Genomic DNA, 57,671 nt, shown 5'->3' with positions numbered 1-57,671 from the left:
TTGAGCACGCGGCTCGAGTAGTCTTCGGCCAGCGCCTGCAATGGGTGATCGGTACTGGCCACCGACAGCTTGAGGATGCCGCTGTCGTGGGTGTTGTGCACCAGCGGATAGAACTTCGTTTCACCATCGCGGGCACGCACGGCGATCAGCGAGACTTCACCGGTGAACGGCACGAAGCCTTCCAGCAGGCAGGACACGCTGCCCAGCTCGGCAAAGGTGCCGACCACGTCTTCCGGTTTGCGCAGGACTTTCTGACCCTTGCCGTCGTAACCCAGGGTACGGGTTTTCAGTACGGCCGGCAGGCCGATCGAAGCGACGGCGGCGTCCAGATCGGCTTGCGATTGAATGTCGGCGAAGGCCGGAGTCGGGATGCCCAGGTCCTTGAACATGCTCTTTTCGAACCAGCGGTCGCGAGCGATGCGCAGGGCTTCGGCGCTCGGGTAGACCGGGACGAATTGCGAGAGGAATGCCACGGTTTCGGCCGGGACGCTTTCGAATTCGAAGGTCACCAGATCGACTTCATCGGCCAATTGGCGCAGATGATCCTGATCGCCGTAATCGGCCCGCAGGTGTTCGCCCAGCGCGGCCGCACAGGCGTCCGGCGCAGGGTCGAGGAAAGCGAAGTTCATGCCCAGCGGGGTGCCCGCCAGGGCCAACATGCGACCCAACTGGCCGCCACCGATTACACCGATCTTCATCTCAACAACCTCAGGCAATACGTGGGTCTGGATTGTCCAGGACGCTGTCTGTCTGCTCGGCACGGAAGGTTTTCAGCACCGCGTGGAACTGTGGATGCTTGGCGCCGAGGATGCTCGCCGAGAGCAGGGCAGCGTTGATCGCGCCGGCCTTGCCGATGGCCAGGGTGGCGACCGGAATGCCCGCTGGCATCTGCACGATCGACAGCAGCGAGTCGACGCCCGAGAGCATGGCCGACTGCACCGGCACGCCCAGCACCGGCAGGTGGGTCTTGGCCGCACACATGCCTGGCAGGTGGGCCGCGCCACCGGCTCCGGCGATGATCACCTCGATGCCGCGGCTTTCAGCCTCTTCGGCGTACTGGAACAGCAGATCCGGGGTGCGGTGGGCAGAGACCACTTTGACCTCGTACGGGATGCCGAGCTTTTCCAGCATATCGGCGGTGTGGCTAAGGGTGGACCAATCGGACTTGGAGCCCATGATCACGCCAACCAGTGCACTCATCGTCGCGCCTCTTCTCTCTGGAGCGCCCGCAGGCGCGTCATAAAACAACAAGCCACGCAGGTTGCGTGGCTTGATTGTACGAAAAATGGCCGGACGTGCCGGCCGAAGGCCGCGCAGTATACCGCAAAGAAAGCAATAAACAGCCCCCGAAACGACCATCTGTCAAATGAGCGAAAGGCCCGGTTTTATTGACCTGAAGGTCAGAGCATAGACATCCCACGATCCCTGTGGGAGCTGGCTTGCCAGCGATGGCGTCGCATCAGCAAACAGAGTCGGTGTCTGACCCACCGCCATCGCTGGCAAGCCAGCTCCCACAGGGTTTTTCATCAACCTCAGGTTACGGTCGTACCTTGTGCGGCGCCGCCTTCTAGTTTTCGCCAAAGCAGGCGCACGTTGGCTTTGCGCACCAGTGCGCAGCGATACAGGCGAATTTCCAGCGGCACATGCCATTGCGGGCCGCCGCAAACCACCAGTTCGCCGCGAGCCAGTTCGGCGCGCACACTCAGCTGCGGCACCCAGGCGATGCCCAACCCCTCTAGCGCCATGCTTTTCAGGCTGTCGGCCATAGCGGTTTCGTAAATAGTGGTGAAACGCAGCTGACGCTGACGCAGCAAACCATTCACCGAACGTCCGAGAAACGCACCGGCGCTATACGCCAGCAACGGCACGCTCGCATCTCCTTCCAGATCGAACAACGGCTTGCCCTCGGCATCCGCCGCACACACAGGGAGCATTTCCGTCTGGCCCAAGTGCAATGAAGGGAAAATCTCCGGGTCCATCTGCATTGCCGCATCCGGATCGTAGAACGCCAGCATCAAATCACAGCCACCTTCGCGCAACGCATGCACCGCATCGCCGACGTTGGTTGCAACCAATCGGGTGGCGATGTTCAACCCTTCATTACGCAGCTGTGCGATCCAGCGCGGGAAGAAACCCAGCGCCAAGGAGTGAGCGGCAGCGACCTGCATCACTTCGCCCTGCCCGCCTTCCAGATGATGCAGATGGCGCAGCACTTCACCGAGCTGTTCGACCACGGTGCGCGCGGTCACCAGAAACAACTGCCCCGCCGCCGTCAGTTCAACCGGCGTACGCGAGCGATTGACCAAGGTCAGCCCCAGCGCAGCCTCCAGACTGCGAATCCGTCGGCTGAACGCCGGCTGGGTAACGAAGCGCCGTTCGGCCGCCTGCGAAAAGCTGCGGGTGGCGGCCAGAGCACTGAAGTCCTCGAGCCATTTGCTTTCCAGATTCATCACGTCCTCCAGGACACGCACCAAAACAGGTCACACGTCTGCCGCGCACGCGGCGTCACACGGGCATTATGCCGAATGTGCATAGGGCAGTGCTGAACAGCATTGGCCCAAAATTTCCCACAAGCCTAGCATTCGCAGCGTTCCGGCACAGACCGGGTCCATATCGAGATGATTTCTATCATGTCCTCCGCTGCATCTTTCCGCACAGAAAACGACCTGCTTGGCGCCCTCGAAGTACCGGCTCAAGCGTATTACGGCATCCAGACCCTGCGAGCGGTGAACAACTTCCGTCTCTCCGGCGTTCCGATTTCGCATTACCCGAAACTGGTTGTCGGCCTGGCGATGGTCAAACAGGCCGCCGCTGACGCCAACCGCGAGTTGGGTCACCTGAGCGAAGCCAAGCACGCTGCCATCAGCGAAGCCTGTGCCCGATTGATCCGCGGTGATTTCCACGAAGAGTTCGTGGTCGACATGATTCAAGGTGGCGCCGGTACTTCCACCAACATGAACGCCAACGAAGTGATCGCCAACATTGCGCTCGAAGCAATGGGTCACCAGAAAGGCGAGTACCAGTACCTGCACCCGAACGACGACGTCAACATGGCGCAGTCGACCAACGACGCCTACCCAACGGCGATCCGCCTGGGTCTGCTGCTCGGTCACGACACCCTGCTGGCCAGCCTCGACAGCCTGATTCAGGCGTTCGCGGCCAAGGGCAAAGAATTCGATCACGTCCTGAAAATGGGCCGTACCCAGCTGCAAGACGCCGTGCCGATGACCCTCGGCCAGGAATTCCGCGCGTTCGCCACCACCATGGGCGAAGACCTGGCGCGTCTGAAGTCGCTGGCCCCGGAACTGCTGACTGAAGTGAACCTGGGCGGCACCGCGATCGGTACCGGCATCAACGCCGACCCGCGTTATCAAGCGCTGGCGGTACAGCGTCTGGCCCTGATCAGCGGTCAACCGGTAGTGCCGGCGGCCGACCTGATCGAAGCGACTTCCGACATGGGCGCCTTCGTGCTGTTCTCCGGCATGCTCAAGCGCACCGCAGTCAAGCTGTCGAAGATCTGCAACGATCTGCGCCTGCTGTCCAGCGGCCCACGCACCGGCATCAACGAAATCAACCTGCCAGCGCGTCAGCCAGGCAGCTCGATCATGCCCGGCAAGGTCAACCCGGTGATCCCGGAAGCCGTTAACCAGGTGGCGTTCCAAGTCATCGGTAACGACCTGGCGCTGACCATGGCAGCCGAAGGCGGCCAACTGCAGCTGAACGTGATGGAGCCGCTGATCGCCTTCAAGATCTTCGACTCGATCCGTCTGCTGCAACGCGCCATGGACATGCTGCGCGAGCACTGCATCGTCGGCATCACCGCCAACGAAGCGCGCTGCCGCGAACTGGTCGAGCACTCGATCGGTCTGGTCACCGCACTGAACCCGTACATCGGCTACAAAAACGCCACCCGTATCGCCGGCCTCGCGCTTGAAAGCGGCCGCGGCGTACTGGAACTGGTGCGCGAAGAAGGTCTGCTCGACGAAGCCATGCTCGCCGACATCCTGCGCCCGGAAAACATGATTGCTCCGCGTCTGGTTCCGCTTAAAGCCTGAGCCGACGCGTAATTTGTAGCACCGCTCACCAGGTCGAGGGACTAGACACCTCTCACCTTTTGAGGGCTTGGGGATTTGTCCCCAAGCCCTTTTTTTTAACTTTCTGACCCTGAGACCCGTATGTCTGGGGACTGAACAATGTGGGAGCGAGCCTGCTCGCGAAGACGGCGGCACATTCAAAAGCAATGTGTCTGCAATACCGCTTTCGCGAGCCGGCTCGCTCCCACACAGAACAGTTCCTGCACAAGCCCGGCGCCGGTAACGCCGGGTGTTTCAAAGCCTCGTTTCGTCGCTTGCACCACTACCGTGCAGACGGGCGCGTCACTGATCGGTATAGTGCCGCCCCTCTTCGCGTGAGCGGTCGTCGGTAACGAGGCCATAACCCATGCGAAACCCGAACTAATAACAAACCCGCGAAATGGATCCGGGACGAAACCATCGCCTCACCTGTCGTGCCGCGCGCACACCGGTGTAACACGATATTTCTACCATCCAGCATTTGCTCACACAAAAAACAGCGAGGAAAAATCCATGCTCGAAGTCATCAACGACTTCCTCTCAGGGAAAGTACTGATCGTGCTCATTGTCGGGCTCGGTAGCTACTTCACGATTCGCTCGCGTTTCGTTCAATTGCGGCACTTCTTCCACATGTTCGCGGTGTTCCGCGACAGCCTCAAAGGCAGCGCCGGGCAACTCAGCTCGTTCCAGGCCCTGATGCTCAGCCTTGCCGGCCGTGTCGGTGCAGGCAACATCGCCGGTGTCGGCATCGCCGTGACCCTGGGTGGTCCAGGTGCGGTCTTCTGGATGTGGGTGACCGCACTGGTCGGCATGTCCAGCAGCTTCTTCGAATGCACCCTGGCCCAAGTCTACAAGCGCGCCGATGGCGACGGCCTGTACCGTGGCGGTCCGGCTTACTACATCCAGCACGGCCTGAAACTCAAAGGCATGGCGGTGGTGTTCTCGGTCCTGCTGCTGGTCACCTACGGCTTTGCCTTCATTGGCCTGCAGTCCTACACCGTGACTCACTCGCTGCAGAACGCCTTTGAATTCAACCCACAACACACCGGTATCGTCCTGGCAGTGTTGCTCGCCATCACCTTCATCGGCGGCATCAAGCGCATTGCCTCGGTGTCCGACCTGCTCGTACCGATCAAGACCCTGGCCTATATCGGCGTGACCCTGTACGTGATCGGTACCCAGATCGAACACGTACCAGCCATGCTGGAAACCATCTTCAAGAGCGCCTTCGGCCTCGACCCGGCCTTTGGTGGCCTGCTCGGCAGCGCCATTGTCATGGGCGTGAAGCGTGGCGTGTTCGCCAACGAAGCGGGCCTGGGCAGTGCGCCGAACGTCGCCGCTGTGGCTGCCGTGAAGCACCCGGGCGCCCAGGGCGTGGTTCAGGCCTTCAGCGTGTTCCTCGACACCTTCGTGATTTGCACCTGCACCGCGCTGCTGATTCTGCTGTCGGGCTTCTACACCCCGGGCTTCGAAGGTGACGGCATCGTCCTGACCCAGAACTCGCTGGCCGCTGTGGTCGGTGACTGGGGTCGCATGTTCGTCAGCGTCGCGCTGTCGCTGTTCGTCTTCACTTGCATCCTCTACAACTACTACCTGGGCGAAAACAGCCTGCAGTTCCTCACCCGCAACCGCGCCGCGCTGATGATTTTCCGCGGCCTGGTGCTGGCGCTGGTGGTATGGGGTTCGATGCAGGACCTGTCGACCGTGTTCGCCTTCGCCGACATCACCATGACCTGTCTGGCCTTCGTCAACCTGGTGGCCTTGGCCATGCTGTTCAAGGTCGGCATGCGCGTAATGCGCGACTACGACGAGCAGCGCCGTGCCGGCGTTAAACAGCCCGTGTTCGACTCCAGCAAATTTACCGATCTGGATCTCGACCTGAAGGCCTGGCCGACCAACCCGTCTGCCGCTGCCGACAAGACCGAAGCCGAGCCGCAAGGCGTACCTGCAGCGCAACGCTGACAGGTGAATGACGGGCGCATCCTCTGCGCCCGTCAGTTATTGTGATGCAATAACTTGTAGGAGTGAGCCTGCTCGCGATAGCTGTCTTTCAGCCAACATCAATGTTGAATGATGAACCGCTATCGCGAGCAGGCTCACTCCTACAATGTCATCTCTTGTGGAGACCCTCAGATGATTGCCAATTCCTACCCCGCCGCCCAACACGTCATGGTGCTCTACACCGGTGGCACCATCGGCATGCAGGCCAGCGCCAATGGCCTGGCCCCGGCGTCCGGTTTCGAAGCGCGGATGCGCGACTACCTGCACAGTCAGCCTGAGCTCGTTGTGCCGCAGTGGCGCTTCCGGGAAATGTCGCCGCTGATCGACAGCGCCAACATGACCCCGGCCTATTGGCAGCAACTGCGTGAAGCGGTGGTCGATGCCGTGGATGTGCAAGGTTGCGACAGCGTGCTGATCCTGCACGGCACCGACACCCTGGCTTACAGTGCGGCGGCGATGAGCTTCCAGTTACTGGGGCTGAATGCTCGCGTGTGTTTCACCGGCTCCATGCTGCCGGCCGGTGTTACCGACAGCGATGCCTGGGAAAACCTCGGCGGCGCACTGGTCGCCCTCGGCCAAGGCCTGGCGCCCGGTGTGCATCTGTACTTCCACGGTGAGCTACTGGCGCCAACCCGTTGCGCGAAGGTGCGCAGCTTCGGCCGTCATCCGTTCAAACGACTTGAGCGTCAGGGCGGCGGCGTGAAAGCGCCTTCGATTCCAGCGTCGTTGAACTACAACCAACCGAAGCAACTGGCCAAGGTTGCCGTGCTGCCACTGTTCCCCGGCATCAGCGCCGAAGTCCTTGATGGTCTGCTCGCCAGCGGCATTCAGGGTCTGGTGCTGGAGTGCTACGGCAGCGGTACAGGGCCGAGCGACAACCCTGAGTTTCTGGCAAGCCTTGGCCGTGCGCGGGATAACGGCGTAGTCGTTGTGGCGGTCACGCAATGCCATGAAGGCGGCGTTGAGTTGGATGTTTACGAGGCTGGCAGTCGATTGCGCGGTGTAGGCGTGTTGTCCGGTGGTGGCATGACTCGTGAGGCGGCGTTCGGCAAGTTGCATGGGGTGCTCGGTGCGGGGCTGGAAACTCAAGAAGTGCGTCGGCTGATCGAACTGGATCTGTGTGGTGAGCTGCTCTGAGCACGACTCAGGATCGGCCCTCACCCTAGCCCTCTCCCGAAGGGAGAGGGAACTGACCGAGTTGTTTTTCGCTGTCCGTCGACCTGATAAATCGCGTCGATTGTGGATTCGGCAGAGATGTATCACCTCGGTGCATCTCGCCAATATCCCCCAATCGGCCCCCTCTACCTTTGGGAGAGGGTTGGGGTGAGGGGCTGCTGCGGCATGCAATTTGCTGCGTTCCAGCCATCCTCAGGCTGGAAGATCTTATGCTGCACTCCCACCTCACCACCCTCAACGCCGTCTCGCTAATCCTCAACACCTTCAAAGCCGAAGGCCTGTCGAGCGAAGCGTTGCTGGCCGGCAGCGGCATCAGTGCGGCGGATCTCAGCCGGGCCGACACGCGCATCACCACCAATCAGGAGATGCAGGTCTGCGCCAATGCAGTCGCGCTTAAGCACGACATCGGCCTGGAGCTGGGCCGGCGCATGCACGTTTCCTGCTACGGCATCCTTGGCTATGCCTTGCTGACCTGTGCCACCTTCGGTGACGCTTTACGTCTGGCGATTCGCTATCCGGCGCTGTTGGGAACACTTTTCGAATTGAGTCTGGAAGACGATGGCGAACGCGTCTGGTTCGTCGCGGCCGATTATCGCGAGAGTCCGGCGATGGCGGTGTTCAATGCCGAGTTCTGCCTGGTGTCGCTGAAAGTCATTTGTGATGACCTGCTCGGGCATCCGCTGCCCTTGCTCGCCACGCGCTTCGAACACGCCGCACCGGATTATCGCGACAGTTATACCGAGCACTTCGACAGCTCGCTGCACTTCGCCGCCAAGGACAACGCCTTCGCCTTCGACCGTCACTGGCTCGATCAACCGCTGCCGCTGGCCGATGTCATCACCCATCAAGCCATGGCTGAACGCTGCCGCAAGCAGAACCTTGAGTTCACCGGACGCCAAGCGTGGCTCGGGCGCATCCGCCAGTTGCTCAGCGCCCAACTGAACGCCGCGCCGGGGCTGGAAGGCCTGGCGCAACAGATGAAGTGCTCGCCACGCACTCTGCGCCGGCATCTCAAGGACATGGGCTGCAGCTATCAGGAATTGCTCGATGAACTGCGCTTCGAGCGAGCCAAGCAGATGTTGTGTGAGGATCAGTTGCCGATCTACCGCATCGCCGAGACCCTTGGCTTCAGTGAGACTGCGAGCTTTCGTCACGCCTTCGTGCGCTGGAGCGGCGTGGCGCCGAGCCAATTCCGGGCCTGAGGGGCGAATTGCGGTCAGTTTTTTTGGCCATATCCATCCCCTTTTGGCCTTTCCTGCCGTTTTCCGATTCACCTCGCGCCGCAACACTGGGAGCAACCGAATCAGCCCTGCGGAGAACAACAAATGCTGACGATCTACTCGGACGATCACCACCTGCACCATGGCCGCTGCGAACTCATCGATGGCCAACTGAAGCCGTGCTTCGAGATGCCGTCGCGCGCCGACCATGTGCTGCAGCGCGTTAAAAACCAGAACCTCGGCCCGGTCGAGGCGCCGAAGGATTTCGGTCTGGAGCCGATCGCCCGCATCCACAGCCGTGACTACCTCGACTTTTTCAAAGGCGCGTGGCCGCGCTGGACTGAATTCAATACCGACGGCGATCTGCTGCCCTACACCTGGCCGGCGCGCACTCTGCGTGCAATCAAACCGACCAGCCTGCACGGCCAGCTCGGCTATTACAGCTTCGATGGCGGCGCACCGATCACCGCCGGCACCTGGCAAGCGGCGTACAGCGCGGCGCAAGTTGCCCTGACCGCGCAAGCAGAAATCCAGCGTGGCGCGCGCGCTGCCTTCGCGTTGTGCCGGCCACCGGGACACCACGCTGCCAGCGACTTGATGGGGGGTTATTGCTACCTCAATAACGCTGCGATCGCCGCGCAGGCGTTCCTCGATCAGGGCCACAAGAAGGTCGCGATCCTCGACGTCGACTATCACCACGGCAACGGCACGCAATCGATTTTCTACGCGCGCAGCGACGTGCTGTTCACCTCGATCCACGGCCACCCGGAAGCAGAATTTCCGTTTTTCCTCGGCTACGACGATGAGCGTGGCGAAGGTGCCGGTGAAGGCTTCAACTTCAACTACCCGCTGCCCGCAGGCTCCGGCTGGGACGTGTGGAGTGCGGCGCTGGATCAGGCCTGCGACGAGATCGATCGCTACGGCGCCGACGTCATTGTCGTATCGCTCGGCGTCGACACCTTCAAGGATGACCCGATTTCGCAGTTCAAACTCGACAGCCCCGATTATCTGGCGATGGGCAAGCGCATTGCTGCACTCGGCAAACCGACATTGTTCGTCATGGAGGGCGGTTACGCTGTGGAGGAAATCGGCATCAACGCGGTGAACGTACTGGAAGGCTTCGAACGATAACCAGATTCCCGTCGCAACCGTACACACCAGACCCGCCCAGGCGGGTCTTTTTTTGCCCGCAATATGTATGTACCGCACGTGCGCCGCCGCTCGCCGCTACCTTGCCCGGAACCGCCGCCCTTGGGCGCGCCCATCAGAGCAGGAGTTGCCCATGCCCGAAATCCCCTCGCCCAGCGCCGTCGATGTCGTGACTCAACTGGTGACCGGCCCTTCACTGCGAGAAGTTGCGTCGAAAACGCTGCGCCCCGCGCTCAGGACGCTGTATCCCGACCTCGATCTCGACCCGCAGTTGGCCATGGTCGTAAGACCGACCTGGGTCATTGAAGATGATCGGGTCGTCCCGGGTCGCCACCTGATCGAATCGCTGACCGACACCCTGGTACGCCTGGGCCTCTCCGGCACGACTGTGGCGTATCTCGACGGTGAGCATTATCTGACCTTGCAGCCCGACCTGCCGTCCGCCATCCAGCTGCCGGTGAAAATCAGCGCGATCGGTAAGCTGCTCAATGAGCTGGCACCGTTGCTGTTCATCGCCTACAAGGAACACCAGGTCAATTACTGGGATGATTTCACCTACCCAGGGCAGCCGCGCTGGCAGCAGATGTCACAGGCCCTGCGCAATTTGTGGAAGGTCGACGCGAACCCTGGCTGGGATGCCGACCAGCGCGCCATGGCCGAAGCGCTTTATAAATACCCGGACAAACACCAGCGACTGCCCACCGACAAATACAAGACCCGCGCCTGCCTGATTGATCTTGACCGCGGCGAGGGTGACGAGCAGAAGCATGTGACCCTGCTCGATACCGCGGTACTGATCGGCACCGACGACAAGCGCACGTTGATCATGACCCACTCGGTGCTGCAGGGCTTCGAGAGTTTTCAATCGCTGGAAAAACTCGGCGAAGCCCTGCCGCGTCGTTATTGGCAAGGTGCCTCCGGTGCCGGGTTGAAATGGCGACTGGTCGAACCACAGGGCCATTTCTTCGACTATCAAGCCTGCACACTGGTCGCCCTGGAAGCCGAGGCGCTGGGCGCGATCAATTATTTTCAGGGTTCGAGTTCCAGCGAGCTATATCCGCACACCGGGACTGTCGGCAATCCGCGAGAGCCGACACCACGCCTCAAACCTCATATCGCTCGCCTGCGTCCGATGCTGCCAGAATGGCTCGACAGCGCCTCTCCCGCCGATCAAACCCGTTACAGCCGGCATCTGCTGGATCTGACGATGGTGCAGCACACGAACAAGGGAAAATCATTTCAAAGCGAAGTCATCAGCCTGCAAGCGTTCACCCGTGATGCCCTGAAACAACAGATAGCCAAGGATCATCCGCAAGCCGGCGAGGTGAGGATCGATGACATCGAGATCAGCATCACCAGCCTGGTGGTCTGGGGCACATTTGTCTTGCCGGGTAACACGCAGACCAAGACGCTGTCGCTCATTGAACTCGCGCTGCAGAACCTCGCGGGGCAGCCAGCCGGCAACAAAACCGCACGTTACAAGGATGGCGGCGTGTTGCCTGAGTGGATGACCGCAAGCTACCTGCAACAACTGGTCAGCAGCGTCGATATCGGCCAGACCTACCCCGCGTACCTGCAAAACCTGCTGATTGACAACAATGAGCAGGCGTCGGCACTGCAAGCACTTTATGCCAGCCAGTTGCCCATCGAACTGCCGCTGCTGGCGTTGCAGCACAAAATACAGGGCAAGACCGGCATCACTGAACAGGGTTACCGCTATGTGGTTGCCGCGCTGGCAAACACCGGCGATGAGCGTCATGTCGATCGCGATGAAATCGTCATTCGCCCGCTGGGGTTCGTGGCCCATCGCAGTCGATCACAGGCCGATATCGTCAACAACATGTTCGTCATCGGCCCGCGCGAGGCGGACAAAGGGCCGTGCCTGCTTTATCGACCGCTGTTCGAAACGGCACTGATGCAATTTCCCTCACACGCCAACCTGTTTTACGAGATCCAGCACTCACAGGAGCTGCGCGAATCGGTCCTGGCCTGGTTGCCGGACGATGTGCGCTTCAACTACAGCCAGTTCGTCTTCACCGCCCGATTGCCTTCAGTCTGGACTATCCCGCAATTGCTGGTGAACCCCTTCACCGCCCTCGACATGTCCGGCCCCGTTGCGCTGGCGACCGCAACGATTGAACACGATGTACTGGCGACCCTGCATAACAGCAACGTGCAGGCTGTCATCACCCAGGCCGATCGGCAATCGGTCTCTGATGCAGAAGCACGCTGGGCAACGCTCAAACACGGCGGCTGGATGCTGTTCAACGCGGCTTTGCCATTCCTCGGGCGCAGCGTCGGCACGGCAGCGTGGATCTGGCAGATCATGGACGACCTGCAAGAGATCAGCGACGTGGCCAATGAGCAATCCGGCAAGCTTGCCTGGACAGCCCTCACCGACATTCTCCTGGCCTTGGGCATGGTGCTCGCCCATCGCGCAGCGGTCGGCGACAAGCCATTCAGCGAGTCGATCCCGCAGGAAGAACCCACCGCCACCGTCACCACCGAACTCGTCGTCAGCAAACCGTTGCAGTTGCCGGACGTCTCCAGCACTGCACTGCCCATTGCGCATGAGATGGTGGTCAACCCCTTCACGGCGCTGAAACGATCCCCGGTCGCACTCGCAGCGCTGCTCGACAGTTTTCAGATCGCCAAACCCAAAGGCATCGGCGATGCCGCCACCGAGGGCACGCACAGGCATCTTTATTCCCGTCAACAACAGTGGTTCGCTCCCGTAGGCCAGCGCTGGTTCGAAGTCATGCTCAATGAGCACGCCGAGGTGCAGATCATCGACTCGCGCCAGCAACCGCCGCGCAACGGGCCGCAACTGACCCGCACGGCCAACGGCCAATGGGTGGTCGACCTTCGCTTGCGCCTGCGAGGCGGCGGACTTGACAGCGCACTTGAGGCCGTTCAGGACGTGAGCAAAATGGACGCCAGGCAACTGACTGCCGAAATCAGTGCGTTCGACGCAACGATGAAAGCCAAGCAGATTCAGCGTGATGCTGACCACAAAGCCTTCAACGATGCGGTCGGGCAAGCACGAGGACCGGCACGCGAGCACTATCTGGCAACGCTAGGCGCACAGCTCAAGGCGTACGGCGCGAATATTGAACAGATCAAGGCGTTGAATCAGAAAGAGCCGATTCCGAACTACCGGACCGTCATGATTGAGCGACTGCAAATGCAGCTGTTTCTCGGGCAGGAATGGCTCGACCTGCATTCCGCCGTATTTCAGACTGACCTGAAGACCCTGCAGACAATGCTTGCCGATGAAGCCGGTTTCATCGCGCAGGCGTTTGTTCAGACCTTTGAAAGAATGACCCTCCAGACCCAGGCCATCATTGAAAAAACAGAGTTGGCCAATAGCCGTTTTGACGAACTGACGTTGTTGGGAAAAGATGCCGTCAAAATTATTCCAACCTATCGCAAGGCATTGCCGAAATATGATCTGAACGACCTCAAGCTTTTGCAGATCAGTCTTGGCCAGGAGATTTGCATCAAGGCCGTTACGACAGCGGACGCCGCCAATGCCTATCAGGCACTCGCCAGTCTCATCGAAGACGCCGCGTTGAGTATCCAGAGCACCCTGAATCTGACCGAGGATGAAAGCCTCGACAACCTGCGCGAACGCATCGATGTCCTGAGCAATGTGGCCGAACAGTTTTCCGCTATCGATCAGCGCTTTGGTGATCTGCTCATCGACTATCCCGAACAGATCAACACTGAGCGACTGCAGCATGTGCGTAAACGGGTAAACGGGTTCAGGGCGCGCACGGATGTAAAACTGGCCGAGTTGCTGCACTTCAAGCACCTGCTGGGACCGACACCGGGGCCTTCGAAGGCGAGATCATCAACGCACCAGATCATCAAAACCCAATCCAGAGGCACGGTAGTCGGCAATCGAAAAAAACGCATCAAGGGGCAAAAATCCGACCTGGTGGAAGTACGAACCACCCTGACGGGTGTCATCGCCACATTCCAGGAAGAATCGCCCGGTGTCTGGGTAGAACAGCGCACGGCAAAAACCCGCCAACCCAAGGCCCGTCCTTCCCTGAGTGTCAGCAGCCGTGCAGGCCAGGCGCTGATCGACGGCCTGGCTGCATTCCACCAACGTATCGAGGCTCAACTCAAACGAGGGCGGCGGATACCTGTCGAAGTCGAGGAGGAATACCACAAGCATGCCGCTGTCTTGCGCGAAGCCAATGCGGCGATTGATGAAGCATTGACCGCCAGTAATCTGACCGCAGACTTCAAAAAGCCGACCGAAGAAATCAGCCACAAGCTTGACGAGGCCGCTAACGCCCTTGACGAAAAAGGCACCAGCATTCGCATCGGACTGATCAAACAACAACCGCCGACTGCGGCGGGGGTGCAGTGGCTCAAAGACAAGGGTGAAGTGACGATTTCCAAAACCATTACCCGTCGCCGGCTCAAAGGCCACTCAAGGGGTTTTCTCGACGAATACGAAGTACGCGATGCCCACACCGGCAAGGTGCTGTGTTACGCACACTTCCACTACAGCAGTGTCGACGCTCCCGTCGCTTCGTTCACCGCCGGTCATATGAAAACAGTCGCGCAACGACACATCGGCGGTTCCCACGAGCCGAGCGATCCCACCAGTTCGCAGCTCCTCGAAATCCATCGCAGCGAGATTTCACGACAGTCAGCCGAGCATCTGTTCTTCACGCCTGCCAAACCTGCCGCAAGCGCTTCAGTGCCGCTGTAATGTCAGGTTCAGGGACGGCGGCAAAGCCCAGGACCAGCCCGGCGCGCTGGTCCAGCGGTGTAGTGGAGTCCGGCAGCCAGTAACTGCTCAAGCCGTTGATCTCCACGTCAACGCCTGCTGCCTGCGCAATCAACTGCTGCTCGCGCTCGATGCTTGTTACGGCCACCGTCAGGTGCAGCCCGGCGGAAACGGCGGGCAAATCTCCAACACCGGCAATGGCGGTCGGCCAACCGTGGAGCAAGGTATTGCGACGGCTCAGGGCGGCGCGGCGCATGCGCCGGATATGCCGCTGGAAATGCCCGGCCGCCATGAACTCGGCCATCACCGCTTGGGTACTGACCTCGGAATGGCGGACATCCACCGCGCGGCGTTGCGAGAAGGCATCGACCAGCGCCGGCGGCAGCACCAGATAACCGAGGCGCAATGCCGGAAAGGCAACTTTGCCGAAAGTGCCGACATACAGCACTCGCCCCTGTCGATCGAGTGCCGCCAACGGCGCCAGCGGCGCACCGGTGTAGCGGTATTCGCCATCGTAGTCGTCCTCGACGATCCAGCCTTGGTTGCGCTCGGCCCAGGCGAGCAGTTCGAGGCGCCGGGCAAGACTCATCACCACGCCTGTCGGGTACTGATGAGAGGGCGTCACATACGCCACACGACAATCCCCGGTGGCCGACAACGCCGAGCAGTCCATGCCCTCCTCGTCCACGGCAATCCCGTGCAAACGAGCGCCCGCCACCGCGAACGCATGACCGGCCGCGCGGTAGCCCGGATTCTCGATCGCCACACCATCGCCCGGCTCCACCAGCAGCTGTGCACAAAGGCTAATGCCTTGCTGTGCGCCGCTGGTGATCACAATTTGCTCAGGCGAGCACTGCATGCCGCGCGAACTACGCAAATAGGCAGCGATCATTGCACGCAGGCGCGCGTCGCCTGACGGGTCGCCGTAACACAACTGCTCCAGATCCGGTTTACGCCAGAAAGCCGCATTCAGCTTGGCCCACACCTCGAATGGGAACAGATCAAACGCCGGAACCCCGACGCGAAAGGCTCGCGGTGGACCGCTCGGTGGCTTGGACAAATGGTTGTTTTCAATGCGCGAAAAACCACCGCTGTGGATAACTTTACTGGATGAAACCACAGGTAAATCCAGCCAATTTGTGGATAAGGCTGTGGGTAAGCCTGTTGAAAACCCTGTGGATACTTTTGTGGATAGTTTTTTTGCCGAGGCCGTTACTGGCATCAATTGTGCGACGTAGGTTCCATCCCCCACTCGCCCTTCAATAAAACCCTCGGCATAGAGTTGATCGTAGGCGCGCACAACGCTGTTACGCGAAATCCCCAGCGCCGCCGCCAGATCGCGACTGGCTGGCAACCGCGTGCCACTCGCCAGCCGTCCATCCAGTACGCGCAGGCGCAAAGCCTGATACAGCTGACGGCTCAAACCCTGACGGCGATCAAGCTCGATCCCGGCAGGGTTGAACGGCATGGATAACAGCGGCGAATCGGGCATGGCAATGGACCTATGAAATTGGTCATCAATGGCTCTTACAACAGACCAATAGCCTGCCTAGGATGCTGGCATTCGCCAAGGAAAATCTGCCCATGTACACGCCACGCGCCTTTGCCATCGAAGAGTTGTCCCAACTGCACGAACTGATTCTCGCCACCCGCCTCGCCATTCTGGTGAGTCATGGCGAAAGTGGCTTGCAGGCCAGCCATGTGCCGGTACTGCTGCATTGCGAACAAGGCGAGTACGGCACGCTCTACGGGCACCTGGCCCGCGCCAACCCACAGTGGAAAGACCTGCGTGACGGCGCCGAAGCCATGCTGATCTTCGCCGGCGCCGATGCCTACGTCAGCCCGGGCTTTTACCCGAGCAAAGCTGAACACGGCAAAGTCGTGCCGACCTGGAACTACATCGCCGTGCACGCTTATGGCCACGCCGAAACCTTCAGCGATGGCGGACGCCTGCTCGACATCGTCAGCACCCTCACCGACCGGCATGAGGCCGGCCGCGCCCAACCGTGGTCAGTCGCCGACGCGCCCGCCGATTACATCGACGGCATGCTCAAGGCGATTGTCGGTTTCGCCATTCCCATTGACCGTCTCGAAGGCAAGCGCAAGCTCAGCCAGAACCGCAGCGCCGAAGACATTGCCGGCGTGCGCGAAGGCCTGGCCGCCAGCCCGGACATCAATGATCAAACCCTCGCCCGATTGATGCGCTAAGGAAATCCCCCATGAGTCAGATCGACATTCGCCCGGTCAGGGCCGACGACCACGCCGCCTGGCTGCCGCTATGGCAGGCCTACCTGCGTTTCTACAACACCGAACTGCCGGACGCTGTGACGCACAGCACCTGGCAGCGTTTTCTCGACCCGAACGAATCGACCCACGCCGCCCTCGCCTGGGCTGGCGGTAAAGCGGTAGGCATGGTGCATTACATCTATCATCGTTCGAACTGGAGCATCGAAAACTCCTGCTACCTGCAGGACTTGCTGGTGGTCCCGCAGACCCGGGGCACCGGCGTCGGCCGCCGGTTGATCGAACACGTCTACGCCACCGCCAAGGCTGACGGCTGCTGCAAGGTTCATTGGTTGACCCACGAAACCAACGCCACCGCGATCCAGCTCTACGAGCGTATCGCCGAACGCCCGGGCTTCATCCAGTTTCGCCAAGCCCTTTAAGGAGACGCACGCATGACCGCTTCACTCGCTGACTGGAAAGGCGTCGCCGCCCCCACCGCCACCTTGCTTGAAGGGCGTTTTATTCGTCTGGAAAGACTCGACCCGGCGCGCCACGGTGACCAGCTGTTCGCCGCACTTGAAGGCCCCGGTGCCGACCCGAAACTGTGGGATTATTTGCCCTACGGCCCGTTCCCGGAACGCAGCGTTTTCGACGCTTGGCTGAACAACCACGCGGCCGCCAGCGACCCGTATTTCTTCAGCGTCGTCGATCGCGCCAGCGGTCAGGTACAAGGCATCCTCAGCCTGATGTCGATTGTCCCGGCCCAGGGCCGTATCGAAATCGGCCACGTCACCTTCGGCGCGCCGATGCAGCGCTCGCAGAGAAGCACCGAGGCGGTGTACCTGTTGGCCAAATATTCCTTCGAACTCGGCTACCGCCGCCTCGAATGGAAATGCAACAACGGCAACGCCCGCTCGAAATACGCCGCCGAACGTCTGGGCTTCAGCTTCGAAGGCGTGTTCCGCCAGCACATGGTGGTCAAGGGCCAGAACCGCGACACTGCGTGGTACTCGATTCTGGATGGAGAGTGGCCGGCAATTGCGGCAGGTTTCGAGCGGTGGCTGTCGGATGAAAATCAGACGCCCGACGGGCAGGTGAAAGGCTTGGTGGAATGCCGTAGTTAAATCGTCAAAGCAAAAGATCGTCCGAACGCGGCCCGAGCCTTCGGCAGCTCCTACACGGGATTGACGTTCACCCTGTAGGAGATGCCGCAGGCTGCGATCTTTTGATCTATTTTAAGCCCAGTTTTTGCGCCAGCACCGCAATGTGCTCTGGCCCGATCCCGCAGCAACCGCCCAAATGGCTCGCACCGCGCTGCTGCCAGTCAATCGCCCAGTGCAAGTAACCCGGCGGATCCAGGTCATCGCGCAGCGGATCAAGTCCGTCATTGGCCGTAGCTTCTTTTGGCTGCGGCGGAAACGCATTGGCGTAAGCACCAATGTGAATTTTCGCCCCCAAACGCTCGAAGGTGTCACGCGCGGCATCAATCGCGGCACCGATCACTTCCGGCTGACTGCAATTGAACAACAACGTCTCGACGCCCAACTCAGCCGCCACCGCAGCCGCCTCGGCGACTGGCTCTCCAGAGCGCAGGCGTGGCACTTCATCGGTGTCTTCGTCCTTCAAGGTGAACGACAACCAGAACGGTTTGCCATCCTTCGGCAACCCGGCGTGAATGGCACGCGCCTCGATGATCGAGCTTTGGGTTTCCGCCAGCCACAGATCAACGTGCGGGGCCAAGCCATTGACCAAGGGCGCCAGCAACTCGGTCACTCGGTCGGCGTTGAACAGATCCGGACGATAGGAGCCAAACAGCGGCGGCAATGAGCCAGCCACTCGCACGGATTTCCCCGAGGCCTGCACCGCACGTCGCGCCAGCTCACCGGCCAACGCGGCCAGCGCCTGCCCTTCAGCGGCGAAGCGCTCTTCGCCAATATGGAACGGCACCACGGCATAACTGTTGGTGGTAATCACATTGGCGCCACTGGCGATATAAGCGCCATGCACCCCCTCAACCGCTTGCGGCGCCTCGCTCAACGCCAGTGCTGACCACTCCGGTTGACGAAATGGCGCCCCGGCGCGCTGCAACTCACGGCCCATGCCGCCATCGAGAATAATCGTGCTGCCTGCGCCCATATGCTTTTCACTCATATGCTTATGAAAATAACTCACTATCAGAGTCGTTCTTATAACTATTTAATACGCACCATTCCGTTAAAAACAACCTCTTTTTTACCCAGGGATCGACCGTGAAATTTCAACCGCTACTGGCCTTGGGCCTGACCATTCTGGTCGCCTCCACGCAAGCCTTTGGTGGCACGACGCTGGACCGTATCGAGCAAAAGAAAGAACTGGTCGGCGTGCTGATGGAAAGCTACCCACCGTTCTCGTTTCTCAATGACCAGAATCAGCTTGATGGCTTCGATGTGGACGTCGCTAAGGCCGTGGCTGACAAGTTAGGCGTCAAGCTGCGACTCGAAACACCGTCCTGGGACGTCATTGCCGCCGGCCGCTGGAGCGGGCGCTACGATATCTGCATCTGCTCGATGACGCCGAGCAAGGCCCGCGCCGAAGTGTTCGACTTCCCGGTCGAGTACTACGCCTCGCCAGCGGTGATCGTGGTCAACGCCAAGGATGAGCGGATCCACGACGCCAAGGATCTGAGCGGCAAAAAAGTCGGCCTCACCAGCGCGTCCAGTTACGAAAGCTATCTGAACAAGAACCTGGTCATCGAAGGTGCCGAAGACAAGCAGTTGCAGTACCCGTTCGAAGACGTGCAGATCGCGCCGTACGATACCGACAACGTCGCCTTCCAGGATTTGGGCCTGGGCGCCGGCGTGCGCCTGGATGCAATCCTCACCAACCTCGTCACCGCGCAGCCACGCCTGAACGAAGACAAACGCTTCAAACTGGCCGGCGCGCCGCTGTACTCGGAGCCGAATTCGGTGGCCATCGAAAAGGGTGATGCGCAATGGGACGCCAAGGTGCGTGAAGTCTTCGCGCAACTGAAGCAGGACGGCACCCTGAGCAAGCTGTCACAAAAATGGATCGGCGCTGATATAAGCCAATGACTTCTTTCCCGACACCTCCACAGCCACCACAACCGGTGGCTGAATCACGCCTGCAACGCCTGTTCGGTTTTCGTACGCGGCTGTACCTGACATGGGCGGCGCTGTTCTGCCTGTTCGCCGGGTTCTTCCTGAGCTTCGACCTGAAGTTCTCGATCATCCTCGACAAACTGCCCAACCTGGTCGGCTTGCACCTGGCGCCCAAGGGCTTTCTGCAAGGCGCGGCGCTGACGCTTTTCCTGTGTATGTGCTCGATTGTCGCCTCGTCCCTGCTGGGCTTCATCACGGCATTGGCGCGCCTGTCGAAAAGCGCCGTGGCGTTCGGCATCGCCAGTTTCTACACCTCGTTCTTTCGCGGCACGCCACTGCTCATCCAGATCCTGCTGATCTACCTCGGCATGCCGCAACTGGGCATCGTGCCTGGCGCCATCGTCGCGGGCATCATTGCCTTGTCGCTGAACTACGGCGCCTATCTCAGCGAGATCTTCCGCGCCGGCATCCTCGGTGTCGACCACGGCCAGCGCGAAGCTTCGCTGGCACTGGGTATGCGCGAGACGGTGATTTTCTGGCGCATCACCCTGCCGCAAGCCATGCGCACGATCATCCCGCCCACCACCAACCAGTTCATCTCGATGCTCAAGGACTCGTCGCTGATTTCGGTAATGGGCGTCTGGGAAGTGATGTTTCTCGCCCAGTCCTATGGACGCTCAAGCTACCGCTATATCGAAATGCTGACGACGGCGGCGATCATTTACTGGCTGATGTCGATTGGACTGGAATTGATTCAGGCGAAAATGGAACGCCATTATGGAAAGGCATATGTGCGGCGTAGCTAGGGCGATCAGCACATTGCGGGCTGCGTCGGGTTTTAATGGGGCTCTCGGCGTATCCGCACGACGCCCATTTTCAGGCCAAACAATCGGAATATTGAGTCCAACGACCTCAACGTCTGATTACCCTCAGCGTGCTCTATGTGTATCAACGTGCGGACCGAAATTTTGCACATCTTAGCGAATTGGATTTGATGCAGCCCTGTCACCTCCACTCGTAAACGGCGGACGGCTTCGCTGATGTCCAATGTCCCGTCGGCCAGCGCTTCTTGGATGCTTTCGATGAGCGCCATGCGCTCAGCTACCGTCAGGCTCATTGCAGATCCCACGCTTTCATTTCCTCTACTTTTAGATACATTTCAACAGAGCCTTCATTGATGCCGGATGCAATGTAGTGCATTCAAAGCCTGATAGAACGCCAAAATCTGCAACAAAATGCAGATTTACTCCTGACAAGCGAAATCTGAATGCAAAACAATGCAGATCAGCAACCGACATCATTCTGTAAAAACCCTTCGCTATACAGGACGGCCCGTCTTATAACAAAAAGGCCGTCCGACCATGCCGTTCCCGCCCCAGCGTCTGTCTCTCGCCATTGCCCTGTTGATCACCGCCACGGCAGCCCACGGCAAAACCGTGCAGATCGACACCGCCACCACGGCAGCGCAAACGCTGGGAGGCAGCGATACGCTGACGATTTCCGCACCGGGCAGCATCACCAACAGCGGCAAGGCCGTGAGCCTGAAAGACAAGACCAGTAGTGAAGGTGTGGTGATCGATAACGCCGGCAAAATCGTTTCCAGCGGTGGCCGGGCCATCGACAGCAGCGGTGACCTGACCCAGGCGCGCAACTACACGATTTACAACCGCAGCGGCGGGCAGATTCTCGGCGCCAACGATGCTTTGCGCATCGACAGCAACTTTGTCAGCGGCAGTCTGTTGATCGACAACAGCGGCGTGATTCGCTCCACCACCGGCCAGGGACTGGACCTCGATGCGCTACGCAGTGCCGGCGTGAAAACCACCATTATCAACCGCGTCGGCGGGCTGATTCGCGGCGACGCCAGTGACGGCATGAAGACCGGCGCCAATGCGACCATTACCAACTACGGCGAGATTTCCACCGGCGATTCGCACAATGCCGACGAGAAATTCGACGGCATCGATATCGATTCCGCGAGCGGCGTCAATGTGACCAACTACGGGGTGATTTCCGGTGGCCGGCACGGCATCACCACCGATCTTGGCGCGACGCTGATCAACTACGGGCAGATCACCGGCCGTAATGGTTCCGGCTTCGGTTCCGACGGCGATGGCACGGTGATCAACCACGGCACCATCACCGGGGCTTACTCAGGCTTTCAAGCGAACGGTGACGGCGACGGCGTGGACATCGACAAGATCGCCCACATCGAAAACTACGGGACCATTCAGGGCGTCGGTGCGGGCGGTGTGGACAAGGGTGGTTTCGCCAACGGCAGCGAGGGTATCGCGCTGGGTGGCGGTTCCATCCTCAACGCCAGCAACGCTTTGATCAGCGGTGCCGACAGCGCCATTCTGGTCGACGATGGCAGCGGCGGCTCGGGACTGGCGGCGACCACGCTGGAAAACTTCGGCACCATTCAAGGCCTCAACGGTTTTGGCGTGAAGTTCGTCGGTGATTTCGCCGACAACGTCATCAACGGCGGCACGATCAGCGGCAGCAATGGCCTGGCGCTGGATCTGGGTGGCGGTAACGACAGCCTGACCTTGCGCAACGGCAGTCGCTTTGTCGGCGTGGTGGATGGCGGCAGCGGTTACGACCGGGTGGTGATGGACGATGCGGCCGGTGGCAGCTTCGGCGCCAGTCGCAACTTCGAATGGTTGGAGGTCAAGCAAGGCGCCTGGACGCTGTCCGGCAGTGGCGATTTCAGCGACGGCGGCGCGGTGCGCAACGGCGCAACGCTGATCAATCAGGGCAGCATCGCTAGCAACCTGACCGTCGACGCGGGCGGTGTGTATGCCGGTGGCGGCTCGGTGGGCAATCTTAACGTTAACGGCATTTTGCACACGGACACCGGACTCGGCCGCGCCACGATTGTTCGCGATTTGACCATGGGCAGCACCGCCACTCTCGCCTACGGTGTCAACGCCGACGGCAGCAGCGCGCCCGTGCAGGTTGGCGGCATCGCCAATCTCAACGGCGCAACCCTCGCGGTGAATCCCGGCAGCGGCACCTATCCATGGCAGAGCCACTACACCGTGCTGCAAGCGGCGCAGGTCAACGGCACTTTCGGCAAGGTCAGCAGCGACTATGCGTTCCTGACGCCGACCCTCGCCTACACGCCAACCCAGGTCGACCTGACCTACACCCGCAATGACGTGGCGTTCAATGAGTTCGCCACGACCGGCAACGGCAGCAACGCCGCCAACAGCCTCGCCTCGATCGGTAAAAACAATGCGTTGTACAACGCCCTGCTCAATACCAGCCAAAGCAGCGCTGGCGCGGCAATCGAGCAACTGGCCGGCGCCAGCAACGCCAACCTGACCAGCGCCACCCTCGGCGCCAGCAGTCAGGTCGGCAACAGCATGCTCTCGGCGATGCAGCAAATGGGCGGCAGCCCGGGACTGCTGGTCGGCCTCGATCAACGCGACACGCCCGTGCTGGCGGCCAACGGCGTGCCGACCGAGGCGCGCAACCTGAATGATCCGAACGCTCGCGGCCGGCTCTGGCTGCAAGGCATCGGCGGCTACGGCAAGCTCGATGGCGAACACGGCAGCAGTGGTCTGGAGCAACGCACCAAGGGCAGCGTGCTAGGCGCCGACTGGGCACTGAATCCGGCGTGGCGTCTGGGCGTACTGGGCGGCTATTCGAAAACCGATCTGGACGCGACCGGCGTCGACGGCAACGTCGAGAGCTGGCACGCCGGCGTCTACGCGCTGCACCAGAACGGCCCGATCGCTTTGCGCCTCGGCGCGGCGTACAGCGGCCATCAGGGCGAAAGCAAACGCACCATCGCCTTCAATGGTTTCAGCGACCGCCCGAAAGGCGACTACGACGCCGATAGCCAGCAAGCCTTCGCCGAACTCGGCTATGCCATGGGCAGCGGGCGCCTCAGCGCCGAACCATTCGCCAGCCTCGGCTATCAGCGCTACCACCGCGACGGCTACCAGGAAAAAGGTGGCGCCGCCGCACTGCAAGTCGACAGCCAGACCCAAGACAACTTCAGCAGCACCTTCGGCCTGCGCCTAGCGCACCTGAGCAGCCTGGACAACGGCATGAGCGTGACCCCGCGCATGGCCGCTGGCTGGAAACACACCTATGGCGATGTCAGCAGCTCGACTCGTCAGGCCTTTATAACCGGCGGCACGGCGTTCAGTGTCGATGGCAGCTCGCTGGATCGCGACAGCCTGGTGCTGGAAGCCGGGCTGGATGTGGGGATCTCGGCGCGGCACACGCTGGGTGTGGGATACAGCGGTGAGATCGGCAGCAACAGCCGCAATCACGGTTTGATCGGGCAGTGGCAGATGAGTTTTTGAGGTTGAACAGTCGGCGGGGGCTGGATTGATTGTAGGAAAAAGGACCGCAGCAGCCGAGTAAAAGTCTTGGTTGCGAATCTCGCGGTCATTTTCTACAAAATGATGCGATGTCGCCTGCAAGCCTACGGGAAGCAGCCGACATCGGATTTTCGGGTGCATCAATAGAGTTGGGTCTTCTTCCAAAGAAAGGCCCAACCCGATGCCCACTCAACACATATTCAAACCAAAACACTTGGCTTTGGCCATTTCGCTGGCGCTGGGTTGCGTAGCGGTCGCCAACGCTCAGCAACCCTCTGAAGTCGCTGATTCACCCGCAATAATGGATGCTGCAGAATCGTCCGAAACCAGCCATAAAGAAATGGCGCTTGAACGACTCAGGGCATTTCTCACTGCCCCAAGTACGGTGCCCATCGCTTTTGAAACCCCTGAAAAGACTTTTAAAGGTACCGCTGTAAACGATCTGATCACGCTCACGGACGGCGCAAGCTTTACGGGCCTGCTGGATGGTGGCGAGGGGGATAACGTCCTCTTTTTGAATGCCGCTGAAGGCGGAGAGTTGAAAGACACACGTAACTTCAACGGTCTATTTCTCGCTCGAGGAGCCTGGACGTCGAGTTCCAAGGGAGACTTCAAGGAAGGTGTGCTGGTGAACAGTGGTACCGCTCTGACCAACTTGGGAAGCATCAAGGGCGACGTGTATGTCGAGAGCGGTGGCAGCTTTGCCGGTAAAGGTGTGGTGGGAAGCCTGGAGGTCGCCGGCCTGCTCACCGTCAATGAGGTGCTAGGCAGCCCGCGCGTGAAAGGCGACTTGCGCTTGTCCCCGACCGCCGAACTGGCTTACGAGGTAACCCCCGGTGGCAGTCAAACGATCAAGGTTGATGGCACCGCCAAGCTGGAAGGCGCCACCCTGAAAGTCGTTGCGGCTCCGGGAGAATATCCGCAAAGCAGACAGTACAAAATCCTCGAAGCCGGCAAGGTAGAAGGCGAATTCGGTACGGTCGTTAGCGACCTCGCCTTCATGACAGCCACTGCGCAATACAACAAAAAGTCCGTCGGGCTGACTTACGCCCGTAACGGTGAGCCGCTTTCGAGCGCTGCCACGACGGACAACGCTCGTGCCGCTGCCGAGGGCATTGTCGATCCAACAGCACCTGCGCCATCAGCGACACCAACGCCATTGACGGCGTCTGCACCAGCTCCAATTTCTGTTCCTGTTCCGACTTCAGCGCCGACTCCCATTGCAGAGTCCGTCCCATCGCCAATGCCGGACGAACCTCTTACTGCGCAAGTTAACGAGTCCGCCGAACAGCCCGCACCTGCGCCAATAAAACCTGCAAACGCAGCAGTCGCCGCGCTTCTGACCAGCGACAAAACCACCGCACCGGTCGCCCTCGAACAACTCGCCGCCGGCAGCAACGCCAACCTCGCCAAAGCCACACTGAGCAGCATCAATCCGGTGAGCGCGAGCATGCTTTCGGCCATGCAGCAACTGAATAGCCGTTACGGTTCTGCCTACAGTTCCGGCAACTCGCCGCGTCAGGCCGCCGGCGCTGCCGATTCCGGGCGCGTGTGGATTCAGGCGCTTGGCCATGGTGGCAAAGTCGACCGCAACTTCGACAGCACCCTCAAACACGCTACCCAAGGCCTGGTCATGGGCGCCGACTGGCGGCTCAACGAGCAATGGCATGTCGGCCTGGTCGGCGGTAAATCGCAGACCAGACTCGATGCCCGGCAATACGATGGCGAACTCGACAGCTGGCACCTCGGTGCCTACGCCGCACGTCAGGACGGCCCCTTCTCACTGCGTCTCGGGGCGACCTACGCCAGTCATGACGGCGCCAGCAAACGTCGCGTGGCCTTCAACGGCTTCAGCGATCGCCTCAAGGGCAACTATGACGTCAACACCCAACAAGCCTTTGCCGAACTGGCGGTCAACATTGGCCGGCACAACGCGACGCTCGAACCGTTTGCCAGCGTCGGCTATCAGCGCTATCAACGCGACAGCTACCGTGAAAACGGTGGGGATGCGGCGCTGGAAGTCTTCGGACAAACCCGCGACAACCTCAGCAGTACGTTTGGCCTGCGCACGGCGAAAATCAATCGGCTGGACAACGGCATGACGCTGACACCGCGATTCAGTGCCGGCTGGAAACACACCTTTGGCGAGATCGAAAGCGACACCCGCCAGCAACTGGTCAAGGGCGGCAAACGCTTTGAAATTGCCGGTGCCGCGCTGGATCGCAACAGCCTGTCGGTGGATGCAGGCCTCGATCTCGGGCTGTCTGCCAACCACACGGTCGGTGTGGGTCTCACGGGTGAAATGGCCACTGACAGCCGCACTCACGGCGTAATGGGCCAATGGCGCATGGCGTTCTGACTGACACAACATTCTTTGTAGGAGCTGCCGAAGGCTGCGATCTCTTGATCTTGTTTTATGAACGCCAAACAACATCAAAAGATCGCAGCCTTCGGCAGCTCCTACAGGATCAAAATACGCAAAAAAAAGGGGAGCACATGCCCCCCCGAGGTTTAAAGCGTTGGATCGCGGCCGTTATCTCAGCCTTCGATCTCGATCAGAATTTCACCCGGATTGACCCGATCACCCTTGGCCACATGAATCGCGGTGACTTTGCCCGCGACCGCAGCCTGGACTTCGGTTTCCATCTTCATCGCTTCGGTGATCAGCACAGCCTGGCCGGCCTTGACGGTATCGCCCTCCTTGACCAGGACATCGACGATGTTGCCTGGCATGGTGGTGCTGACGTGGCCCGGCGCCGACGCCTGCTTGCGTTTGCTGCTGCCTCCGCTGACAAATTCGTTGAGCGGTTCGAACACCACTTCTTCCGGCATGCCGTCGATGGACAGGTAGAAGTGACGCTTGCCTTCGGCCTTCACACCGACACCAGTGATGTCGACGCGATAGGTTTCGCCGTGAACGTCGATGACGAACTCGGTCGGCACGCCTTCGCCACCCGCTTTTGTCACACCGCCCGCTTCAGGAATTGGCAGCAGCACTTCCGGGGTGAGGGTGCCGGCGGCACGCTCTTCGAGGAACTTGCGGCCGATGTCCGGGAACATGGCAAAGGTCAGCACGTCTTCTTCCGACTTGGCTAAGGCGCCGATGTCAGCACGCAGCTTGGTCATTTCCGGCTTGAGCAGATCGGCCGGACGCACGTCGATGACTTCTTCACTGCCGATCGCCTGGCGACGCAGCTTCTCGTCGACCACGCCCGGCGCTTTGCCGTAACCGCCTTGCAGATACAGCTTCACTTCGTTGGTGATGGTCTTGTAGCGCTCGCCGGCCAGCACATTGAAGAACGCCTGGGTGCCGACGATTTGCGAGGTCGGGGTCACCAGCGGCGGAAAGCCAAGGTCCTCACGCACGCGCGGGATTTCCGCCAGCACTTCGGCCATGCGGTTAAGAGCGCCCTGCTCTTTCAACTGATTGGCGAGGTTGGAGATCATCCCGCCCGGCACCTGGTTGACCTGCACACGGGTGTCGACGGCAGTGAATTCGCTTTCGAACTGGTGGTATTTTTTGCGCACGGCGTAGAAGTACAGACCGATCTCTTGCAGCAGTTCCAGGTTCAGGCCGGTGTCGTACTCGGTGCCCTTGAGCGCTGCGACCATCGACTCGGTGCCCGGGTGGCTGGTGCCCGAAGCGAAGCTGGAGATCGCGGTGTCGATATGATCGGCGCCGTTTTCGATCGCCTTGAGCTGGCACATGGTCGCCAGACCGGCAGTGTCGTGGGAGTGGATGAACACCGGCAGCGATTGCTCTGCCTTCAACGCGCGAACCAGTTCTCCGGTGGCGTACGGGGTCAACAATCCAGCCATGTCCTTGATCGCCACCGAGTCGCAACCCATGGCTTCCATCTGCTTGGCCTGAGTGACGAACGCATCGATGGTGTGCACCGGGCTGGTGGTGTAAGCGATGGTGCCCTGTGCATGTTTGCCGGCAGCCTTCACCGCTTCGATGGCCACACGCAGGTTCCGCACGTCGTTCATCGCGTCGAAGATACGAAACACATCGATGCCGTTTACCGCAGCTTTAGCGACGAAGGCTTTTACTACGTCGTCGCTGTAGTGGCGGTAGCCCAGCAGGTTCTGCCCGCGCAAGAGCATTTGCAGACGAGTGTTAGGCAGCGCCGCGCGCAGTTGGCGCAGACGCTCCCACGGGTCTTCTTTCAGAAACCGTACGCAGGCGTCGAACGTCGCCCCGCCCCAGCACTCCAGCGACCAGTAGCCGACTTTGTCGAGCTTGTCGCAGATCGGCAGCATGTCTTCGGTGCGCATGCGGGTGGCGAGCAGCGATTGGTGAGCGTCGCGCAGGATGGTATCGGTGACAAAGATCTTCTTGGACATTGTTGTATTCCTCACAGGCCTGCGTGGGCGGCGATGGCGGCGGCGATGGCCAGGGCCAGCTCTTCGGGTTTGCGCTTGATCGAGTAGTTAGTCAGTTCAGGGTGGCTTTCAACGAAGCTGGTATTGAACTGGCCGCTGCGGAATTCCGGGTTGCGCAGAATTTCCTGGTAGTACGCGGCGGTGGTCTTCACACCTTGCAGACGCATGTCGTCGAGGGCACGCAGGCCACGGTCCATCGCCTCTTCCCAGGTCAGCGCCCAGACCACAAGCTTCAGGCACATCGAGTCGTAGAACGGCGGAATGGTGTAGCCGGTGTAGATCGCTGTGTCGGTGCGCACACCCGGGCCGCCGGGGGCGTAGTAACGGGTGATCTTGCCGAAGCTCGGCAGGAAGTTGTTCTTCGGGTCTTCGGCGTTGATACGGAACTGCAAGGCGAAACCACGGTGCTGAATGTCTTCCTGCTTCACCGACAACGGCAGGCCGGAGGCGATGCGAATCTGCTCGCGGACGATGTCGATCCCGGTGATTTCTTCAGTGATGGTGTGCTCCACCTGCACCCGGGTGTTCATCTCCATGAAGTACACCTCGCCCTCGGCGAGCAGGAACTCCACGGTACCGGCGTTCTCGTAGCCCACCGCCTTGGCCGCTCGCACCGACAGGTCGCCGATGTAGGCGCGCTGTTCCGGGGTCAGTTGCGGGCTCGGGGCGATTTCGATGAGCTTCTGGTTACGGCGCTGGATCGAGCAGTCCCGTTCGAACAGATGCACGACGTTGCCGAAGCTGTCGCCGAGGATTTGCGCTTCGATGTGCTTGGGATTGACGATGCATTTTTCCAGGAACACTTCGGCAGAACCGAAGGCCTTGGTTGCTTCGGAAATCACCCGAGGGAAATTCTGTTCGAGTTCTTCGCGGCTGTTGCAGCGACGGATACCGCGACCGCCACCACCGGAAGTGGCTTTGAGCATCACCGGGTAACCGATGCGGTCGCCCTCGGCCAAGGCTTCTTCGATGTCCGCTACGTTACCTTCGGTGCCCGGCGTCACCGGTACACCGGCCTTGATCATGCTGCGCCGGGCTTCGGTCTTGTCGCCCATGCGGCGAATGACTTCCGCCGACGGGCCAATGAATTTGATGCCGCGCTCGGCGCAGATGTCTGCCAGCTCGGCATTTTCCGAAAGGAAACCGTAACCGGGGTGCAACGCATCGCAGCCGGTTTCAACCGCCAGGTTCACCAGCTTGCGCGGGTTCAGGTAACCGGCCAGTGGCTCGGCACCGATGCTGTGGGCCTCGTCCGCGCGCTTCACATGCAGCGCATGGCGGTCGGCGTCGGAAAAAATCGCAACCGAGCGAATGCCCATTTCGGCGCAGGCTCGCACGATTCGTACGGCAATCTCACCACGGTTGGCGATCAGGATCTTTGTTATCACTTGGAGGTTCCCTTGAGCCGGTGGTACCACGACCTGCTAGACCCAGGTCGACGCGTGACCAAATGTTTCAATTCAGTCGCAGGTCCACACTAGCGCTCATGAGGGATTAACAAAAATGAATAAAAATTGGGTTAGCCATAAGTAAAGACTTATAGTTAAACAATCAGCCTGCCGACAGAGCCTATAAGAAATGCGTAAGTCATTGATGCGTATGACATTGCGTCAGTTGCAGATCTTCAACGAAGTGTGTGATTTACGCTCTTACAGCCGCGCAGCCGAGGAAATGTCGCTCACGCAACCGGCCGTCAGCCTACAGATTCGTCAGCTCGAAGAGCTGATCGGGCAGCCATTATTCGATTACGTCGGCAAAAAACTCTACATGACCGAAGCCGCCGAAGCACTTCAGCGCGCCAGCCGGGACATCTTCGGGCGTCTGGAAAACCTCGATATGCAACTGTCCGACATGCAGGGTTCGCTGCAGGGCCAATTGAAACTGGCGGTGGAATCCAGCGCCAAATACTTCGTGCCGCACCTGTTCGCCGCGTTCAAGCGTCAGCACCCGGAAGTGAATCTGCAACTGACCGTGGTCAACCGTGGCCAGGTGATTCGCAGGCTGTCCGACAACCGCGACGATCTGGTGATCATGTCGATGGTGCCGCAGGACATGGGTCTGGATTTCCTGCCGTTCCTCAACAACCCGATTGTTGCCGTGGCGCGCCCGGATCACCCGCTGGCACACATGGGCCCGCTGCGGTTGCAGGATCTGGAACCCTACACGCTGCTGATCCGCGAGCCCGGCTCGGGCACACGACTGGCCTGCGAAGAGTACTTCAAAGAGAAACGCGTGCACTTCACCCAGACTCAGGAAGTGGCCTCGGCCGAAGCTCAGCGTGAATGTGTTCAGGCGGGTCTGGGCCTGGCGCTGTTGACGCGCCACGCCCTGAACCTGGAACTGGCGACCGGCGGGCTCGTCGAGCTGCCGGTCGAGGAATTGCCGCTATTCCGTAGCTGGTGTCTGGTGCAAGCCAAAGCCAAACGCTTGTCACCGGTGGCGCACGCCTTCCTGGCGTTTATCCGTAGCGAGCGCGTGCAGATCAGCGCGCTGGTTGAGCGCTTCGACGGGAAGCTGCGGGTGCTGCCTGCCAGTGAGTGATCTCGGGAAAGTCGCCGATTTCGGCTTGAAGCTGACGGAGTTCGAAGCGATCTTCGATAGCGCGGCGAAACTCCATGCGGCGCTGGTCTTCCTGCTGACGACGGGTTTTCGCGGCGCTGTTGCGTTCTTCGTAGGGCTGAGCCATTTCGAGTCTCCCAAGGCGATGACGGGAGTTTCACGATAGGCGGCGGGGATGACGGTTTGGCTGCGTGTCGATGACAGTGCGATGAAACTTGCGCAGGGTTGTGGTGTTTTTGAGGACGCCTTCGCGAGCAGGCTCGCTCCCACACTTGATCTCGGTATGACACAGAATTTGTGTACCCCGAAGATCCCCTGTGGGAGCGAGTCTGCTCGCGATTAAGGTCGGAACGACCTTAGATGACTTCAGTCATCCAGCGCTTTCACGGCTTTCGGCGACAAGCGCAAGCTGCGCAGACTGCGCTTCACGCTCTTCAGGTGATTGACCAGACTCGGCCCACGCGCCATCGCCACGCCCATCGCCAGCACGTCAATCACTACCAGGTGAGCAATACGCGAAGTCAGCGGCGTATAGATTTCGGTGTCTTCGTGCACATCGATCGCCAGATTGACGGTCGACAATTCGGCCAACGGCGTCTGGCTCGGGCACAAGGTAATCAGCGAAGCGCCGCTCTCACGCACCAGATTGGCGGTGATCAGCAGATCCTTGGAACGCCCGGACTGCGAAATACAGATCGCCACATCGGTCGGTTTCAACGTCACCGCCGACATCGCCTGCATGTGCGGATCGGAATACGCCGCTGCAGTCAGCAGCAAACGGAAGAACTTGTGCTGCGCATCCGCCGCCACTGCACCCGAGGCGCCGAAGCCATAGAATTCGACCCGCTGCGCCTGCGACATCAGTGTCACCGCACGCTGCAACTCAACCGGATCGAGCTTCTCGCGAACCTCCATCAAGGTGTGCAACGTGGTGTCGAAGATCTTCAGGCTGTAGTCGGCGACCGAGTCGTCTTCATGGATCGCGAACTGGCCGAAGCTGGCACCGGCCGCGAGGCTTTGCGCTAACTTCAGTTTGAGATCCTGAAAACCGGAGCAACCGATGGCGCGACAGAAGCGCACGATGGTCGGCTCGCTGATGCCAACGCTGTGGGCCAGGTCGGCCATGGAACTGTGCATCACCGCCGCAGGGTCAAGCAGCACGTGGTCGGCGACCTTGAGCTCCGACTTGCGTAACAGGTGACGTGACTGGGCGATGTGTTGCAGCAGATTCAAGGGGCTGGACTCTTCTTATGGGCAAGGATGTAGCACGCTTGTAGTTATACTACATGAATTGGCTTTTTGCCTGCTCAATGCGTAACTCCATGTCCCCATATCAGGCGCGATGGGGTGTATGTAGCCCTTAAAACGGTTTTTCCTGTTCGCGCAAAAGCCCGGCCAGACCGCTCGCCTCCACCGGCCGGCTGATCAGATAACCCTGCACTTCATCGCAACGCTCAGCGCGTAAAAATTCCAGCTGCTCCTGGCGCTCGACACCTTCGGCGACCACTTTCAGTGACAGCCCATGGGCCATGGCAATGATCGCGCGAGTGATCGCCGCATCTTCACTGCCCTCCCCCAAACCGCGAATGAATGCCTGATCGATCTTCACGTAATCCACCGGAATGCGCTTGAGGTAACTCAGCGACGAATACCCGGTGCCAAAATCATCGATGGCCAGTTTCACCCCCAGATCGCGCAGTTGCTGGAAGGTCGCGATGATGTGCTCGACGCTGTCGAGCAACTGGCTCTCGGTCAGTTCCAGTTCGAGGTAGTGCGACGCCAGGCCAGTTTCCTCCAGCACCTGCCGCACCAGACTGACCAGTTTGCCCTGACGCAGTTGATGCACCGACAGGTTCACCGAAACACGAATCGGCTCCAGCCCCTGACGCTGCCATTCGCAGGCCTGCCAGCACGCCTGACGCAGGACGAATTCGCCGATCGGCCCGATCAGACCGGTTTCCTCGGCCAGCCCGATGAAGTCCCCCGGCGGCACCTGGCCCATGGTTGGATGATCCCAGCGCACCAGTGCCTCTGCCGCATTCAAACGCCCGGTTTGCAGGCACAGCTTCGGTTGATAGAACACTTTCAGCTGCTTGTCTTCGATGGCCTTGCGCAGATGGTTTTCCAGCTGCAAGCGCTCAAGGGTGCTGGCCTGCAGGCTGTCGGTGTAGAACTGGAAGTTGTTCCCGCCCAGATGCTTGGCATGTTGCATGGCCATGTTCGACTGGCTGACCAGTGCGGAGATTTCCCGGGCGTTGTCCGGCAGCATGCTGATGCCCATCGAGGCGCTGACCACCAGCTCATGCCCTTCGACCGTCAGTGGCAGGCGCAACTTGCTCGACAGGCGCGTGGCGACCCGGGCCAGACTTGAGAGATTGCCGTAGGCATCGAACAGTACGGCGAACTCGTCACCGGACAAGCGGGCGATGGTATCCGCTTCCGGTAAGGCGTTGACCAGCCGGCGCGCCATTTTCTGCAGTAACTGGTCAGCAATCTCATGGCCGAGACTGTCGTTGAGCAATTTGAAGCGATCCAGATTGATGTGCAGCAACGCCAGACTGCGTCGTCCCTGACGCGAACGTTGATGCGCTTCATGCAAGCGCTCGCGGAACAGCGAGCGGTTGGCCAACCCGGTGAGCTCGTCGTAATGGGTCAGATAGCGCATGCGCTCTTCGGATTCGCGGCGTGCTGACAGATCGGCGAAGAAGCCGACGATATGGCTGACATTTCCCCGACCATCACGCACTGCATTCAGTTGCAGCCACTGCGGATACAGCTCGCCGTTCTTGCGGGTTTCAACCAGTTCGCCCTGCCAACTGCCGTGTTGCTCAAGTGCATGACGGATGGCGACGTAATGGCGGCGGGCATCACGGCTGCACGGCAGCTCGACGACGTTGCGCCCGAGCATGTCCTCGATGTCGTAACCGGTAACCCGGCTGAACGCCTGATTGATCGCGATCAGCGCATAGTTCGGGTCGAGAATCACGATGCCTTCACTGGCCGCTTCGAATACGGTCGCCGCCAAGCGCTGCTGCTCTTCGAGGCTTTTGCTGGCGCTGATGTCGCGGCGGGTGCCGACCATGCGGATCACCCGGCCGCTGTCGCTGCGCTCTACGGCGCGGCCTCGGTCTTCGATCCACACCCAATGGCCATCGCCGTGACGTACGCGGTATTCGATCTGATAGTCCTCGGTGCGCCCCTTCAAGTGCTCGATCAACGCGTATTTCAGCGTCGGCACATCGTCTGGATGCAGACGTGGCTTGAGGTCGCGCAAAAGCGCCGTGACGTATTCCGGAGCGAGGCCGAACAGCTCCTGAATCTGCGTGTGGTGAACCTCGTCGGTTTGCAGGTTCCAGTCCCACAGCCCCAACTCACTGGCCTTCAACGCCAGCGCCAGCCGCGCTTCGCTTTTGCGAAGGGCCTGATTGGCCGCGTCCAGTTCAAGGCTGCGCTGGGCAACGCGGTCTTCAAGTTCGACCTGCGCTTCACGCAATTTGCCCTCGGCGCAGCGGCGCTGGTCGATTTCTTTGGCCAGTTCCTGATTGAGCTGTTCGCTGCGCGACTGCGTCTGTTGCAGGTGCTCGATCAGATGCTGATTCTGGAAGCGCCGCAGCAAGCCCCGATCAATCAGCCGATTGACCTGCCACGCGACCACGCTCAGCGAACCGAGCAGGATCAGACCGAGCCAGCCCCAACCGCGCGCCTGCTCGTCACCGCCCCAGAACAGATAACCGATCGCCGGCAACAGGCAGGGCAAGGTAAACGACAGAAACGCCGGCAGGCTCACCGCGTAGGCGACGCTAGCCGAGAGGGTTGCGGCGCCGATCAGGCCGAATACCCAGGCCTGCTGAATGAAGTTGTCGGCGGGCACCAGGGCGATGCCGGCACCGGCCAGGGTCAGACCGGTCATGGTCGACCCGAGCAGAAACATCCGCCGCCAGATCGGTTGCGCCTGACGATCAGGGATCGCCGAATCGAACGCCGCCACCTGAATCACCCGCAACGCCACCAGTGACAGCAACCACACCAGCCAGACGCTGACCACGAAATAGCGCTGCGGGCTCCAGAGCAAAGCGGCGCAGACCAGACCATTGATCAACATGAACAGCGTGGGCAACAACGAGCCCTGATACAGCAGACGCGTGCGCTCGACCGCCATCTCGACGGCATAGTGCTTGCGGATAACCCGGGGATCCACGGAGGGGCCCGACAGTTCGGAGCTGAGGGTCATGGGCAACGTTCTTGTTCTTATAAGGAGGGCGTGCGCCCGAAACGTGGACGGAGCATACACAAGCAGATCCCGTTGCCAAACTGCTCAAGATCATAATTTCACTTAAACTTTTCCGTCCTTTGCCACCGGCCAAACCCTGGGAACGCGGCGGGCCAATGCCTGTAGCCAGTGACCGACCGGTCGTCATCGACAGGAGTTTCATCGGCTAATGCAAAGCTCGGTTTGCCCGGGCCTGCGGCGCACCCTAGAATGCCCCGATGCGCGATGATCTCTCCCTTCTGCTGAACTCCCTCAACGATGCCCAACGCCAGGCCGTAGCAGCCCCCGTTGGCCGTCAGTTGGTCCTGGCCGGTGCTGGCTCCGGTAAAACCCGAGTGCTGGTGCACCGTATAGCCTGGTTGATCCAGGTCGAAAACGCCTCGCCCCACTCCATTCTGTCGGTGACCTTCACCAACAAGGCCGCTGCGGAGATGCGTCATCGCATCGAGCAGTTGCTGGGGATCAACCCGGCCGGCATGTGGGTCGGCACCTTCCACGGCCTGGCGCACCGCTTGCTGCGGGCGCACTGGCAGGAAGCGGGCCTGAGCCAGACTTTCCAGATTCTCGACAGCGATGACCAGCAAAGGCTGGTAAAACGGGTAATCCGCGAGCTCGGCCTCGACGAGCAACGCTGGCCGGCGCGTCAGGCGCAGTGGTTCATCAATGGCCAGAAAGACGAAGGCCTGCGTCCGCAACACATTCAGGCCAGTGGCGATTTGTACCTGGCGACCATGCGCGGCATCTATGAGGCCTATGAGGCGGCGTGCCAGCGTGCCGGCGTCATCGATTTCTCCGAACTGCTGCTGCGTGCCCTCGACCTGTGGCGCGATCACCCGGGCCTGCTCGCGCATTATCAAAAACGCTTCCGGCATATTCTGGTGGACGAGTTCCAGGACACCAACGCCGTGCAGTACGCCTGGTTGCGTCTGCTGGGCAAGGGCAGCGACAGCCTGATGGTGGTCGGCGACGACGACCAGTCGATCTACGGCTGGCGCGGCGCGAAAATCGAGAACATTCATCAGTATTCTTCCGATTTCCCGGATTCGGTGACCATTCGTCTGGAGCAAAACTACCGCTCCACCGCCGGCATCCTCAAGGCCGCCAACGCCTTGATCGCCAACAACACCGGGCGTCTGGGCAAAGAGCTGTGGACCGACGGCGGCGACGGCGAAGCGATCAATCTGTACGCCGCGTTCAACGAGCACGACGAAGCACGCTATGTTGTCGAAACCATCGAAAGCGCGCTGAAAACCGGCTTGGCCCGCAGCGATATCGCGATTCTGTACCGCTCCAACGCCCAGTCGCGCGTTCTCGAAGAAGCCTTGTTGCGTGAGCGCATTCCCTACCGCATTTATGGTGGCCAGCGCTTCTTCGAACGTGCCGAAATCAAGAACGCCATGGCCTATCTGCGTTTGCTTGAAGGTCGTGGCAACGATGCGGCGCTGGAGCGGGTAATCAACGTTCCAGCCCGTGGCATCGGTGAAAAAACCGTCGAAGCGATTCGCGACCATGCACGCCACAGCGATGTGTCGATGTGGGAAGCGATGCGCCAACTGGTCGCCAACAAAGGCCTGACCGGTCGCGCCGCCGGTGCGCTGGGTGCGTTTATCGAGTTGATCGAAAATCTCGCCGCCAAGTGCATGGAAATGCCGCTGCATTTGATGACGCAAACCGTCATCGAGCAATCCGGTCTGATCGCTTATCACGAGGCGGAAAAAGGCGAGAAAGGCCAGGCCCGGGTAGAAAACCTTGAGGAACTGGTCAGCGCCGCGCGCAACTTCGAGAACACCGAAGAGGACGAAGAGCTGACGCCACTGGCGGCGTTCCTCGGCCATGCTTCGCTGGAAGCCGGGGACACTCAGGCTGACGAACACGAAGACAGCATTCAACTGATGACCCTGCACAGCGCCAAAGGCCTGGAATTCCCTTACGTGTTCCTCGTGGGCATGGAAGAAGGCCTGTTCCCGCACAAGATGAGCCTGGAAGAACCGGGGCGTCTTGAAGAAGAACGGCGTCTGGCTTACGTGGGCATTACCCGGGCGATGCAGAATCTGGTGATGACCTACGCTGAAACCCGACGCCTGTACGGCAGCGAGACCTACAACAAGGTCTCGCGTTTCGTCCGCGAAGTACCGAAAGGCCTGATTCAGGAAGTGCGCTTGTCGAACAGCGTCAGCCGACCGTTCGGCGGCAATCAGTCGATGAGCGGCAGCAATCTGTTCAGCGGCAGCGAGATTCCGGAAACGGGTTTCAGCCTCGGTCAGGCGGTACGCCATTCGATCTTTGGTGACGGGGTGATCCTCAACTTCGAAGGCGCCGGCGCACAGGCACGGGTGCAGGTGAACTTCAGCGAAGGCAGCAAATGGCTGATGCTCGGTTATGCCAAGCTGGAAGCAATCTGATACCAGTTTTGCTGTTTTTGTGGGAGCGAGCCTGCTCGCGAATGAAATCGCTGCGGTTTATCTGATAGACCGCGGTGCGGCTTTCGCGAGCAGGCTCGCTCCCACAGGGTTTGGTGTTCTGACCAACAATCCTGCGGAACCTATCTCCTTTTCCTACAGCCAAAAGTACACGCTCTTATTGCCTCGCGAAGCTGAACGCGACCTGTCAGGCAAAAGCCCGAAACACTCTCTCGCTAGCCAGTAACACTTCAGCTGTGCAACATGGCGCGCGTGTCTCCACAAACGGGAATTCCCTTTATGAAACGTTTTCTTAGCATCGCCATGGCGTTGTGCATCGGCCTGACGATGAGCCTCGACGCCAACGCCAAGCGCTTTGGTGGTGGCAAAAGCGCCGGCGCTGCGCCGACGCACCAGACCAGCCAGATGGCTCCTTCTTCTCCAGGTGTCGGCGGCGCTGCGGCGACCGCAGGTGCTGCCGGTGCCGCTGGCGCTGCTGCCAAGGCCGGCGGTGCTTCGAAATGGCTCGGCCCTCTGGCCGGTATCGCCGCCGGTGGCCTGCTCGCGTCCATGTTCATGGGCGGCGGCTTCCAGGGCATGCAGATCTTCGACATCCTGATCATGGCCGTGATCGCGTTCGTGATCTTCCGCTTCATCGCCGCGCGTCGCCGCAAGCAGCAAGAGCAATTCGCTCCGGCCGGCGCGCCGATGCAGCGTGAAGTGTTCGAGCAAAAGCCTGCCGCCATGGGTTCGATCTTCGGTGGTTCGGCTGCACCTGCTGCCGCCCGTCCGGTGATCAACGCGCCGGCCTGGTTCAACGAGCAGAACTTCCTTGAAGCTGCACGCAGCCACTTCCAGTCGCTGCAGCAGCACTGGGACGCCAACGAAATGGACAAGATCGCCGAGTTCGTGACCCCGCAAATGCTTGAGTTCCTCAAGCGTGAGCGTGCAGATCTGGGCGACGCTTTCCAGTCGACCTACATCGACAATCTCCAGGTGCAACTGGATGGTGTGGATGACCGCGCCGACAAGACCATCGCCACCCTGACCTTCAGCGGTGTGTCGAAGACCTCGCGTTTCGACCAGGGCGAAGTGTTCAGCGAAAGCTGGAACATGGAACGTCCGCAGGGCGACAACCAGCCTTGGCTGGTGGCCGGTATCCGCCAGAACGGCTGATCCCCTCTGCGTTAAGCATGCGGTAACAAAAACCCCGGACTTGTCCGGGGTTTTTCTATTTCGCGGTTGCATCTATAGCAAGCTACTGTATAAACCGGCCCATATAAACCGCGCCATTCAAGCAAGAGGATCCCGGACGTGGAAGAAATCATCGAACAACTGCGCGAAGCCAACGAACCGGTACCGGTTCCCCTGGAGTTGCCTGACGAAGATCTGCTGGTCGAAATCGAAGAACAACTGTTCATCGATATTCCGTTTGTCTTCAGGGAGTTTTTGCTGACCGTCAGCGACGTGGTTTACGGTAGCCTCGAACCGGTGACTGTCACCGACCCACAATCCCACACCTACTTGCCGGATGTGGCCGCCAACGCCTGGGATGCCGGTGTTGATCGCAGCCTGATTCCAATCTGTCAGGACGGCGATGACTACTACTGTGTCGAAGAGGATGGCACGGTGGTGTTGTGGCAGGCCGAAGAAGAGTTGATTGCCGAGGAAACCTGGGAGTCGGTGTGGCACTGGGCGCGAGACGTCTGGCTGGAAAGCTGATCAGCCAGCCGCCCCGGCAGGTCAGTGCCCCGACGACTCCTTGTGGTTGTCGAGGGTTTCCAGCAGCGCCACCTGCATCCGCGTGTGCACGCGGATGAACCAGCGCCAGAGCAGCGCCGCCACGGCGGCCGCGACCACGGCGATCAGTACCAGCAACTTGTTGGTCGGCAAGATACTGGCCGACAAGGCTGCCAGCAGCAGGAAAATCACCAGCAGTGAGAGAATCGGGATCACTTCGGAGATCACCCGGCGCACTCGCTGCGTGTGACGCCCGGCCATCTCCGGCTTCACACCCATCTCCGCCAGCAGCATCGACAACGCCTTGAGCTTGCGATAAGCGGCGATCAGGAACGGCAACGACACCAACAAGGCACCGCCCCAGATCAACGCCTTCTGCCAGCTCGGATCGCTGATCCAGTCTTGCAGCCACAGCGAGATGCGTTCAGCGAAATACGCGCCGGCGAAGAAGATCGCGATCACCAGCGCCAGGTTGACGCCGACTTGCAGCAAGATCTTGCGAATGATTGACGCCAGCATTGCACCCTCGCCTTGCGGCTGAATGCTGCGCAGCCATTCGCCATACATGCCCAGCACGCGGCCGAGAGGCTTGGGCACAGCCGCGGACAACTTGATCGACAGCGGATCAGCCGCGCGGATCAGATACGGCGTCAGCAAAGTGGTAATCACCGACACCGCCACGGCAACCGGGTAGAGGAAGTTACTGGTCACCTGCAACGTCATCCCGAGAGCGGCGATGATGAAGGAAAATTCGCCAATCTGTGACAGGCCCATCCCCACGCGCAGTGAGGTGCGTCCGTCATTGCCGGCGATAAACGCTCCGAGACCGCAGGACAACATCTTGCCGAGTACAACGGCTACGGTGATCACCGCAATCGGCCACGCGTATTCGAGCAGAATCATCGGGTCGAGCATCAGCCCGATGGCGACAAAGAAGATCGCGCTGAACAGGTCGCGAACCGGCTCGATCAGACGCTCGATTTTTAGCAGTTGTCGCGACTCGGCCATGATCGCGCCGATCAGGAACGCACCAAGTACCATGCTGTATTCGAGTTTGACTACGAGCAGGCAGAAGCCGAAACACAGGCCGAGCACGGTGATCAGCAGCATCTCGTTGCTTTCGAATTTGGCCACATAGGCCAGCAATCGCGGCACCAGCAGAATGCCGATGACCAGCGCGACGATCATGAACAGCGACAGTTTGCCAACCGTGGAAAACACTTCTCCGGAACTGACCGTGCCGCTGACGGCGATGCTTGAAAGCAGTGCGATGATGCCGATGCCGAGGATGTCTTCGACGATCAATACGCCGAAGATCAACTGCGCGAAGCGCTCGCTCTTCATCTTCAGATCGTTGAGGGCCTTGACGATGATGGTGGTCGAGGAAATCGCCAGAATCGCGCCGAGGAACAGCGAGTCCATGGTGTTCCAGTCGAACCAGCGACCGATTTCGTAGCCGATCCAGATCATCAGGACGATCTCGAGGAACGCCGCGATAAACGCTGTGGCGCCGACCTTGAACAGCTTGCGCAGGCTGAACTCCAGACCCAGGCAGAACATCAGGAAAATCACCCCGAGTTCGGCGAGGGTCTTGATGGTTTCTTCGTCGTGGATCAGACCGAACGGCGGGGTGTGCGGGCCGATGATGAAGCCGGCGACGATGTAACCGAGCACCACCGGCTGTTTGAAGCGATGAAACAACACGGTCACCACACCTGCGACCAACATGATCACTGCCAGGTCTTGAATAAAACTGATGGCATGCATGGCGTGGGCTCCTTGAATGACGAGGCTCGCGCACAGACGTCAGAAATGTCTGAGCGAGCTAGGTAAAAATCCGCTTTTGATGTGGGAATTGCCCTTGAGGCGGGCTTTTGCAGGGTAACACCGCGACTTCCGCCTGGAATGCGGTGCAATATAAGGAAACAGATCGATTCCGGCGTGACGGCGGCCAGTCGCCCGGCGTCCCGATAACGGTGCTTTTGAAAAGCGACCAGGCACCCGCAGAGGTGCTTCCAGCAATCAGCCTTGATCCGTGAGAACGTTATGGAACCCGGAAACGCCCAGCTGTCGATGACGGTACTGATGACCCCCGACATGGCCAACTTCTCTGGCAATGTCCACGGTGGCACCCTGCTCAAATACCTCGACGAAGTGGCCTACGCCTGCGCGAGCCGTTATGCCGGTCGCTACGTGGTGACGCTGTCGGTGGATCAGGTGATTTTCCGCGAGCCGATCCATGTCGGCGAACTGGTGACCTTCCTCGCGTCGGTCAACTACACCGGCAACACCTCGATGGAAGTCGGCATCAAAGTGGTCACCGAAAACATCCGCGAGCGCTCAGTGCGCCACACCAACAGCTGCTTCTTCACCATGGTCGCGGTGGATGACCAGCGTAAGCCGGCCGCCGTGCCGCCGCTGCAACCGCAGAACAGTGAAGACAAACGTCGTTACATGCAGGCGCAGCAGCGTCGGCAGATTCGCCAGGAGCTGGAGAAGCGGTATCAGGAGATCAAGGGCGACGCCTGAGATTTGTAGCGTCAAGAAATCGCTATCGCGAGCAGGCTCACTCCTACATTGGAATGCGTTTCCCTGTAGGAGTGAGCCTGCTCGCGATTGGATTCAACGCGGTCTTAAAGACTGATCGCCGTCGCCTCGAACTTAACCCGAGGATGCGCAATCCGGTCCTGCGCCCGCACCAGCTGCAACTCATAACTGGCGCACGCCTGAGTTTCCAGCAACACCTCATGCACCGCCGCCGCCGTGAATTCAAACGCGGCTACCAAGCTGTCACCCAGCAGCACCCGCGCCAGGAACAGGCCGGACGTCAGATCGCCCACACCCACTGGCTGACGCGGGAACGCCAGCAACGGACGGCGCAGATGCCAGCTGCCTTCAGCCGTCACCAGTAACATTTCAAAGCCATCGGCCGGTTTGCCCGGATAATCCAGATGCTTGACCAGTACTACTTTCGGCCCGCGCGCCAGCAAGGCCCGCGCCATTGCCAGGCAATCGAACAGCGACTGCGGCTTGCGCCCGGAAAAACTGTCCAGCTCCAACTGGTTCGGACACATGATGTCCGCCACGGCCGCCGCCTCTTCCAGCAGGAAATCGCTGACCTCGGTCGGTACGCTGCAGCCCTTCTCCGGATGGCCCATCACCGGATCGCACAGATACAGCGCCTTCGGATTGACCGATTTGATGCGCTCGACGCCGCTGAGAATCGCCCGGCCCTGCGCCGCGCTGCCGAGGTAACCGGACAGCACCGCATCGCAATTGCCCAGCTCGCCAATCGCGGCGATCCCTTCGACCAGCTCGGGAATCTGCTGCGGCGCCAGCACTTCGCCGGCCCACTGACCGTACTGGGTGTGGTTGGAAAACTGCACGGTGTTAAGCGGCCAGACATTGACCCCGACCCGCTGCATCGGAAAAACCGCGGCGCTGTTGCCGGCGTGGCCGAACACCACGTGAGACTGAATGGCGAGCAGATGAGGCGTACGTTTCATTCGGGTCATTCCGTAAAACGATTGAAATTCAAGCCGCGCAGTATGCGACGAAACGCAGCCTGTACGACAGACCGGCGACGCAGTTAAGCTGACGCTATCTTTTGGAGTTCGATGTTGATGCTGACCCTGGAAAACATCTTCGTGCTGATACTGTTCGCCGCTGCCGGCGCGTGGCTATGGCACAACCACGGCTTGCGCGAACGAGCGCTGGAGCGGGTCAAGCAGCATTGCCTGAACGTGCGGGTCGAACTGCTCGATGGCAACGTCGCCCTGAAGAAAATCGGTTTCATCAAGGACGCCAACGGTCGCCGACGACTGGCGCGGGTGTACAACTTTGAATTCACCGTGACCGGCGAAACCCGGCATAACGGCACCATCACCCAGTTTGGCGCGCACAGTGCGCAGATCGAACTAGCGCCCTACCCGGCACCGTTCGACGACACGCCGCCAGTAGTGGAAGTGCACAAGCCGCGGGCGGAAGTGATCGAGTTGAGCCAGTGGCGGCAAGAACATACCAAGTGGAAGCCTTAAAAATCAAAAGATCGCAGCCTTCGGCAGCTCCTACAGGGAATCCCATGTAGGAGCTGCCGAAGGCTGCGATCTTTTGATCTAACTTTCCCGACACCCCGACAAACCCTGCTGCAGCTCATCAATGTTTTGCGGATCGACGAAGATCAGCTCAATCCGCGAATCCTTTCGCCACTCACTGACCTGCCAAATCAACTCGGCATTATCCAAAGCATTCGCAGACACCCAACCCTCCGAGCTGTGGATAACCAGTTTCGCCCGCTGCCAATTGAGGCTGGCTAGCCAGTCAGCAATGTGCCGCTTGTCGAACGTCTGCCCCGGATGCCAACGCCAACCAATACTCCAGCCCCCTTCCTGCACCTGACTCAGGCAAATCGGCAGCGTCGGATCAGTCCAGACGGCCGGCATTTGTCCTAATCCCTTGGGTACGGCCAAGTTATCCAAACCGTTGACCGCTTTTGCGGCTAGGCCCGGCAGTTCGCCCAGGTTTAGTTGCGCCTCTTGAGTCCAGACCAACGGCACTGCCGGCAACTGGCTGGCGATTTTTTCCCTGGCCCTGTCATCAAGGTTTTCAGCCTTGTTCAACAACAGCAGGCCAGCGGCTTCCAAGGCTTCTTGTTGCGCTGCGGGCAAGGCTTTCCCCGCCTGCAGCGCCTGAGCATCCAGCACCAGCACACACGGCTGCACCGCCAGCACACCTCGCCACGGCGCCTCATTCAACTGGCTAATCAGCTGCGCCGGATGCCCCAGCCCGGACGGTTCGATAAACAACCGATCTGGCTTCGCCTTGCGCAGCAACCGCCCCAGGCCAATCTGAAACGGCGCGCCGTTGACGCAACACAGGCAACCGCCGGCCACTTCGCCCAGTGCGATACCCTCGGCGTCACTCGTCAACAGGGCGGCGTCGATGCCGATCTGGCCGAACTCGTTGATCAGCACCGCCCAGCGCTCGCCAGCCGGCCGCTGAGCCATCAGTTGACGAATCAGGCTCGTCTTGCCGGCGCCCAAAGGGCCAGCAATGACATGGGTAGGAATGTTCTGCAACATGGCCGGAAGCTTTCTTGGGAGATTCAAAGATGCGTTGGATGGGATGGTCGTTGCTGTTGACGCTACTGTCGAGTGAAGCGTGGGCTCAGGCCTGCGTGGTGCACAGTCAGGGCGAGCGGCTCGACGTCAAAGTCTGTCAGCAGAACCGCAATATCCCGGAGAAACTGTTCAACGACGGTTTCTGCCAGCCGACGCTGGCCGGACAGAAAGTCGAAGTGCAGTACGTCGACCAGTGCCCGAGCGGTGCATTTGGCGTATGCAGCAACGCACAAGTCGCCAATATGCCTTATCGCCAGGATATCCACTATTACGGCGTCGCCACCGATGCCGCGTATCTGAAGCCATACTGCGAAGGCCAGAGCCAGGGTTCTTGGCTCAAGCCTTGACGCATTAGCCAAGCCAGTCGAGGGTCAGGATCAAGCGGCGCTGGCCCGCGGCGGGTTGCGGCGAGCGGTGAATCAGGCCGAAGCCTTCATTGCCATGCCATTTCTCGCCTTTCAACAGCGCTACATCGCCGCTGTCGAGTTGCTGGATTTGCACGTGGGGCTCCGCGTTCGCCTGCCCCAGCTGACTGCGATCCATCACACCCTCCTTGAGCCATTGGCTGCCGACACCCGCATAAGTCGTGATCAGTCGCACCGGCACGTGATCGACATGGAAGCGTGGACACATGGCTTTATCGAGCACCCGCAGGCGCAGACCTACACGCTTTGCCCCCAGTAAGCAGGCGAATGCGCTGACCAGCCATTTCAGGTCGGCGATAAAACCCTCGTAACCTTCCAGATCACGGAAGCCTGATGCCAGGCCGGTGAGATCGGGTTCGGCGTCCTCATCCGGCAACTCAAGGCACAACGATTCCGCCAAGGGCTCATTGAGCGACAGCAGCAGGTGAGCGAACTCGCTGATGTGCAACGGCAGTTGGCGTTGCCAGACGGCGAGGTTGGTGTCGTCTTCGAGGATTCGCGTCAACGCTTTCGGTGTCGGACCTTGATGCTGATGGCGCGTACGGTTCTGCAGCAGCTTTAGCGCGAGCATCAGGCAGCCTCTTCGTGCCAAGGGCCGAACGGATCTGGCAACAATCGCCAGCCTTCGACACCGCGCGCCATTTCTTCATCGGTGAGCAGGCAGGCATCCAGTTCGGCTGAGAGCTGCAGGAAATCAATGTTCTGACCGATAAACACCAGTTCCTGACGGCAGTCTCCTACGCTCGACAGCCAGTTTTCCATGATCGCGGCGGTGCTTTCCTGATCTTGTGGCCACTGCTCCTTTGGCACGAAACGCCACCAGCGCCCGGCAAAACCGTGGCGCATCAAACCACCGGCCTGCGACCAACTGCCGGCGTCGGTGGGTTTGCTCGCGAGCCAGAAGAAACCTTTGGAGCGCAGCAATTTCCCGTTCAGCCAAGGACGATCGATAAAGCTGAAAAAGCGTTGCGGGTGAAAGGGCCGACGGGCGCGATAGGCTGTGGAGGCGATGCCGTACTCATCGGTTTCCGGCACGTGTTCGCCGCGTAATTCCTGCAGCCAACCCGGTGCCTGTGCGGCTTTCTCGAAGTCGAAACGTCCGGTATTGAGGATTTTCTCCAGCGGCACCTCACCCATCACCATCGGGATGATTTCCGCTTGGGCGTTGAGACGCTGGAGGATCGCGATCAACTCCTCACGCTCGCGCTGGCTGATCAAGTCGATCTTGCTGATCAACAGCACATCGGCGAACTCGATCTGTTCGATCAACAGATCCGTGATGGAGCGCTCGTCTTCCTCGCCCAGGATCTCGCCACGGGAGGCGAGGCTTTCCGCTGCCTGGTAGTCCGGCAGGAAGTTCACACCGTCGACTACAGTGACCATGGTGTCCAGACGCGCGATGTCGGAGAGACTCTGGCCGTGCTCATCGCGGAAGGTAAACGTCTCTGCCACGGGCAACGGCTCGGAAATCCCGGTGGATTCGATCAGGAGATAATCGAAGCGATTTTCACGGGCCAGCTTGCTGACCTCTTCCAGCAGGTCTTCGCGTAACGTACAGCAGATACAACCATTACTCATTTCGACTATTCTTTCTTCTGCACGATTCAGGCTGACATCACGCTGGACTTCGCTGCCATCAATGTTGATTTCGCTCATATCATTAACGATAACAGCCACGCGCAAACCCTCTCGATTACGTAGTACGTAATTCAAAAGTGTACTTTTTCCGGCGCCGAGAAATCCTGAAAGTACGGTGACGGGCAATTCTGCTGACATTGGATAATCCTCTTCAGAAGGCAGCCAATTGGCGCTTTTACTGGCGCATGGCGTTTTTGCGCTTCCTACGGTGGCTCACGTAGAAAACCAACGCCTTGAAATCGGGCTGCCCAAGCTTAATTCAAACCAATGTTATAGTATAACAATAAAAAGAAACCAGCCTTCTCTTGTCTTGATCGACAAACAACAGGAAGCTTCGCCAATCCCGCACCCGGAAATCGCCATGAGAAATGCGCTGAAATGCTCGATGTTGAGCCTTGGGTTGTTGCTGGGCGGCAATGCCTGCGCGCAATTGCCGGCACTCGCCAGCTGCACACGCAGCGCCAACCTGCTGGCTTGTGTCGACGCCGATGGCAACGCTTATAGCGTCAATACCGTCGGCAACACCCTTTATCTGCGCGGTTTTGAAAAGACTGGCCGGCGTTATTGGGCGCAGACCAACAGCCGTTTCGGGCAATTGACGTTCTTCACCGGGGTCGCCTCTGATGGCGAAGCCTGGGTTGGTTACACCCGACGTGTCGGCTGGACGACCATCAATCGTTTCTCCAGCTCGGGCGGCAGCAGCGCAAAATTCACCTGCAGCCGCATTACCGGCTGTTAAACCTGGTTGTTTTTCTGCGCCTGCTGCCAGGCAAGGTAGCTGTCGATGGGCGGATTCTTTGCAAAATAACGCTGCAATCCTTCAAACAACCCGTTGGCCACGGCCTGCTGATGTCGCGCAGTAACCAGCCGTTGACTGTCGCGCGCATTGGAAATGAAGCCGGTCTCCACCAGAATTGAAGGTACATCTGGCGATTTCAGAACCGCGAATCCTGCCTGTTCCACACGCTTCTGATGCAGCGTAGTGATGCCGGCCAGACTGCCAAGTACCGTGCTGCCCAACTGCAGACTGGCAGCGATCGTCGCGTTCATCGACATGTCGAGAATCACCCCCGCCAGCATCGGATCCTTACCTTTCAGGTTGAGCAGACTGGTGGCGCCGAGCAGATCCGCACCATTCTCCCGCTGCGCCATGAAGCGTGCCGTCGCCGATGTCGCACCGCCCTCAGACAGGCAATAGACCGACGCGCCGGAAGCAGTCAGACGCGGCGCTGCATCGGCATGCACTGAGATAAACATGTCCGCCTTATGCTGACGCGCGATCTCCACGCGTTTGCGCAACGGCACGAAAAAGTCGTCATTGCGCACCAGTTTTACATCGAAGCCCCTCTCTTTTTTCAGGCGTTTGGCGAGCAGTTGCGCAATGGCAAGCACCACATCCTTTTCCCTTTCGCCCTTGGCACCGACAGCACCGGGATCCTTTCCACCGTGCCCTGGGTCAACGACAACAATGATGTCTCGTCTTGGATGCGCTTTCAGCGCAGGTGTTTCACGTGGAACCATTGGCGTATTTGGCGTGGATTTGGCGCTAACCAGATCCAGAACCAAGCGATGGCCCTGGCCGTCCTGCGGCGCCAAAAGGAAGCTGTTTAATAGCACCGGATTGCTCAGATCCAGAACAATCCGCGTGTCACCGTGACCAAAAGGCCCGGAGCGAATCGAACGAATCACCGTTCCATTTAGCGCGAGCTGACGGAAATCTGCGTCAACGCTCGCACTGGACACATCAATTATCAGACGTTCCGGGGCCGTTAGCGTGAAGGTTTTATAGCGCACCGGGCCGCTTAGATCGAACACCAACCGCAGCTTTTCATCCGAGCGCCATAGGCGCGCATTACGAATTTGCGTAGCTGAAACTCTGAAAGGGAGAGCGAGGGCCGCGCTGGCCAGGATCAGATTAAGCAAGTGGCGTCTGTGCATATGAAAGCCTGTTCATGAAAAAGGCATCGTGATTTGAATTGTTATAATGTAACATTCAATTCAATCAACACGACGGTCCCGAACATGAATTCGATGACACTTCCGGATATCGCCGCGCAGGTCGCACGCCAAACTTTGCCACTCGAATGGGTGGGCATGCGCGGCATTGCGTTACCTGTTTTGTTAGAGGGTCAGCGCTTGAGCGCCAAGGCTGATGCGGGTGTCAGTCTTGATGATGGCGAGGCGCGTGGCATTCACATGTCGCGGCTGTATCTGGCCTTGGAAGCGCTCGAACAGAAGAACCTGTCCCCAGCGCTTCTGCATCAGGTGCTCAAGGATTTCCTGCAAAGCCACGAAGGTTTATCCAACCGCGCCTACCTGAATATCCACACCGATTTGCTGCTAAAGAGGTCAGCGCTGATCAGCCCATTGGCCGGCTGGAAGTCTTATCCCGCGAGCATTTTCGCCAGCCTGATAAATGAAGTGTTCCACGTGGAACTCAAAATCGAAGTGCCCTACTCCTCAACTTGCCCTTGCTCAGCAGCCTTGGCGCGACAGTTGATCCAGCAGAAATTCATCGCCGACTTCGCCAACAACGCTCTACAACACGCCGACGTTCTGGCATGGCTTGGCTCGACCCAAGGCATCCTTGCCACGCCTCACAGCCAACGCAGCACAGCACAATTGCACCTTCACCTCGACGACTTCATTGATGAGTTTCCTCTTAGCGTGATCATCAATGACGCTGAAGCTGCCCTCGGCACCGCCGTACAAACCGCCGTGAAACGCGCAGACGAACAAGCCTTCGCCCTCGCCAACGGGCAGAACCTGATGTTCTGCGAAGACGCGGCACGCCGCCTGAATCTGGCCCTGCGACGTACTCCCGGTATCAGCGCATTTCAACTGCGAGTGATCCACGCCGAAAGTCTTCACGCTCACGACGCCGTCGCCGAAAGCCATTGGCAGCGTGAGCAAGCATGATCCGCTGCCAATCCCTGAGTTGGGGTGCGCCCGGCCAACCACTGACCGTGCCCCTGGACCTTGAACTCGACAGCGGCAGCCTGACGGCAATCATCGGTGCCAACGGCTGTGGCAAAAGCAGCCTGCTGAAAGTGATCGCTGGGCTACAAAAGCCATTGGCAGGCAATGTCGGGCTGAGTGTCCCACGTCAAAGCGGATTGTCCTTTCTGCCCCAGCAACAGCATCTGGATCGCCAATTCCCCATCAGCCTCGAAGATCTGGTCGCCGCCGGTTTCTGGGGACGCAGGCTCTCGACTCAACTACGAAGCCAGCGCTTGAAAGACGCACTGGCGAACTGGCACCTGAGCGGACTCGAGCAACGCCCACTCATGGCCCTGTCCGGTGGCGAACTGCAACGCGCCCTGCTCGCTCGACTGAGCCTGACCGACGCGCCCGTGCTGCTGCTCGACGAGCCCCACGCCGCACTCGATGAACTCGGTCAGCAGTTGCTCTGGCAGCACATCCACGGCTGGCACGGCGAAGGTCGGACACTGGTCGTGGTGTGTCACGACCTCGCCGCCGTACGCCAACACATCCCCAAAACGTTGCTGATCAAAAACCGCGACTGCGTGTTTGGTGCGAGCGCAGAACTCATTCAGCAAACACCTCACACACAGGTGGCCTGATGCTCACCGTCGCCCACCTCTGGCAACCATTTAATGAGTTCGTGTTCATGCGCCGTGCCCTGCTCGGCGGACTGGTATTGGCGTGCAGCACCGCTCCCCTCGGCGTGTTCTTGATCCTGCGACGGATGAGCCTGATCGGTGACGCCGTGGCCCACGGTATCCTTCCCGGCGCGGCATTGGGTTTCTGGTTTGCCGGACTGAGCCTGCCCGCGCTAACGCTGGGAGGCTTAGGCGCCGGTTTGAGCATGGCTGGCCTCGCCGCCTGGATCACCCGCCGCACGGGCCTGCGCGAAGACGCCAGTCTCGCTGCGATCTATCCAATCTCGCTGGCCAGTGGCGTACTCATCCTCGGCATCGCCGGCAAACGCCTCGACCTGTTGCACCTGCTGTTCGGCTCAGCACTGGCCGTCGATGGTCCGACCCTCACCGGCATGTTGTGGGTTTCGGGATTCAGCCTGATCGCCATGGCGCTGATCTACAAACCGCTGCTGCTCGACACCCTCGACCCGTTGTTCTTGAGAACCGTCAGCCGCCTCGGCCCACTCGCCCATGGCGTGTTCCTGACGCTGGTCGTACTCAATCTGGTGATCGGTTTCCAGGCCATCGGCGCGCTGATGGTAGTCGGCCTGATGATGCTTCCCGCTGCGGCTTCGCGATTCTGGAGCCGCCGGCTGCCGACCCTGATTGCCATCGCGGCCGTCATCGGTTGCCTCTCGGTCTGGTTCGGCTTGCTGCTGTCGTTCTACTACTCGCTGCCGAGCGGCCCGGCCATCGTCCTGATCGCCGGCCTTGGCTATCTGTTGTCCGTGGTGTTCGGGCCGGTGCACGGTCTGTTGCGCCGCCCGCCTTTGCTCACATCCCAATGAGGTGTTTCCCGATGCGCGCTCTACTCGTGCTGTTCAGCCTGATGCTGTCGATGTCATTGTCGGCCGCGGAAAAACTGCCCGTGGTCACCAGCTTCAGCATCCTCGCCGACATGGTCCATCAGGTCGGCGGCGAACATGTCCAGATCACCAACATGGTTGGACCGGACGCTGACGCTCACACTTACGAGCCGACGCCAGACGATGCCAAAGCCCTTCTGAAGGCCAAACTGATCGTCAAGAATGGCTTGGGTTTCGAGCCATGGCTGGATCGTCTGGTCACCAGTACCGAGACCAAAGCCACGGTCATCAGTGCCAGTCACGGCGTGATTCCACGCTCGCTGGATGAAGACGGCGAAACCATTCCCGACCCGCATGCCTGGCACAATCTGGCGAACGCCGAGTTGTACATCGCCAATATCACCAAAGCACTGATCGCTGCGGATCCCGCGAACAAAGCCGACTACGAACGCAACAGCAAAACCTACCTGAAGCAGATCTACGCCCTGCTCGCCGAAGCCAAAGCCAAACTCGGTGCGCTGCCACCGGGCAACCGCAAGATCGTTACCAGCCATGATGCTTTCGGATATCTCGGTCAGGCCTACGGTATCGACTTCATGGCACCGCAAGGCCTGTCCACCGAACGCGACCCCTCGGCTGCCGAAGTCGCCGCGCTGATCACCCAGATTCGCCATGCCCACGTCAAAGCGGTGTTCATGGAAAACATCAAGGACGCACGCCTGCTCAAACAGATCGCTGACGAAAGCGGCGCGCACATTGGCGGCACGCTGTACTCGGATGCCCTCGCCGCCAGCGGTCCCGCCAGTACCTTCACCGGTCTGTTCGAATACAACCTCAACACTCTTTACGACGCACTGAGCCAACCATGATCCGCAAGAATCCTTCAGGTGATTTGCCCCACATTGCCGAGTCGGCCTACGTCGATAAAACCGCGATTATCTGCGGCAAAGTGGTGATCGGCGAGAACGTCTTCGTTGGCCCCTACGCAGTCATTCGCGCCGACGAAGTGGACGCCTCAGGCGAGATGGAGCCGATCATCATCGGCGCCAATTCGAATATCCAGGACGGCGTGGTCATCCATTCCAAATCCGGCGCGGCTGTGACCATCGGTGAGTACAGTTCCATCGCCCACCGCTCGATCGTGCACGGCCCCTGCGTCGTCGGCGATCGAGTGTTCATCGGTTTCAACAGTGTCCTGTTCAACTGCGTCGTCGGCAACGGTTGTGTGGTGCGGCACAACTCGGTGGTCGACGGTCGGGATTTGCCGGACGCTTTCTATGTGCCCTCGACGACTCGCATCGGCCCGAACACCGACCTCTCGCAATTTCCACCGGTCAGCGTCAGCGCCTCGGAGTTTTCTGAAGACGTGGCGCGCACCAACGTCGACCTGGTGCGCGGCTACAAAGCCTTGCAGAACGAGTTCTGAACCTATGAGCAGCGTGCTGATTCGCAACGCAAGGCTGGTCAACGAAGGACGCGAGTTCGACGGCGATCTGTTGGTCAGCAATGGGCGCATCGTCAAGATTGCCCGCAGCATCGAAGGCGAAAACGCCAAGGTGGAAATCGACGCGAAGGGCCAATGGCTGCTGCCGGGGATGATCGACGACCAAGTGCATTTTCGTGAGCCTGGTACGCCAGCCAAGGGCAGCATTCATACCGAGTCGCGGGCGGCGGTCGCCGGTGGCATCACCAGTTTTATGGACATGCCGAATACAAACCCGGCCACTCTCACCCTCGAAGCGTTGGCGGATAAAAAGCGCCGGGCTGCGATCAACTCCGTGGCCAACTACGGGTTTCACTTTGGCGTGAGCCAGGACAACCTCGATACAGTGGCGGCGCTCAGTCCGTGTGAAGTCGCCGGGGTGAAAGTGTTCATGGGCGCATCGACCGGCAATATGCTGGTGGACGATCCGAAGATCCTCGAGCGACTGTTCGCCGAGGTGCCGACGATCCTCTTGGCTCACTGCGAGCACACGCCCAGCATCAACGCCAATGCCGCCAACTTGCATGAGCTGTTCGGTGATCGTTTGCCCCCGGCTGCCCATGCGTTGATCCGTAATGCCGAGACCTGTTATCGCTGTTCTTCAATGGCGGTTGATCTGGCGAAACGTCACGGCACGCGCCTGCATGTTTTGCACCTGACCACGGCGCGTGAACTGGCGTTGTTCGAGGACAGACCGCTGGCGCAAAAACACATCACGGCGGAAGTCTGCCTGCACCATTTGCTGTTTGATGATCGCGACTATCCCCACCTCGGCAACCTGATCAAATGCAATCCGGCGATCAAAACCCAATCCGATCGCGATGCACTACGCGCGGCACTGAACAGCAATCGACTGGACGTGATCGGCAGTGACCATGCACCGCATACCTGGGCTGAAAAACAACGACCTTATACGCAGGCACCTGCGGGATTGCCTTTAGTGCAGCACGCGTTACCGGCACTGCTAGAGTTGGTGGCGGACGATGTGCTGCCAATCACTACGCTGGTGGCGAAGACCAGCCACAGAGTCGCGGATCTTTTTGCGATTCCCGATCGTGGGTATCTACGTGAGGGCTACTGGGCGGATCTGGTATTGGTTGAACCGCAAGCCCTGGAGGTAAATCGGCAACCCATTCTGTCGCAGTGCGGATGGACACCGTTTGCCGGGCGCAGCTTTCGGCATCGGGTGAATGCGACGATGGTGTCGGGGCAGATTGCCTGGCGGGAGGGTCGGGTGAACGAGGGATGTCGGGGGCTGGCGCTGAGGTTTATGCGCTGAATACGAAGACGCTTTCGCGAGCAGGTCGAATCGTCGCACCGTCGCTCCCACATTAGACTGCATTTCAAAGGTGGGAGCGACGGTGCGACCTGCTCGCGAAGCTTTTAAGCTCTTGGCTTCACAGCGCCGCAGTCCTGACCCAACCAAACCGCGCGAGTCTCCAGACTGCCCTTCTGATTGATCCCGATCGCATTGAACGTGCCGTTGGCCACGGTGGTGAATTCACGATCACTGAGGAACGTCGCCACCCCGGTACCCTGCGCTTTCGGGCAACTGAAACGGAATTTCCACTGGTTGCCGGTGCGATCGGTAATCTGCTGTTTGCAGCCCGATTGCGGGTCGGCCAATGGAATATCGTTGGTCGCCACCTGCTCCGGCGTCAGACAGGCACGAATGCCCTTGCCGCCGATATTGATCCCGTTCTTCTCCAGCGCAGCACGCTGTTGCGGGGTCATCTGGCCTTGCAACTGGCCGAGGATCGATTGCACATCCATCGGCTGGTCATCGACCTTGACGTTGCTCGATGTCATTTCCCACAGCCCCGGCTGCAGCATCTGCGCCTGCGCAACCACCGGCAATGCCAAACCCAGGCCCAGCGCCAAACCCAGCAGACGAACGTTCATCGAAAAACTCCTGATCAGTAGTGGCCGTTAGACGTCGGCCGATTGCTTCGGTTCATGCACCAATTAAATAGCGACATTCGCGGCAGAACATGGTCTGTTAAGCATTGAATCTTCCGGAGCAAGGCTGCCCCATGGATTATTTTGGACCGCACATTTTCGGTTATCTGATCGCCCTGATACACACCCTCGGCTTGATCGCCGCAATTCACGCGGTGCTCACCGTGCGCACGGCTCAAGGCTCGATCGCCTGGGCATTGTCGCTGATCTTCATTCCCTACCTCACGCTAATTCCGTACCTGGTATTTGGGCGCAGCACCTTTGATGGTTACATCAAGGCACGACGCCAGGCCAACGAACAGATGCGTCAGGCCATCTCCGAGTTGAACTGGCGTCCGTGGGTGGAAGAAGCGCTGACTGCACGCGCCTCGAATGCCTATGCCTCGTTACGTGCGATGCCCAAACTGGGACGTATGCCTTGCCTGGCGAATAACGAAGTGCAATTGCTGGTAAACGGCACGGCCACCTTCGACGCTATATTTCAGGCCATCGATCAAGCTAAAGAAGCGGTGCTGATTCAGTTTTTCATCATCCACGATGATCGGCTCGGTCAGCGTTTGCGTGATCTGCTACTGAAGAAGGCTGCTGAAGGCGTATCAATCCATCTGCTTTACGACCGCATCGGCAGCCACGCCCTGCCCCACAGCTATGTGCAGACGTTGCGTGATGGCGGCGTCGAGGTCAAAGCCTTCGCCACACGCAGTGGCTGGCTCAATCGTTTTCAGGTCAACTTCCGTAATCACCGCAAGATCGTCGTGGTCGATGGAGTGGTCGGGTTTGTCGGCGGGCATAACGTTGGCGATGAATACATGGGTGAAAAACCACCGCTGGCACCCTGGCGCGATACGCATGTGAAAGTGCGTGGCCCGGTCGTCGCCTGTATGCAGGAATCCTTTGCCGAAGACTGGTTCTGGGCCGCGCGTACCCTGCCGCCGCTGATCCTGCCCGACGAATACCCGGATGACGGCGTGCTCTGCCAATTGCTCGCCAGCGGCCCGGCAGATGCTTACGAAACCTGCTCGCTGTTCTTTGTTGAGGCGATCCACGCGGCGACCGAACGGGTGTGGATCACCAGCCCGTATTTCATCCCGGATGAAGCTGTATTCGCCGCCCTAAGATTGGCTGTGTTGCGGGGCGTCGATGTGCGATTGCTGCTGCCGTCGCGTCCCGATCACCGCATCGTTTACGCCGCGTCCAGTCTCTACGCCTTTGAAGCCGTGCGCGCCGGCGTACGGGTATTCCGCTACGAACCCGGTTTCCTGCATCAGAAAGTGGTGTTGATCGACAGCGAGATCAGCGCGATCGGCAGCGCCAATCTGGACAACCGTTCGTTCCGGCTGAATTTCGAAGTGATGCTGCTGACCGTCGACAGTGACTTCGCCGCCAGCGTGGAGAACATGCTTAGCGCCGATTTCGCGCAAGCCTACGAAGTCGCCAAAGAAGAAAGCCGGGAGATCCACCGCTTGCAACAGGTCGGCATGCGGATCGCCCGGCTTATTTCACCGATTCTATGAAAGCCCTCACCGGTAAGAAAAGGACTGCTTAGCGGTTAAGGGTTGTAGATATCGTCGCGCGTCCACGGCAGTTCATGGCTGCCATCCGCATGCGCCTTCACCGCGAGGATCTGGTGCAGATTGATCCAGCCGCGCGCAAACGCATAAGCGCAACCGGCCAGATACAGACGCCAGATACGCAGCGCTTGATCCGGCACCAGTTTGCCAGCGGCTTCCAGGTTGTCCTCCAGCCGCTCACTCCAGTGGTCCAGCGTGCGCGCGTAGTGCAGGCGCAGGCTTTCGACGTCGACAATCTCCAGACCGGCTTCGCTGATCTCGGCCGAGATCATCGCCAGGTGCGGTAATTCGCCGTTGGGGAAGACGTACTTCTCAATGAAATCCCCGGCACCACGTCCCACCGGACGGCCGTCGGTGTGCTTGGCGGTGATGCCATGGTTCATCACCAGACCGCCCTCCTTCACCGCGCCAAACAGGGTTTTGCAGTACTCGGCCAGGTTGGCATGGCCAACGTGTTCGAACATGCCGACGCTGACTACCTTGTCGAAACGCCCGTCCTGAGGCAGGTCGCGATAGTCGAGCAATTGCAGTTCGACCTGGTCTTCCAGGCCTTCGGCTTTGACCCGTTCGCGGGCCAGTTCCAGCTGTTCCTTGCTCAGGGTGATGCCGAACACTTTCGCACCGAACTCCCGCGCGGCATACCTGGCCAGCCCACCCCAGCCGCAACCGACATCCAGCAGATAGTCACCCGGCTGCAAACGCAGCTTGCGGCACAGGTGGCGGAATTTGGCTTGTTGCGCCTGCTCGAGGGATTCGCTGCCGGTTTCGAAATACGCGCAGGAGTAGGCCATGTCGCTGTCCAGCCAGAGCTGGTAGAACGCATTCGACAGGTCGTAATGGTAGGAAATGGCTTTGGCGTCGGTTTCCTTGTCGTGCAAGGTACGCACTGGCTGACTGTCGTCATCGTCGCCGAGCAAAGCGTTGCTCAATTCGTCGCAGACCCGGATGACCTCGCTGATCGAGCCCTCCAGTTCCAGCTTGCCTTCAACGAATGCCGCTCCGAGCGCATCAAGGCTTGGATGGGTGAACTGGCTGACCATCTGCGGGTCCTTGACCACGATGGTGACGCTGGGCGCCGGCCCCAGATTGAACTCATGGCCATCCCAGAGTCGCAGGCGCAGCGGAAGCTGCAAATTCTGTAAGGCCGGTGGAAGTTGCGCGAGCATGGAAAATCCCCCCTTGTTTCAGACGTCAGATCTGAGGGTAGACCATCCCGGAAAAATAGCAGGCTATCGATTTGATTAGCCTTGTCTATCGTTGCAGACGCTCCAGCAAACCTTCCTGAATCCACTGTTTAAGCCAGGTCACGGCTTGAAGTGGCGCGCCCTCACCATAAGTGACTGCTAACTCGGCGCACAGTTCGGCGAAATTCCAGCCACCGCTGAATATGCCCTTGAGAGCTGAAGCTTCGGCTGGATCCAGGCTGCGGTAACTGCAGATCAACTGGTTGCGCCAGATCAGACAGATCTGTGGGATTTCGAACGGCATGTTGCCAGGGAATTCCGATTCCTCCTTTACCGAACGCCATAAAGAAAGGCTGTTGAAACGGCACTCCAGCCATTGCATGGACGGTACCGCTCTGACGCGCAATTCGGGCCACTCCTCCGGAGCCAAAGCCGCCATGGC

48 protein-coding genes (2 of these 48 running past the window's edge) are annotated in these 57,671 nt (G+C 59.7%); 28 read left to right on the top strand and 20 right to left on the bottom strand.

Going from position 1 to position 57,671, the window contains the following annotated elements; translation table 11 throughout:
• The 3 genes from CKW26_RS18495 to CKW26_RS18485 all read right to left on the bottom strand — a co-directional run.
• A protein-coding gene (locus CKW26_RS18495; RefSeq protein WP_007920221.1) for a 5-(carboxyamino)imidazole ribonucleotide synthase crosses the window boundary here: on the bottom strand, positions 1 to 698 show its 5' portion. 385 nt of this gene lie to the left of the window's left edge; only the first 698 of its 1,083 coding nucleotides appear in the window; its start codon is at positions 696 to 698; the stop codon falls past the left edge of the window.
• Between the two features lie 10 nt (positions 699 to 708).
• The gene (purE, locus tag CKW26_RS18490) at positions 709 to 1,200 is read right to left on the bottom strand and encodes a 5-(carboxyamino)imidazole ribonucleotide mutase (protein WP_007920220.1); all 492 of its coding nucleotides are present in this window, start codon (positions 1,198 to 1,200) and stop codon (positions 709 to 711) included.
• 332 nt (positions 1,201 to 1,532) lie between these two features.
• Positions 1,533 to 2,450, bottom strand: coding sequence for a LysR substrate-binding domain-containing protein (locus CKW26_RS18485; protein ID WP_095049639.1), 918 nt, complete (start codon positions 2,448 to 2,450; stop codon positions 1,533 to 1,535).
• A gap of 180 nt (positions 2,451 to 2,630) precedes the next feature.
• On the opposite strand from CKW26_RS18485, the gene aspA reads away from it, so the two are divergent.
• The 6 genes from aspA (at position 2,631) to CKW26_RS18455 (ending at position 14,348) form a co-directional block, all read left to right on the top strand.
• Positions 2,631 to 4,055, top strand: coding sequence for an aspartate ammonia-lyase (gene aspA / locus CKW26_RS18480; protein ID WP_095049638.1), 1,425 nt, complete (start codon positions 2,631 to 2,633; stop codon positions 4,053 to 4,055).
• Between the two features lie 531 nt (positions 4,056 to 4,586).
• Positions 4,587 to 6,035: a sodium:alanine symporter family protein gene (locus CKW26_RS18475; protein ID WP_095049637.1), complete on the top strand. Its 1,449-nt coding sequence runs from the start codon at positions 4,587 to 4,589 to the stop codon at positions 6,033 to 6,035.
• Between the two features lie 171 nt (positions 6,036 to 6,206).
• Positions 6,207 to 7,211 carry an asparaginase gene (locus CKW26_RS18470; RefSeq protein WP_095049636.1) on the top strand — a complete coding sequence of 335 codons (1,005 nt, stop codon included), beginning with the start codon at positions 6,207 to 6,209 and terminating at the stop codon, positions 7,209 to 7,211.
• A 248-nt stretch (positions 7,212 to 7,459) separates the two neighbouring features.
• Complete coding sequence (locus CKW26_RS18465; protein ID WP_095049635.1) at positions 7,460 to 8,452, top strand: AraC family transcriptional regulator; 993 nt, start codon at positions 7,460 to 7,462, stop codon at positions 8,450 to 8,452.
• Positions 8,453 to 8,575: 123 nt separating this feature from the next.
• Positions 8,576 to 9,601, top strand: a complete 1,026-nt coding sequence (locus tag CKW26_RS18460; protein WP_095049634.1) for a histone deacetylase family protein — start codon at positions 8,576 to 8,578, stop codon at positions 9,599 to 9,601.
• Between the two features lie 151 nt (positions 9,602 to 9,752).
• Positions 9,753 to 14,348 (top strand): dermonecrotic toxin domain-containing protein, encoded by a 4,596-nt coding sequence (locus tag CKW26_RS18455; protein ID WP_095049633.1) that lies wholly within the window; start codon positions 9,753 to 9,755, stop codon positions 14,346 to 14,348.
• On the opposite strand, the gene CKW26_RS18450 is transcribed toward CKW26_RS18455, so the two are convergent.
• Positions 14,305 to 15,858, bottom strand: a complete 1,554-nt coding sequence (locus CKW26_RS18450) for a PLP-dependent aminotransferase family protein (RefSeq protein ID WP_095049632.1) — start codon at positions 15,856 to 15,858, stop codon at positions 14,305 to 14,307. The two genes, CKW26_RS18455 and CKW26_RS18450, sit on opposite strands and share 44 nt — an antisense overlap.
• Positions 15,859 to 15,950: 92 nt before the next feature.
• Here CKW26_RS18450 and CKW26_RS18445 point away from each other — a divergent pair, with 92 nt between their 5' ends.
• Genes CKW26_RS18445 through CKW26_RS18435 form a run of 3 tightly spaced genes read left to right on the top strand, consistent with a single transcriptional unit; the run spans position 15,951 to position 17,716 of the window.
• Positions 15,951 to 16,574: an FMN-binding negative transcriptional regulator gene (locus CKW26_RS18445; protein ID WP_093429613.1), complete on the top strand. Its 624-nt coding sequence runs from the start codon at positions 15,951 to 15,953 to the stop codon at positions 16,572 to 16,574.
• Positions 16,575 to 16,585: 11 nt separating this feature from the next.
• Complete coding sequence (locus CKW26_RS18440) at positions 16,586 to 17,032, top strand: GNAT family N-acetyltransferase (RefSeq protein WP_095049631.1); 447 nt, start codon at positions 16,586 to 16,588, stop codon at positions 17,030 to 17,032.
• Positions 17,033 to 17,044: 12 nt separating this feature from the next.
• A complete protein-coding gene (locus tag CKW26_RS18435; RefSeq protein ID WP_095049630.1) occupies positions 17,045 to 17,716 on the top strand; it encodes a GNAT family N-acetyltransferase in 672 nt (223 codons plus the stop codon).
• Positions 17,717 to 17,822: 106 nt separating this feature from the next.
• Here the strand turns inward: CKW26_RS18435 and CKW26_RS18430 are convergent, their stop codons facing one another.
• Positions 17,823 to 18,728 (bottom strand): homocysteine S-methyltransferase family protein, encoded by a 906-nt coding sequence (locus CKW26_RS18430; RefSeq protein WP_095049629.1) that lies wholly within the window; start codon positions 18,726 to 18,728, stop codon positions 17,823 to 17,825.
• 113 nt (positions 18,729 to 18,841) lie between these two features.
• On the opposite strand from CKW26_RS18430, the gene CKW26_RS18425 reads away from it, so the two are divergent.
• Positions 18,842 to 19,663 (top strand): ABC transporter substrate-binding protein, encoded by an 822-nt coding sequence (locus CKW26_RS18425; protein ID WP_095049628.1) that lies wholly within the window; start codon positions 18,842 to 18,844, stop codon positions 19,661 to 19,663.
• Positions 19,660 to 20,496, top strand: coding sequence for an amino acid ABC transporter permease (locus CKW26_RS18420; RefSeq protein ID WP_095049627.1), 837 nt, complete (start codon positions 19,660 to 19,662; stop codon positions 20,494 to 20,496). The genes CKW26_RS18425 and CKW26_RS18420 overlap by 4 nt, the downstream gene beginning before the upstream one ends.
• Positions 20,497 to 20,528: 32 nt before the next feature.
• Here CKW26_RS18420 and CKW26_RS30285 read toward each other — a convergent pair whose 3' ends face one another.
• Complete coding sequence (locus tag CKW26_RS30285) at positions 20,529 to 20,807, bottom strand: helix-turn-helix transcriptional regulator (RefSeq protein WP_095049626.1); 279 nt, start codon at positions 20,805 to 20,807, stop codon at positions 20,529 to 20,531.
• 244 nt (positions 20,808 to 21,051) lie between these two features.
• On the opposite strand from CKW26_RS30285, the gene CKW26_RS18410 reads away from it, so the two are divergent.
• On the top strand, positions 21,052 to 24,009 hold the full coding sequence (locus tag CKW26_RS18410) for an autotransporter domain-containing protein (RefSeq protein WP_095049625.1): 2,958 nt from the start codon (positions 21,052 to 21,054) through the stop codon (positions 24,007 to 24,009).
• Positions 24,010 to 24,208: 199 nt separating this feature from the next.
• A complete protein-coding gene (locus tag CKW26_RS18405) occupies positions 24,209 to 26,386 on the top strand; it encodes an autotransporter domain-containing protein (RefSeq protein WP_095049624.1) in 2,178 nt (725 codons plus the stop codon).
• Positions 26,387 to 26,565: 179 nt separating this feature from the next.
• On the opposite strand, the gene oadA is transcribed toward CKW26_RS18405, so the two are convergent.
• Both oadA and CKW26_RS18395 read right to left on the bottom strand, forming a co-directional pair.
• A complete protein-coding gene (gene oadA / locus CKW26_RS18400) occupies positions 26,566 to 28,374 on the bottom strand; it encodes a sodium-extruding oxaloacetate decarboxylase subunit alpha (protein WP_095049623.1) in 1,809 nt (602 codons plus the stop codon).
• 11 nt (positions 28,375 to 28,385) lie between these two features.
• On the bottom strand, positions 28,386 to 29,801 hold the full coding sequence (locus CKW26_RS18395; RefSeq protein WP_025112637.1) for an acetyl-CoA carboxylase biotin carboxylase subunit: 1,416 nt from the start codon (positions 29,799 to 29,801) through the stop codon (positions 28,386 to 28,388).
• 190 nt (positions 29,802 to 29,991) lie between these two features.
• Between CKW26_RS18395 and CKW26_RS18390 the strand changes: the two genes are divergently transcribed.
• A complete protein-coding gene (locus CKW26_RS18390; protein ID WP_095049622.1) occupies positions 29,992 to 30,954 on the top strand; it encodes a LysR family transcriptional regulator in 963 nt (320 codons plus the stop codon).
• Here CKW26_RS18390 and CKW26_RS18385 read toward each other — a convergent pair.
• From CKW26_RS18385 to CKW26_RS18375, 3 genes are all read right to left on the bottom strand, one after another.
• Positions 30,896 to 31,099, bottom strand: coding sequence for a PA3496 family putative envelope integrity protein (locus CKW26_RS18385; RefSeq protein ID WP_008078845.1), 204 nt, complete (start codon positions 31,097 to 31,099; stop codon positions 30,896 to 30,898). The genes CKW26_RS18390 and CKW26_RS18385 overlap by 59 nt on opposite strands.
• A gap of 239 nt (positions 31,100 to 31,338) precedes the next feature.
• Complete coding sequence (hexR, locus tag CKW26_RS18380; RefSeq protein ID WP_007962240.1) at positions 31,339 to 32,205, bottom strand: transcriptional regulator HexR; 867 nt, start codon at positions 32,203 to 32,205, stop codon at positions 31,339 to 31,341.
• 127 nt (positions 32,206 to 32,332) lie between these two features.
• Complete coding sequence (locus tag CKW26_RS18375) at positions 32,333 to 35,203, bottom strand: GGDEF domain-containing phosphodiesterase (RefSeq protein WP_095049621.1); 2,871 nt, start codon at positions 35,201 to 35,203, stop codon at positions 32,333 to 32,335.
• A 257-nt stretch (positions 35,204 to 35,460) separates the two neighbouring features.
• On the opposite strand from CKW26_RS18375, the gene uvrD reads away from it, so the two are divergent.
• From uvrD to CKW26_RS18360, 3 genes are all read left to right on the top strand, one after another.
• Positions 35,461 to 37,644, top strand: coding sequence for a DNA helicase II (gene uvrD, locus CKW26_RS18370; RefSeq protein ID WP_095049620.1), 2,184 nt, complete (start codon positions 35,461 to 35,463; stop codon positions 37,642 to 37,644).
• A 297-nt stretch (positions 37,645 to 37,941) separates the two neighbouring features.
• Positions 37,942 to 38,817: a Tim44 domain-containing protein gene (locus CKW26_RS18365; RefSeq protein WP_095049619.1), complete on the top strand. Its 876-nt coding sequence runs from the start codon at positions 37,942 to 37,944 to the stop codon at positions 38,815 to 38,817.
• Positions 38,818 to 38,955: 138 nt separating this feature from the next.
• Complete coding sequence (locus CKW26_RS18360; protein WP_003187120.1) at positions 38,956 to 39,363, top strand: SMI1/KNR4 family protein; 408 nt, start codon at positions 38,956 to 38,958, stop codon at positions 39,361 to 39,363.
• Positions 39,364 to 39,384: 21 nt separating this feature from the next.
• Here CKW26_RS18360 and CKW26_RS18355 read toward each other — a convergent pair whose 3' ends face one another.
• Complete coding sequence (locus CKW26_RS18355; RefSeq protein ID WP_095049618.1) at positions 39,385 to 41,148, bottom strand: cation:proton antiporter; 1,764 nt, start codon at positions 41,146 to 41,148, stop codon at positions 39,385 to 39,387.
• 279 nt (positions 41,149 to 41,427) lie between these two features.
• Here CKW26_RS18355 and CKW26_RS18350 point away from each other — a divergent pair, with 279 nt between their 5' ends.
• Positions 41,428 to 41,910 carry an acyl-CoA thioesterase gene (locus CKW26_RS18350; protein WP_003229693.1) on the top strand — a complete coding sequence of 161 codons (483 nt, stop codon included), beginning with the start codon at positions 41,428 to 41,430 and terminating at the stop codon, positions 41,908 to 41,910.
• A 104-nt stretch (positions 41,911 to 42,014) separates the two neighbouring features.
• Here CKW26_RS18350 and pdxY read toward each other — a convergent pair whose 3' ends face one another.
• Positions 42,015 to 42,887, bottom strand: coding sequence for a pyridoxal kinase PdxY (gene pdxY, locus CKW26_RS18345; RefSeq protein WP_095049617.1), 873 nt, complete (start codon positions 42,885 to 42,887; stop codon positions 42,015 to 42,017).
• Positions 42,888 to 43,004: 117 nt separating this feature from the next.
• On the opposite strand from pdxY, the gene CKW26_RS18340 reads away from it, so the two are divergent.
• A complete protein-coding gene (locus CKW26_RS18340) occupies positions 43,005 to 43,418 on the top strand; it encodes a DUF3301 domain-containing protein (RefSeq protein WP_026000521.1) in 414 nt (137 codons plus the stop codon).
• Positions 43,419 to 43,496: 78 nt separating this feature from the next.
• Here CKW26_RS18340 and CKW26_RS18335 read toward each other — a convergent pair whose 3' ends face one another.
• Positions 43,497 to 44,462 (bottom strand): GTP-binding protein, encoded by a 966-nt coding sequence (locus CKW26_RS18335; protein WP_095049616.1) that lies wholly within the window; start codon positions 44,460 to 44,462, stop codon positions 43,497 to 43,499.
• A 29-nt stretch (positions 44,463 to 44,491) separates the two neighbouring features.
• Between CKW26_RS18335 and CKW26_RS18330 the strand changes: the two genes are divergently transcribed.
• The gene (locus tag CKW26_RS18330; RefSeq protein WP_016984020.1) at positions 44,492 to 44,848 is read left to right on the top strand and encodes a hypothetical protein; all 357 of its coding nucleotides are present in this window, start codon (positions 44,492 to 44,494) and stop codon (positions 44,846 to 44,848) included.
• A gap of 4 nt (positions 44,849 to 44,852) precedes the next feature.
• Here the strand turns inward: CKW26_RS18330 and CKW26_RS18325 are convergent, their stop codons facing one another.
• Together CKW26_RS18325 and zigA are read right to left on the bottom strand one after the other, a co-directional pair.
• On the bottom strand, positions 44,853 to 45,497 hold the full coding sequence (locus CKW26_RS18325) for a DUF1826 domain-containing protein (protein WP_095049615.1): 645 nt from the start codon (positions 45,495 to 45,497) through the stop codon (positions 44,853 to 44,855).
• A complete protein-coding gene (zigA, locus tag CKW26_RS18320; RefSeq protein WP_095049614.1) occupies positions 45,497 to 46,702 on the bottom strand; it encodes a zinc metallochaperone GTPase ZigA in 1,206 nt (401 codons plus the stop codon). Before zigA ends, CKW26_RS18325 begins: the two co-directional genes overlap by 1 nt.
• A 223-nt stretch (positions 46,703 to 46,925) precedes the next feature.
• On the opposite strand from zigA, the gene CKW26_RS18315 reads away from it, so the two are divergent.
• Positions 46,926 to 47,303 carry a glutamine synthetase gene (locus CKW26_RS18315; RefSeq protein WP_095049678.1) on the top strand — a complete coding sequence of 126 codons (378 nt, stop codon included), beginning with the start codon at positions 46,926 to 46,928 and terminating at the stop codon, positions 47,301 to 47,303.
• Here CKW26_RS18315 and CKW26_RS18310 read toward each other — a convergent pair.
• On the bottom strand, positions 47,300 to 48,502 hold the full coding sequence (locus CKW26_RS18310; RefSeq protein ID WP_095049613.1) for an N-acetylmuramoyl-L-alanine amidase: 1,203 nt from the start codon (positions 48,500 to 48,502) through the stop codon (positions 47,300 to 47,302). The genes CKW26_RS18315 and CKW26_RS18310 overlap by 4 nt on opposite strands.
• An 84-nt stretch (positions 48,503 to 48,586) precedes the next feature.
• On the opposite strand from CKW26_RS18310, the gene folE2 reads away from it, so the two are divergent.
• The 6 genes from folE2 to CKW26_RS18280 are packed head-to-tail and all read left to right on the top strand — an operon-like array spanning position 48,587 to position 53,794.
• Positions 48,587 to 49,483 carry a GTP cyclohydrolase FolE2 gene (folE2, locus tag CKW26_RS18305; protein ID WP_095049612.1) on the top strand — a complete coding sequence of 299 codons (897 nt, stop codon included), beginning with the start codon at positions 48,587 to 48,589 and terminating at the stop codon, positions 49,481 to 49,483.
• Positions 49,480 to 50,148, top strand: a complete 669-nt coding sequence (locus tag CKW26_RS18300; RefSeq protein WP_093429590.1) for a metal ABC transporter ATP-binding protein — start codon at positions 49,480 to 49,482, stop codon at positions 50,146 to 50,148. The genes folE2 and CKW26_RS18300 overlap by 4 nt, the downstream gene beginning before the upstream one ends.
• Positions 50,148 to 51,014 (top strand): metal ABC transporter permease, encoded by an 867-nt coding sequence (locus CKW26_RS18295; RefSeq protein WP_093429589.1) that lies wholly within the window; start codon positions 50,148 to 50,150, stop codon positions 51,012 to 51,014. Before CKW26_RS18300 ends, CKW26_RS18295 begins: the two co-directional genes overlap by 1 nt.
• 11 nt (positions 51,015 to 51,025) lie before the next feature.
• On the top strand, positions 51,026 to 51,901 hold the full coding sequence (locus CKW26_RS18290) for a metal ABC transporter substrate-binding protein (RefSeq protein ID WP_095049611.1): 876 nt from the start codon (positions 51,026 to 51,028) through the stop codon (positions 51,899 to 51,901).
• On the top strand, positions 51,898 to 52,458 hold the full coding sequence (locus CKW26_RS18285; protein ID WP_093429587.1) for a carbonate dehydratase: 561 nt from the start codon (positions 51,898 to 51,900) through the stop codon (positions 52,456 to 52,458). Before CKW26_RS18290 ends, CKW26_RS18285 begins: the two co-directional genes overlap by 4 nt.
• A gap of 4 nt (positions 52,459 to 52,462) precedes the next feature.
• Complete coding sequence (locus tag CKW26_RS18280) at positions 52,463 to 53,794, top strand: dihydroorotase (protein ID WP_095049610.1); 1,332 nt, start codon at positions 52,463 to 52,465, stop codon at positions 53,792 to 53,794.
• Between the two features lie 104 nt (positions 53,795 to 53,898).
• Here the strand turns inward: CKW26_RS18280 and CKW26_RS18275 are convergent, their stop codons facing one another.
• Positions 53,899 to 54,417, bottom strand: a complete 519-nt coding sequence (locus CKW26_RS18275) for a DUF3617 domain-containing protein (protein WP_034152149.1) — start codon at positions 54,415 to 54,417, stop codon at positions 53,899 to 53,901.
• 131 nt (positions 54,418 to 54,548) lie between these two features.
• On the opposite strand from CKW26_RS18275, the gene cls reads away from it, so the two are divergent.
• On the top strand, positions 54,549 to 55,988 hold the full coding sequence (gene cls, locus CKW26_RS18270; protein ID WP_095049609.1) for a cardiolipin synthase: 1,440 nt from the start codon (positions 54,549 to 54,551) through the stop codon (positions 55,986 to 55,988).
• Positions 55,989 to 56,023: 35 nt separating this feature from the next.
• Here cls and cfaB read toward each other — a convergent pair whose 3' ends face one another.
• Both cfaB and CKW26_RS18260 read right to left on the bottom strand, forming a co-directional pair.
• Positions 56,024 to 57,211: a C17 cyclopropane fatty acid synthase CfaB gene (cfaB, locus tag CKW26_RS18265; protein ID WP_095049608.1), complete on the bottom strand. Its 1,188-nt coding sequence runs from the start codon at positions 57,209 to 57,211 to the stop codon at positions 56,024 to 56,026.
• Positions 57,212 to 57,296: 85 nt separating this feature from the next.
• On the bottom strand, positions 57,297 to 57,671 hold the 3' portion of the coding sequence (locus CKW26_RS18260; protein WP_095049607.1) for a DNA-binding domain-containing protein. The gene runs 414 nt beyond the window's last position; the window shows 375 of its 789 coding nt (coding positions 415–789); its start codon lies beyond the right edge, outside the window; it ends in the stop codon at positions 57,297 to 57,299.

The organism is Pseudomonas sp. Irchel s3h9, from assembly GCF_900187475.1.
GTDB classification, from domain to species: Bacteria; Pseudomonadota; Gammaproteobacteria; order Pseudomonadales; family Pseudomonadaceae; genus Aquipseudomonas; species Aquipseudomonas neuropathica.
This window is presented reverse-complemented; position numbering and strand designations above follow the sequence as displayed.

What these genes read in the sequence shown, in the direction of transcription:
- cls (WP_095049609.1), top strand. Translation starts at nt 54,549, where the DNA reads ATGGATTATTTTGGACCGCACATTTTCGGTTATCTGATCGCCCTGATA.
- CKW26_RS18285 (WP_093429587.1), top strand. Translation starts at nt 51,898, where the DNA reads ATGATCCGCAAGAATCCTTCAGGTGATTTGCCCCACATTGCCGAGTCG.
- purE (WP_007920220.1), bottom strand. Translation starts at nt 1,200, where the DNA reads ATGAGTGCACTGGTTGGCGTGATCATGGGCTCCAAGTCCGATTGGTCC.
- CKW26_RS18430 (WP_095049629.1), bottom strand. Translation starts at nt 18,728, where the DNA reads ATGGGCGCAGGCAGCACGATTATTCTCGATGGCGGCATGGGCCGTGAG.
- uvrD (WP_095049620.1), top strand. Translation starts at nt 35,461, where the DNA reads ATGCGCGATGATCTCTCCCTTCTGCTGAACTCCCTCAACGATGCCCAA.
- pdxY (WP_095049617.1), bottom strand. Translation starts at nt 42,887, where the DNA reads ATGAAACGTACGCCTCATCTGCTCGCCATTCAGTCTCACGTGGTGTTC.
- CKW26_RS18420 (WP_095049627.1), top strand. Translation starts at nt 19,660, where the DNA reads ATGACTTCTTTCCCGACACCTCCACAGCCACCACAACCGGTGGCTGAA.
- CKW26_RS18485 (WP_095049639.1), bottom strand. Translation starts at nt 2,450, where the DNA reads ATGAATCTGGAAAGCAAATGGCTCGAGGACTTCAGTGCTCTGGCCGCC.
- CKW26_RS18470 (WP_095049636.1), top strand. Translation starts at nt 6,207, where the DNA reads ATGATTGCCAATTCCTACCCCGCCGCCCAACACGTCATGGTGCTCTAC.
- CKW26_RS18465 (WP_095049635.1), top strand. Translation starts at nt 7,460, where the DNA reads ATGCTGCACTCCCACCTCACCACCCTCAACGCCGTCTCGCTAATCCTC.
- CKW26_RS18410 (WP_095049625.1), top strand. Translation starts at nt 21,052, where the DNA reads ATGCCGTTCCCGCCCCAGCGTCTGTCTCTCGCCATTGCCCTGTTGATC.
- folE2 (WP_095049612.1), top strand. Translation starts at nt 48,587, where the DNA reads ATGAATTCGATGACACTTCCGGATATCGCCGCGCAGGTCGCACGCCAA.
- cfaB (WP_095049608.1), bottom strand. Translation starts at nt 57,211, where the DNA reads ATGCTCGCGCAACTTCCACCGGCCTTACAGAATTTGCAGCTTCCGCTG.
- CKW26_RS18290 (WP_095049611.1), top strand. Translation starts at nt 51,026, where the DNA reads ATGCGCGCTCTACTCGTGCTGTTCAGCCTGATGCTGTCGATGTCATTG.
- CKW26_RS18440 (WP_095049631.1), top strand. Translation starts at nt 16,586, where the DNA reads ATGAGTCAGATCGACATTCGCCCGGTCAGGGCCGACGACCACGCCGCC.
- CKW26_RS18405 (WP_095049624.1), top strand. Translation starts at nt 24,209, where the DNA reads ATGCCCACTCAACACATATTCAAACCAAAACACTTGGCTTTGGCCATT.
- CKW26_RS18475 (WP_095049637.1), top strand. Translation starts at nt 4,587, where the DNA reads ATGCTCGAAGTCATCAACGACTTCCTCTCAGGGAAAGTACTGATCGTG.
- CKW26_RS18365 (WP_095049619.1), top strand. Translation starts at nt 37,942, where the DNA reads ATGAAACGTTTTCTTAGCATCGCCATGGCGTTGTGCATCGGCCTGACG.
- CKW26_RS18335 (WP_095049616.1), bottom strand. Translation starts at nt 44,462, where the DNA reads ATGTTGCAGAACATTCCTACCCATGTCATTGCTGGCCCTTTGGGCGCC.
- CKW26_RS18280 (WP_095049610.1), top strand. Translation starts at nt 52,463, where the DNA reads ATGAGCAGCGTGCTGATTCGCAACGCAAGGCTGGTCAACGAAGGACGC.
- CKW26_RS18275 (WP_034152149.1), bottom strand. Translation starts at nt 54,417, where the DNA reads ATGAACGTTCGTCTGCTGGGTTTGGCGCTGGGCCTGGGTTTGGCATTG.
- CKW26_RS18350 (WP_003229693.1), top strand. Translation starts at nt 41,428, where the DNA reads ATGGAACCCGGAAACGCCCAGCTGTCGATGACGGTACTGATGACCCCC.
- CKW26_RS18330 (WP_016984020.1), top strand. Translation starts at nt 44,492, where the DNA reads ATGCGTTGGATGGGATGGTCGTTGCTGTTGACGCTACTGTCGAGTGAA.
- CKW26_RS30285 (WP_095049626.1), bottom strand. Translation starts at nt 20,807, where the DNA reads ATGAGCCTGACGGTAGCTGAGCGCATGGCGCTCATCGAAAGCATCCAA.
- CKW26_RS18340 (WP_026000521.1), top strand. Translation starts at nt 43,005, where the DNA reads ATGCTGACCCTGGAAAACATCTTCGTGCTGATACTGTTCGCCGCTGCC.
- zigA (WP_095049614.1), bottom strand. Translation starts at nt 46,702, where the DNA reads ATGTCAGCAGAATTGCCCGTCACCGTACTTTCAGGATTTCTCGGCGCC.
- CKW26_RS18435 (WP_095049630.1), top strand. Translation starts at nt 17,045, where the DNA reads ATGACCGCTTCACTCGCTGACTGGAAAGGCGTCGCCGCCCCCACCGCC.
- CKW26_RS18390 (WP_095049622.1), top strand. Translation starts at nt 29,992, where the DNA reads ATGCGTAAGTCATTGATGCGTATGACATTGCGTCAGTTGCAGATCTTC.
- CKW26_RS18445 (WP_093429613.1), top strand. Translation starts at nt 15,951, where the DNA reads ATGTACACGCCACGCGCCTTTGCCATCGAAGAGTTGTCCCAACTGCAC.
- CKW26_RS18310 (WP_095049613.1), bottom strand. Translation starts at nt 48,502, where the DNA reads ATGCACAGACGCCACTTGCTTAATCTGATCCTGGCCAGCGCGGCCCTC.
- CKW26_RS18315 (WP_095049678.1), top strand. Translation starts at nt 46,926, where the DNA reads ATGAGAAATGCGCTGAAATGCTCGATGTTGAGCCTTGGGTTGTTGCTG.
- CKW26_RS18450 (WP_095049632.1), bottom strand. Translation starts at nt 15,858, where the DNA reads ATGCCCGATTCGCCGCTGTTATCCATGCCGTTCAACCCTGCCGGGATC.
- CKW26_RS18455 (WP_095049633.1), top strand. Translation starts at nt 9,753, where the DNA reads ATGCCCGAAATCCCCTCGCCCAGCGCCGTCGATGTCGTGACTCAACTG.
- aspA (WP_095049638.1), top strand. Translation starts at nt 2,631, where the DNA reads ATGTCCTCCGCTGCATCTTTCCGCACAGAAAACGACCTGCTTGGCGCC.
- CKW26_RS18385 (WP_008078845.1), bottom strand. Translation starts at nt 31,099, where the DNA reads ATGGCTCAGCCCTACGAAGAACGCAACAGCGCCGCGAAAACCCGTCGT.
- CKW26_RS18295 (WP_093429589.1), top strand. Translation starts at nt 50,148, where the DNA reads ATGCTCACCGTCGCCCACCTCTGGCAACCATTTAATGAGTTCGTGTTC.
- CKW26_RS18300 (WP_093429590.1), top strand. Translation starts at nt 49,480, where the DNA reads ATGATCCGCTGCCAATCCCTGAGTTGGGGTGCGCCCGGCCAACCACTG.
- CKW26_RS18325 (WP_095049615.1), bottom strand. Translation starts at nt 45,497, where the DNA reads ATGCTCGCGCTAAAGCTGCTGCAGAACCGTACGCGCCATCAGCATCAA.
- CKW26_RS18460 (WP_095049634.1), top strand. Translation starts at nt 8,576, where the DNA reads ATGCTGACGATCTACTCGGACGATCACCACCTGCACCATGGCCGCTGC.
- CKW26_RS18355 (WP_095049618.1), bottom strand. Translation starts at nt 41,148, where the DNA reads ATGCATGCCATCAGTTTTATTCAAGACCTGGCAGTGATCATGTTGGTC.
- oadA (WP_095049623.1), bottom strand. Translation starts at nt 28,374, where the DNA reads ATGTCCAAGAAGATCTTTGTCACCGATACCATCCTGCGCGACGCTCAC.
- CKW26_RS18375 (WP_095049621.1), bottom strand. Translation starts at nt 35,203, where the DNA reads ATGACCCTCAGCTCCGAACTGTCGGGCCCCTCCGTGGATCCCCGGGTT.